This is a genomic window from Bradyrhizobium sp. AZCC 2262, from assembly GCF_036924535.1.
Classification (GTDB): Bacteria; Pseudomonadota; Alphaproteobacteria; order Rhizobiales; family Xanthobacteraceae; genus Bradyrhizobium.
This window is the reverse complement of record NZ_JAZHRT010000001.1, coordinates 2399296-2456158: the sequence shown is the minus strand read 5'-3', so window position 1 is coordinate 2456158 and position 56863 is coordinate 2399296. Positions and strand designations below refer to the sequence as shown.

General features: G+C 58.3%; 57 protein-coding genes and 4 pseudogenes (2 of these 61 running past the window's edge). 13 read left to right on the top strand and 48 right to left on the bottom strand.

The window, feature by feature from the left end; translation table 11 throughout:
* The 5 genes and pseudogenes from V1283_RS11515 to V1283_RS11495 all read right to left on the bottom strand — a co-directional run.
* Positions 1–1003, bottom strand: partial view of an SDR family oxidoreductase gene (locus V1283_RS11515; RefSeq protein WP_334386608.1) — the 5' portion only. The gene continues 113 nt to the left of window position 1, outside the view; 1003 of the gene's 1116 nt are visible here — the first part of the coding sequence; the start codon lies at positions 1001–1003; its stop codon lies beyond the left edge, outside the window.
* Positions 1004–1049: 46 nt separating this feature from the next.
* Positions 1050–1991: a D-2-hydroxyacid dehydrogenase family protein gene (locus V1283_RS11510; RefSeq protein WP_334386607.1), complete on the bottom strand. Its 942-nt coding sequence runs from the start codon at positions 1989–1991 to the stop codon at positions 1050–1052.
* A gap of 13 nt (positions 1992–2004) precedes the next feature.
* Positions 2005–2829 (bottom strand): alpha/beta fold hydrolase, encoded by an 825-nt coding sequence (locus tag V1283_RS11505; protein WP_334386606.1) that lies wholly within the window; start codon positions 2827–2829, stop codon positions 2005–2007.
* 13 nt (positions 2830–2842) lie between these two features.
* Positions 2843–3296: pseudogene (locus tag V1283_RS11500) on the bottom strand (2,4'-dihydroxyacetophenone dioxygenase family protein).
* A 424-nt stretch (positions 3297–3720) separates the two neighbouring features.
* The gene (locus V1283_RS11495; RefSeq protein ID WP_334386605.1) at positions 3721–4719 is read right to left on the bottom strand and encodes an AraC family transcriptional regulator; all 999 of its coding nucleotides are present in this window, start codon (positions 4717–4719) and stop codon (positions 3721–3723) included.
* 1100 nt (positions 4720–5819) lie between these two features.
* Between V1283_RS11495 and V1283_RS11490 the strand changes: the two genes are divergently transcribed.
* A complete protein-coding gene (locus V1283_RS11490; RefSeq protein WP_334386604.1) occupies positions 5820–6476 on the top strand; it encodes a sensor histidine kinase in 657 nt (218 codons plus the stop codon).
* 80 nt (positions 6477–6556) lie between these two features.
* A complete protein-coding gene (locus V1283_RS11485; RefSeq protein WP_334386603.1) occupies positions 6557–6904 on the top strand; it encodes a hypothetical protein in 348 nt (115 codons plus the stop codon).
* Between the two features lie 72 nt (positions 6905–6976).
* Here V1283_RS11485 and ureG read toward each other — a convergent pair whose 3' ends face one another.
* The 10 genes from ureG to V1283_RS11435 all read right to left on the bottom strand — a co-directional run bounded on the left by ureG (position 6977) and on the right by V1283_RS11435 (position 14929).
* Complete coding sequence (gene ureG, locus V1283_RS11480; protein ID WP_334386602.1) at positions 6977–7648, bottom strand: urease accessory protein UreG; 672 nt, start codon at positions 7646–7648, stop codon at positions 6977–6979.
* Positions 7645–8343: an urease accessory protein UreF gene (locus V1283_RS11475; RefSeq protein WP_334386601.1), complete on the bottom strand. Its 699-nt coding sequence runs from the start codon at positions 8341–8343 to the stop codon at positions 7645–7647. The genes ureG and V1283_RS11475 overlap by 4 nt, the downstream gene beginning before the upstream one ends.
* A gap of 39 nt (positions 8344–8382) precedes the next feature.
* Entirely contained in the window at positions 8383–10086 is a 1704-nt protein-coding gene (gene ureC, locus V1283_RS11470; RefSeq protein WP_334386600.1) for an urease subunit alpha, read from the bottom strand.
* Positions 10087–10095: 9 nt separating this feature from the next.
* Positions 10096–10437 carry an urease subunit beta gene (locus tag V1283_RS11465; RefSeq protein ID WP_334386599.1) on the bottom strand — a complete coding sequence of 114 codons (342 nt, stop codon included), beginning with the start codon at positions 10435–10437 and terminating at the stop codon, positions 10096–10098.
* 1 nt (position 10438) lies between these two features.
* The gene (locus V1283_RS11460; RefSeq protein ID WP_334386597.1) at positions 10439–11011 is read right to left on the bottom strand and encodes a HupE/UreJ family protein; all 573 of its coding nucleotides are present in this window, start codon (positions 11009–11011) and stop codon (positions 10439–10441) included.
* A gap of 9 nt (positions 11012–11020) precedes the next feature.
* Positions 11021–11323, bottom strand: coding sequence for an urease subunit gamma (locus V1283_RS11455; RefSeq protein ID WP_334386596.1), 303 nt, complete (start codon positions 11321–11323; stop codon positions 11021–11023).
* Between the two features lie 25 nt (positions 11324–11348).
* Positions 11349–12260 carry an urease accessory protein UreD gene (locus V1283_RS11450; RefSeq protein WP_334386595.1) on the bottom strand — a complete coding sequence of 304 codons (912 nt, stop codon included), beginning with the start codon at positions 12258–12260 and terminating at the stop codon, positions 11349–11351.
* 110 nt (positions 12261–12370) lie between these two features.
* Positions 12371–13645, bottom strand: coding sequence for a beta-propeller fold lactonase family protein (locus tag V1283_RS11445; protein WP_334386594.1), 1275 nt, complete (start codon positions 13643–13645; stop codon positions 12371–12373).
* 64 nt (positions 13646–13709) lie between these two features.
* The gene (locus tag V1283_RS11440) at positions 13710–14291 is read right to left on the bottom strand and encodes a cytochrome P460 family protein (protein WP_334386593.1); all 582 of its coding nucleotides are present in this window, start codon (positions 14289–14291) and stop codon (positions 13710–13712) included.
* A gap of 41 nt (positions 14292–14332) precedes the next feature.
* The gene (locus V1283_RS11435; RefSeq protein ID WP_334386592.1) at positions 14333–14929 is read right to left on the bottom strand and encodes a cytochrome P460 family protein; all 597 of its coding nucleotides are present in this window, start codon (positions 14927–14929) and stop codon (positions 14333–14335) included.
* A gap of 45 nt (positions 14930–14974) precedes the next feature.
* On the opposite strand from V1283_RS11435, the gene V1283_RS11430 reads away from it, so the two are divergent.
* The 5 genes from V1283_RS11430 (at position 14975) to V1283_RS11410 (ending at position 17571) form a co-directional block, all read left to right on the top strand.
* The gene (locus V1283_RS11430) at positions 14975–15115 is read left to right on the top strand and encodes a hypothetical protein (protein WP_334386591.1); all 141 of its coding nucleotides are present in this window, start codon (positions 14975–14977) and stop codon (positions 15113–15115) included.
* Between the two features lie 83 nt (positions 15116–15198).
* On the top strand, positions 15199–15819 hold the full coding sequence (locus V1283_RS11425) for a sulfite oxidase-like oxidoreductase (protein WP_334386590.1): 621 nt from the start codon (positions 15199–15201) through the stop codon (positions 15817–15819).
* Positions 15806–16567 (top strand): ferredoxin reductase, encoded by a 762-nt coding sequence (locus V1283_RS11420; RefSeq protein WP_334386589.1) that lies wholly within the window; start codon positions 15806–15808, stop codon positions 16565–16567. The genes V1283_RS11425 and V1283_RS11420 overlap by 14 nt, the downstream gene beginning before the upstream one ends.
* A 5-nt stretch (positions 16568–16572) precedes the next feature.
* A complete protein-coding gene (locus tag V1283_RS11415) occupies positions 16573–16839 on the top strand; it encodes a DUF6510 family protein (RefSeq protein WP_334386588.1) in 267 nt (88 codons plus the stop codon).
* A gap of 477 nt (positions 16840–17316) precedes the next feature.
* The gene (locus tag V1283_RS11410) at positions 17317–17571 is read left to right on the top strand and encodes a DUF2171 domain-containing protein (protein WP_334393032.1); all 255 of its coding nucleotides are present in this window, start codon (positions 17317–17319) and stop codon (positions 17569–17571) included.
* 94 nt (positions 17572–17665) lie between these two features.
* On the opposite strand, the pseudogene V1283_RS11405 reads toward V1283_RS11410, so the two are convergent.
* From V1283_RS11405 to V1283_RS11360, 10 genes and pseudogenes are all read right to left on the bottom strand, one after another.
* Positions 17666–19025, bottom strand: a pseudogene (locus V1283_RS11405) (IS5 family transposase).
* Positions 19026–19581: 556 nt separating this feature from the next.
* Positions 19582–20193: a DsbE family thiol:disulfide interchange protein gene (locus tag V1283_RS11400; RefSeq protein WP_334386587.1), complete on the bottom strand. Its 612-nt coding sequence runs from the start codon at positions 20191–20193 to the stop codon at positions 19582–19584.
* Positions 20190–20369: a heme exporter protein CcmD gene (ccmD, locus tag V1283_RS11395; protein WP_334386585.1), complete on the bottom strand. Its 180-nt coding sequence runs from the start codon at positions 20367–20369 to the stop codon at positions 20190–20192. Before ccmD ends, V1283_RS11400 begins: the two co-directional genes overlap by 4 nt.
* Positions 20370–20375: 6 nt before the next feature.
* Positions 20376–21143: a heme ABC transporter permease gene (locus V1283_RS11390; RefSeq protein ID WP_334386584.1), complete on the bottom strand. Its 768-nt coding sequence runs from the start codon at positions 21141–21143 to the stop codon at positions 20376–20378.
* Positions 21144–21257: 114 nt separating this feature from the next.
* Entirely contained in the window at positions 21258–22565 is a 1308-nt protein-coding gene (hemA, locus tag V1283_RS11385) for a 5-aminolevulinate synthase (RefSeq protein ID WP_334386583.1), read from the bottom strand.
* Positions 22566–22784: 219 nt separating this feature from the next.
* The gene (locus V1283_RS11380) at positions 22785–23543 is read right to left on the bottom strand and encodes an enoyl-CoA hydratase/isomerase family protein (RefSeq protein ID WP_334386582.1); all 759 of its coding nucleotides are present in this window, start codon (positions 23541–23543) and stop codon (positions 22785–22787) included.
* Positions 23544–24076: 533 nt separating this feature from the next.
* Positions 24077–24763 (bottom strand): response regulator transcription factor, encoded by a 687-nt coding sequence (locus tag V1283_RS11375; protein ID WP_334386581.1) that lies wholly within the window; start codon positions 24761–24763, stop codon positions 24077–24079.
* Entirely contained in the window at positions 24711–25148 is a 438-nt protein-coding gene (locus V1283_RS11370) for a response regulator transcription factor (RefSeq protein WP_334386580.1), read from the bottom strand. Before V1283_RS11370 ends, V1283_RS11375 begins: the two co-directional genes overlap by 53 nt.
* A gap of 362 nt (positions 25149–25510) precedes the next feature.
* Complete coding sequence (locus V1283_RS11365) at positions 25511–26242, bottom strand: response regulator transcription factor (RefSeq protein WP_334386579.1); 732 nt, start codon at positions 26240–26242, stop codon at positions 25511–25513.
* The gene (locus V1283_RS11360) at positions 26239–28443 is read right to left on the bottom strand and encodes a PAS domain S-box protein (RefSeq protein ID WP_334386577.1); all 2205 of its coding nucleotides are present in this window, start codon (positions 28441–28443) and stop codon (positions 26239–26241) included. Before V1283_RS11360 ends, V1283_RS11365 begins: the two co-directional genes overlap by 4 nt.
* Before the next feature lie 639 nt (positions 28444–29082).
* Here V1283_RS11360 and V1283_RS11355 point away from each other — a divergent pair.
* Genes V1283_RS11355 through V1283_RS11335 form a run of 5 tightly spaced genes read left to right on the top strand, consistent with a single transcriptional unit; the run spans position 29083 to position 33983 of the window.
* Positions 29083–32043 (top strand): MEDS domain-containing protein, encoded by a 2961-nt coding sequence (locus V1283_RS11355; RefSeq protein WP_334386576.1) that lies wholly within the window; start codon positions 29083–29085, stop codon positions 32041–32043.
* Positions 32044–32058: 15 nt separating this feature from the next.
* Positions 32059–32364 (top strand): toluene-4-monooxygenase system B family protein, encoded by a 306-nt coding sequence (locus V1283_RS11350; RefSeq protein WP_334386575.1) that lies wholly within the window; start codon positions 32059–32061, stop codon positions 32362–32364.
* On the top strand, positions 32297–32638 hold the full coding sequence (locus V1283_RS11345; RefSeq protein WP_334386574.1) for a Rieske 2Fe-2S domain-containing protein: 342 nt from the start codon (positions 32297–32299) through the stop codon (positions 32636–32638). The genes V1283_RS11350 and V1283_RS11345 overlap by 68 nt, the downstream gene beginning before the upstream one ends.
* Positions 32635–32955: an MmoB/DmpM family protein gene (locus tag V1283_RS11340; RefSeq protein WP_334386572.1), complete on the top strand. Its 321-nt coding sequence runs from the start codon at positions 32635–32637 to the stop codon at positions 32953–32955. The genes V1283_RS11345 and V1283_RS11340 overlap by 4 nt, the downstream gene beginning before the upstream one ends.
* 2 nt (positions 32956–32957) lie before the next feature.
* Positions 32958–33983 (top strand): aromatic/alkene monooxygenase hydroxylase subunit beta, encoded by a 1026-nt coding sequence (locus V1283_RS11335; RefSeq protein ID WP_334386571.1) that lies wholly within the window; start codon positions 32958–32960, stop codon positions 33981–33983.
* Positions 33984–34036: 53 nt separating this feature from the next.
* On the opposite strand, the gene V1283_RS11330 is transcribed toward V1283_RS11335, so the two are convergent.
* The 14 genes and pseudogenes from V1283_RS11330 to V1283_RS11270 all read right to left on the bottom strand — a co-directional run bounded on the left by V1283_RS11330 (position 34037) and on the right by V1283_RS11270 (position 47064).
* Complete coding sequence (locus V1283_RS11330) at positions 34037–34471, bottom strand: response regulator transcription factor (protein ID WP_334386569.1); 435 nt, start codon at positions 34469–34471, stop codon at positions 34037–34039.
* Between the two features lie 500 nt (positions 34472–34971).
* Complete coding sequence (locus V1283_RS11325) at positions 34972–36363, bottom strand: ammonium transporter (RefSeq protein ID WP_334386568.1); 1392 nt, start codon at positions 36361–36363, stop codon at positions 34972–34974.
* Positions 36364–36861: 498 nt separating this feature from the next.
* Complete coding sequence (locus V1283_RS11320) at positions 36862–37635, bottom strand: response regulator transcription factor (protein ID WP_334386567.1); 774 nt, start codon at positions 37633–37635, stop codon at positions 36862–36864.
* Between the two features lie 1643 nt (positions 37636–39278).
* Positions 39279–39389 (bottom strand): hypothetical protein, encoded by a 111-nt coding sequence (locus V1283_RS44640; RefSeq protein ID WP_442895727.1) that lies wholly within the window; start codon positions 39387–39389, stop codon positions 39279–39281.
* 162 nt (positions 39390–39551) lie between these two features.
* Positions 39552–39917, bottom strand: coding sequence for an HlyD family secretion protein (locus V1283_RS11315; RefSeq protein ID WP_334386566.1), 366 nt, complete (start codon positions 39915–39917; stop codon positions 39552–39554).
* A gap of 27 nt (positions 39918–39944) precedes the next feature.
* Positions 39945–40136 (bottom strand): hypothetical protein, encoded by a 192-nt coding sequence (locus V1283_RS11310; RefSeq protein WP_334386565.1) that lies wholly within the window; start codon positions 40134–40136, stop codon positions 39945–39947.
* Positions 40137–40164: 28 nt separating this feature from the next.
* Positions 40165–40404, bottom strand: a pseudogene (locus V1283_RS44635) (FUSC family protein); the annotation flags it as partial.
* Between the two features lie 313 nt (positions 40405–40717).
* Positions 40718–40825 carry a hypothetical protein gene (locus V1283_RS11300; protein ID WP_334393031.1) on the bottom strand — a complete coding sequence of 36 codons (108 nt, stop codon included), beginning with the start codon at positions 40823–40825 and terminating at the stop codon, positions 40718–40720.
* A 51-nt stretch (positions 40826–40876) separates the two neighbouring features.
* The gene (locus V1283_RS11295; RefSeq protein WP_334386563.1) at positions 40877–41008 is read right to left on the bottom strand and encodes a hypothetical protein; all 132 of its coding nucleotides are present in this window, start codon (positions 41006–41008) and stop codon (positions 40877–40879) included.
* Positions 41005–41727 carry a YoaK family protein gene (locus V1283_RS11290; protein WP_334386561.1) on the bottom strand — a complete coding sequence of 241 codons (723 nt, stop codon included), beginning with the start codon at positions 41725–41727 and terminating at the stop codon, positions 41005–41007. Before V1283_RS11290 ends, V1283_RS11295 begins: the two co-directional genes overlap by 4 nt.
* Positions 41728–41798: 71 nt before the next feature.
* Complete coding sequence (locus tag V1283_RS11285) at positions 41799–42320, bottom strand: FUSC family protein (RefSeq protein WP_334386559.1); 522 nt, start codon at positions 42318–42320, stop codon at positions 41799–41801.
* A 253-nt stretch (positions 42321–42573) separates the two neighbouring features.
* Complete coding sequence (locus V1283_RS11280; RefSeq protein ID WP_334386558.1) at positions 42574–44226, bottom strand: NAD-dependent malic enzyme; 1653 nt, start codon at positions 44224–44226, stop codon at positions 42574–42576.
* Between the two features lie 35 nt (positions 44227–44261).
* Positions 44262–45686, bottom strand: coding sequence for a class II fumarate hydratase (fumC, locus tag V1283_RS11275; protein ID WP_334386557.1), 1425 nt, complete (start codon positions 45684–45686; stop codon positions 44262–44264).
* Between the two features lie 874 nt (positions 45687–46560).
* Positions 46561–47064, bottom strand: coding sequence for a DUF417 family protein (locus V1283_RS11270; protein ID WP_334386555.1), 504 nt, complete (start codon positions 47062–47064; stop codon positions 46561–46563).
* A 114-nt stretch (positions 47065–47178) separates the two neighbouring features.
* On the opposite strand from V1283_RS11270, the gene V1283_RS11265 reads away from it, so the two are divergent.
* Positions 47179–47373 (top strand): hypothetical protein, encoded by a 195-nt coding sequence (locus tag V1283_RS11265; RefSeq protein ID WP_334386553.1) that lies wholly within the window; start codon positions 47179–47181, stop codon positions 47371–47373.
* 29 nt (positions 47374–47402) lie between these two features.
* Here the strand turns inward: V1283_RS11265 and urtA are convergent, their stop codons facing one another.
* The 9 genes and pseudogenes from urtA to trbL form a co-directional block, all read right to left on the bottom strand.
* Positions 47403–48695 carry an urea ABC transporter substrate-binding protein gene (urtA, locus tag V1283_RS11260; protein ID WP_442895726.1) on the bottom strand — a complete coding sequence of 431 codons (1293 nt, stop codon included), beginning with the start codon at positions 48693–48695 and terminating at the stop codon, positions 47403–47405.
* Entirely contained in the window at positions 48692–50587 is a 1896-nt protein-coding gene (locus tag V1283_RS11255) for an adenylate/guanylate cyclase domain-containing protein (protein WP_334386552.1), read from the bottom strand. The genes urtA and V1283_RS11255 overlap by 4 nt, the downstream gene beginning before the upstream one ends.
* 218 nt (positions 50588–50805) lie before the next feature.
* Complete coding sequence (locus tag V1283_RS11250) at positions 50806–52710, bottom strand: thiamine pyrophosphate-binding protein (protein WP_334386551.1); 1905 nt, start codon at positions 52708–52710, stop codon at positions 50806–50808.
* A 187-nt stretch (positions 52711–52897) separates the two neighbouring features.
* On the bottom strand, positions 52898–53209 hold the full coding sequence (locus tag V1283_RS11245) for an ATP-dependent DNA ligase (RefSeq protein WP_334386550.1): 312 nt from the start codon (positions 53207–53209) through the stop codon (positions 52898–52900).
* A gap of 34 nt (positions 53210–53243) precedes the next feature.
* Complete coding sequence (locus V1283_RS11240) at positions 53244–53501, bottom strand: DUF2274 domain-containing protein (RefSeq protein WP_334386549.1); 258 nt, start codon at positions 53499–53501, stop codon at positions 53244–53246.
* Between the two features lie 2 nt (positions 53502–53503).
* Positions 53504–54700 (bottom strand): TrbI/VirB10 family protein, encoded by a 1197-nt coding sequence (locus V1283_RS11235; protein WP_334386547.1) that lies wholly within the window; start codon positions 54698–54700, stop codon positions 53504–53506.
* A complete protein-coding gene (trbG, locus tag V1283_RS11230; protein ID WP_334386546.1) occupies positions 54697–55623 on the bottom strand; it encodes a P-type conjugative transfer protein TrbG in 927 nt (308 codons plus the stop codon). Before trbG ends, V1283_RS11235 begins: the two co-directional genes overlap by 4 nt.
* A gap of 56 nt (positions 55624–55679) precedes the next feature.
* A complete protein-coding gene (trbF, locus tag V1283_RS11225; RefSeq protein ID WP_334386545.1) occupies positions 55680–56360 on the bottom strand; it encodes a conjugal transfer protein TrbF in 681 nt (226 codons plus the stop codon).
* A pseudogene (gene trbL / locus V1283_RS11220) lies at positions 56360–56863 on the bottom strand (P-type conjugative transfer protein TrbL) (it continues 700 nt past the right edge of the window). The gene trbF and the pseudogene trbL overlap by 1 nt, the downstream one beginning before the upstream one ends.

The window sequence follows — 56863 nt, the reverse complement described above, 5'->3', positions numbered from 1 at the left end:
TGCTCACAAAGGCCCGAGGTCCTTCCGGGGCGCCATAAGCGAATGCGAAATCCGCGTGCTGGTCCCCATGGCCAACCAACTGCCGCAGGTTCCGCGAGCGAAGATCGTACTTTGCGACGATCCGGTCCCAGACGTCCGCGTTTTCATCGAGGTAGACTGTCACGCTCGTTGGCATGTCCGGCCCGGTTTCGACGCCGAGGGTTTCGGCCATGGCTGGCCACACATTGCGCCACTCGAACACGTCGCCGTTCGTGATGTTGAACGCCTCGTTCGCCGCCCGAGGCGACTGTGCAGCCCAGACCATCACGTCCGCGACGAGGTCTGCATCGGCGGCTTCCCAAACGAACGACGGACCGCCGGGAAAGCCGAACGGTTCATCCTTCTCGCGCCGGATCGCCGCGTAGACGCCAATGGCGGGGATAACGTTCAATGCGCCTGGGGTCGGACCGGTGACGAGCTGGGGGCGCAGCGCCGTATAATTGAAGCCATGCTTGGCACCCATCTCACCCACATAGGCTTCCTGGTCGAAGAAGAAGTTCGGGTGATCTTTGCGGGCATCACGTTCGCGGGCCGGGATCGGGATCGGGTGCAGGTGCACGCCGTAGACCTTCGTTCCCTGCAAAATGCTGATGTGCTGGAAATTGGAGGCGGTACGCACGACTGGCTCCACCACGTTGCGCAGCATGGCGTTGTTGGTCTCGATCTGATCCTTGCTCGACCAGCCAGCGACCAGCTCGGGCTTCTCATGCAGGGCCGTGTAGGCAATGTGGGTGATGTCGGTCAGCGGCTCGAACGCGGCACGGGCCTTTCCCTCGTCCCGCAGATCGACGGATAGAAATTGGACGTCGCGGCCGCTGGGTAGCTCGGGCTTGCGGCGCGAGACGCCGACCACCTCCCAGCCCGCGGAAAGAAACTTCTCGATCGCGGCGACCCCCAGCAGGCCGCTTGCACCCGTGACCAGGACCTTGTTCCGACCGCTCTTTTTTCCGTTGCTCGCGCTCATGATTGGTACACCTCGTGTTGATGAGTAGATTGTTCGCCGCAGATGGCTATGCCGACGCTGCGCTGGCCTCGAGCCATTTCGCGATGCTGGCCGCGGCATCGCCGTAGAAGGTCCGATAAAGATCTTCGGTGACGTAGCCGATGTGAGGCGTTGCGAGGACGTTCTTAAGCTTCCGGAAGGGATGATCGGGAGGCAGCGGCTCCACGTCGAATACATCGACCGCGGCGCCGGCGATCCGCCGCGCCTGTAGCGCTTCGACCAGCGCCGCTTCGTCGACGATCGGACCGCGCGATGTGTTAACGAGTTTCGCCGTCGGCTTCATTAGGGCGAACTCGGGCGCCCCGATCAGGCCTTTGGTGCGACTGCTCAGGACGAGATGGACTGTCACGATGTCGGCCTCGCGGAACAACGTCTGCTTGTCCACGAGGGTGGCACCGGCGGCGCTTGATTTCTCCTCAGTAAGGTTCTGGCTCCAGGCGATCACCTTCATGCCGAACGCGAGGCCGATGCGCGCCACTTCTCTTCCGATGTTGCCCAGCCCGACAACGCCCAGGCTCTTACCCCTCAGATTTGCGCCGAGGCTCGTTTGCCATCCCCCTGCCTTGAGTGAGGCGGCTTCCCGGTCGATGCCCCGCATGCTGGCGAGAATCAGCGACCAGGTGAACTCGATGGTGGGTGCGGAGTCATAGCCGGTCGCCGTGACCGCGATACCGAGATCGGTCGCGGTCTGGCTGTTGATGGAGGCGTTTCGTAGTCCGGTCGACGCGATCAGCTTGAGGTTCGGGAGCTGCCGCAGGATCTCCCTCGTAAGCGGCGTGCGTTCGCGCATGACGCATATCGCGTCGAACGGCTGCAACCGTTCGACGACTGCCGACGCGTCGGCCACGTGGTCGTTGAACACGGTGATCTCGGCGTGCCGACGGACGCCCGACCAGTCGGCGAGCTGCAGCGCAACATTCTGGTAGTCGTCGAGGATCGCAACCTTCATTGGCTCCCCTCCTTCACTGCTTGCCGGCAAAGAACTTGCCTAGAGCTCCCGCTACGGCTTTAGGGTCGTTTTCCATCGGAATGTGTCCTGCCGACTTGATCCGGACGAGCCGCGTGTTCGGGATCTCGCGTGCATAGCGTTCGGCATAGTCGATCGTCTGAAATGGGTCGTCCTCGCCCCACACCAAGAGCTTCGGCGTCTTGGACCGCTGCAAAGCCGGCAGCATCTCCATGGTGTAGCGATGGTCCGCGGCGCCCGCGAGCGCCAGCCAAGAGCGGGCAACCCTCGGGTCTGTCCAGGGGTCGAGATATTCGGCGATCTCCGCCCCGCTTGCCGGACGCCCGAGCGCCTTTACGACGGACACGCGGCGCGCGGCCAGTACATCATCCCGAGTTGTCGCGGCGGCCACTGCCGGATCCCGGAAGCGGGCAACGCCGGGCACCGGCCATGAGTCGTACATGATGCCGTTCACTACCGCCGCACGCGGCACCTGCACCGCTCCTGCGAGCATAAGATGCTGCGCCACGCCTCCGCCGATGTCGTGGCCAGCGACCATGACCGGGCCGTTATGCCCGAGCGCATCTAGGAATTGCACGAGCCAAGCGGAGAGACGCGGGACCGAAGCCTCTCTTACGGTGAGCTCGCCTCCCGAGCGGCCGAAGCCGGGGAAATCGACCGCCACTGGGCGAAGGCCGGCCGCGGCGATGCCGTCGAGCACGGGCCGCCAGACACGGCTCCAATAGGTGCCATGAAGCAGGAGAACCAGGGAACCGCCCTTGCCGGCGGTCAGATAGCTGATCGGAACGCCGCCTACATCAACAGTCTCGCGTTTCGTCATCGGACGATCCTCTTCAATATTCCTTGCCGAGCCCGACGGCTTCATAGTGCCTGGTCGCATGCTCGAGCTTGGTGAAAACGTCTTCGTATCCGAGCGCTTCGCCGTAGGGATCAACGTAGGTGTATCCGCCGGTCACGTAAGACAGCGTGGCCATTTCCTTCACGTCGTCCGCAACGACCAGGGTGTGCGTCTCGCCCGGCGGCTCGAACGCGTAGTCACCCGGGAAGCGACCCAGTCATGTTCGAGGTAGCGCCATCTTCCGCGCGCAACGTAAAGGCATGCACCGGTCCGGAATGGCGGTGACGCGACAACACGCCCGAGGACCGGACCCGAAGGATGTTGATGTAGTAGCCTTGGCTCACATTCAGGACGAGCGGTCTGAAGGCGACGGTCGGCGACTGCGGGACCCATTCGCGCTCGTCTCCGTCAAGCTCCAGCGCAGAGCCAACGAATACATCCGGCGCCATGCCCGCGGGCTGGGGCTTTTGGTAAGCAATCTTGCTCTGATCGATGGACCGATGCTCGGCCGCCTGCTGTTGCTCCAACGAGGACTTCATCACAATCTTCTCCTCAATCATGTGGGATGACGTTTCGTCTCGTTCGCTAGGCCACCGACGCTCTGCCCGACATCTGTCCGAATCGGAATCTGCTTTCCTTCCTCCGTGACGGTGGGGCGGTTCGAATACGGCTAGCCTCTGGCATACGCCTGCTGCGTCTCGGTGCGCGCGACAGGCCTTCGTTCGTCGAATTCGTGCGAAGAACCTAAAGGAGACTTTCGCGATAGGTAGTTAGGTCGGTGGATTAGGGCTTATTCCGCCCCGGAATGAACATTTGGCCCAACCTAACTCAGGCTTAAGCAGCTCGCGCGAGGGGGTGACGCGTGTTGTCGCCCTATTTGAACTCCTTGCGATATTCGCTCGGTGTCCAGCCTGTATTCTTGCGAAAAGCCACGCTGAACGAGCTCGTTTGAGAGTAGCCAAGCGTAAACCCGATGTCAGTGATCGAGATTGATCGATCTGCCAAGAGCAGTTTGGCTTGTTCAACGCGCCTTTGTACGTGGTAATGATGCGGCGGAACCCCGAAAGATTGTTTGAAGGCCCGACAAAAATGGTGTTGGCTTAGACGGGCGAGTTGCGCAAGCGTACCGAGAGAAATTTGCTCGCCTAGATGTTCTTCAATATAGCCCACGACAGCGCGCTTTTGCCAAGAAGCAAGGCCTCCACGATTCAGGGACGTATCACGCGCAGCGCTATCGTCACAACGGGACAGCTCAATTGCGAGCACGCTAGAGAGAGCGGACAGGTAGAGCGTTCTCTTTGCTTGCCCATTCTCGATCGCACTCTTCAACTTGGCTGCGGTTTCCCAAACGACGGAGTCCTCAAAATGCATTCTCGCCGCATAGTCGTTTCCTCCATCGTTTCGGAGAACGGTTGGATCCAAATATAGAAACGTCAAGCGGGTGGACGCAGCCGTTTCAAACCACTCTCGATAGCCGCAGCCGGCCGGAACGAACGTGAGCTTGTTCGCAAAATTCCGAATCTTGGATGGCGCAAATCCGTCAATTGAAGTTTCTCCGTCCCGACGGGCTCCCTTATTGTACATTGCCAAGAGGTGAACAGGACCTTGAAATTGAAGTTCGATCCTCCTCCCAATCGTCGCATGTACGCTCTCCACGAACCAACCGGGACGACCCGTACCGAGACGCTTTACGAAATCGACCGGCGCAATTTGGACAGTGGGATGAGGAAACCTACCGCCACTTGACTGCCCGGATTTGATCCCGTCCGGCGGTCTGATCTGCTCCAAATCTCGAAAGTCAATTTCAGCTCGATCTGCACCACCATGTGGCGACTTCACCCTTCCGGGACTAACGCTCGGCGTGCTCGTCATCATCGATCTCACCTGCTGACTACTTCTTATGCAACATCCGAGATCATAGGCCCGAGGCTTCGCACCGCGCTATTCCGACCTAGGTTGCTCCCAGCTCCCGTTTGGTTTTAGTCACACAAACCAAGGTCCATCTTTGGCGCTTTCCCCGGAAATAGCCGTCGAGAGGCAAATTCCATTGTCAGTTTCTGGCTACGCCACCTCGATCGCTGGACAATTTATCAATGGGCGACACTGCAACCATGTCGCTAGGAAAAGCTATAGCTGCTACTCAAAATGGATTTCGGCGCGCGAAGTGACTGGAACCTGTCAGCATTTTTGGATGGCAACGGCACTGAGCCCATTCTAGCGGCGGGAGTATGTTCGCGGCGCGCGCTAATCTGACAAGATGGCTTCAACCGCAACAATCCTGAAAAAGCGGGCAGGATCGAATCCACCCATAATACGCAGGCTTCCGCCCCCATTAACTGAGGTTAGGAAATGTCTGTGAGATCAGCAGCACTGCAAGCCATCTGTGCGGCGCTAGGTTTTGTCTTGACCATGCAATCAGCAACAGCCGCACCGCATCACGCACACAAGCATCATCATAGGCAGATTATCTCGCAATGCCGCCCCTGGGACGCCAATGCGGCAGTGTCGCAGCGTGCCGATCCATGGTGGACACATCTAATAAACGGTGCGGAATCGGCTCCCGCCGGTCACTAGTTGCAGGCGCGAAATCAATGCCATGCGGCCGGTTTCGTCCCCTTAGAGAGTGACTTCAGCGCGATGAGAATGGGTCATCTATCTTCCAAGGTACGATCATGCATTTACCCTCACGACTTACGGTTCTCCTGGCCTTCAGTGTAACACCTCTAGCCGCAATGGCTGAACCAGCCTCGGCTCCGCCACCTGTGGCTGGCGCAGGCGTAGCCGAGAGCGTACGCGTACAGCCGCGGGGGAGAACCTTTGCTCCGAACTCTGCGGAAGTCGATGCCGTACAAAAGTCCATCACGATTTTCAACGCCACGCAGGGGGTTCTGGACGCTTGGTTCGATAGAAAGAAGCTGACCATCTGTCGTGGTTGTTAGCCACATTGTATGCCCCAGCAACAAGTGAAACATATGAGACCGACCATCTCCGATTCATTCGAGCGCGCGACAGTAATTCCGCCTTACGAGGTTGCCCATTCAGAGCGCGACGCGTCACTTGAACTGCTGATCAGAGAACTTCAGCATCGCATCCGCAATCTTCTCACGGTAGTTCAATGTTTCGTCAACAGCACTGAGGCGAGCACGGCAGATGACTATCGCTTCGCCCTCATGGCGAGACTCGCAAATCTATCGGACGCCTACAGCCTGATTGAGAGCGCGCGCGACAATCGCGTCTCTCTGGCGGAGCTGCTCGATCGAACGCTTAAGCCACACGCCACCTTTCTGAACGATCGAATCCTCGTCGGTGGGCCAGATATCGTTCTTGAACCACGCCTTGCTTTGTCGCTTCACATGATCTTTCACGAACTTGCGACTAACGCGAGCAAGCACGGCGCCCTGACGTCTACGTTCGGAGGAGTTGAAGTGCTTTGGGATGTTCGTTCCGACGGTGAGGGTCACGCTCTCGCCGTGCAGTGGCGCGAGCACGGTGGACCGGAGGTGCACAAGCCTCGGCACAAGGGGTTCGGCCTGCGCCTCATCTCAAAAGTGCTGGCTGGTGCACAGGTCGATATGGACTTCGCTCCGGCCGGCCTTCTTTGCCGCCTTCTGGTTGAAATCGATCCATGATAGGCACCGCGAAAGAGACCGGTCGGGTTGTCATCATGACGGTCCGTCGCTGCTTGAGCCTACGCCAACGAGCCAACCAAATGTCTGACGCTTATTTCTGTGTCGTCTGGGCCGAAAAGAATGCCGAGCGTAAGGCTCAAGGCGCCGAGGAGCTGAACTTCCGCGAAGCTCGCAAGGAATTCGGCTTCGACGCTCCACCTCCAGGCGCCGTCACGCTCTATTCGGGCGGCGAAGGTATTCGTGCTTTCCCCGGCAAAACGCCGGAAGTCAGGGACACGTGGTACGCGCAGTACCGGCAAGTGAGTGCGAAGGGCGTTCTCTGGCGCATGATCAACGATGCTAACAAACAACCCATCTGCTATGTCGGCGCGACCGAGGCGCTCGACGCCGCAAAGCTCGCCCGTGACAGCGGTGGGACTGCGTGTTGAGAATCTGGACAAACAGCGTCAGGAGATCGAACTTGCTGGTGGCGTGGAGTTGCCGGGTAAGCAGCTTCAAGCTTAAAGGGTCGTTGCGGCCAACCCGCCCTTCTCGAGAATGAAGCCGGCGATTTCATCGACGCCCTGACCGCTCTTCAGATTGGAAAAAATGAATGGTCTCGTAGTTCGCATGCGTCGGGCGTCCGATTCCATAACCTGAAGATTGGCACCCACCAGGGGAGCCAGATCGATCTTGTTGATCACGAGCAGGTCGGAGCGCGTTATGCCAGGTCCGCCTTTGCGTGGGATCTTTTCGCCCGCAGCGACGTCGATCACGTAGATAGTCAGGTCCGCAAGCTCCGGACTGAAGGTTGCCGCGAGATTGTCGCCACCCGACTCCACGAAACACAGCTCTGCCCGCGGGAATTTCAAATTCATATCCTTGATCGCCGCGAGGTTCATAGACGCGTCCTCACGTATCGCCGTATGCGGGCAGCCTCCTGTCTCGACGCCCATGATTCGCTCTGCCGGCAGTGCTTGTGCACGGGTCAGGATGAGCTGATCTTCCTTGGTATAGATGTCGTTGGTAACTACATAGATGTCGTAAATATCTCGAAGATGCTTGCATAGTGCCTCGATGAGCGCCGTCTTGCCCGAGCCGACTGGGCCCCCGATCCCGACGCGAAGCGGGCCGTGATGTGCCGGAGCGGACCTGTTGGGGAGAAGGGGCGTTTCGCTTTCAACCGTCTTCATGACCGGAATAACCTCGTATATTGGGTTTCATGGGCAATAGAGGCGAGTTCGACCATGAATCCCGCGGAGCCCAGGTCGTCGAGTGTGGCGCAGGCTCCTTGCGCACTGACGGACAAAACCGCGTTCTCTAGCTCCGCAATGGCGAGTTGACCGTCGGTTTGCCCGAGGGGGATTAGCCTCACGCCGGCGGTTACCAAATTGGCAACATAGCTGTGCAGAAATGCCGGTTGCGCCACGCGCGCCGGAATCGGCTCCCTTGCTGAGCGAGCGCCAAGAACAACGGCCAGTACCGGCTGAAACTGAATCCCCAAGAAGAAGTCCAGTATACGATCGGGCCACACTTGGCGGAGGGTGTTGAGGCAAGCCGTCGCCTGCTGGGACGATTCAAGCGCGAACTCTGACGTCCCGCGGCAGGCCGCCGCCACCTCTGCGACCTGCATCAGTTTAACCCTGTCGTCGTTGACCGCGCAGCGATATGCCTCGCTGAAAAACACTGCTTCATTCCGCCCGGATCCGTAGCAAAGATCGGCCTCGAGCCAATCGACTAGGCTTGGCCGGTCATGGATGTGACCAGCTTCGACGGCCCATTCGAGCCCGTGCGAGTAACTGTATGCGCCGTTCGGGAAGGTCGGCGAAAGCCAGCTTTGCAGTCGCAAAAAGGATAGAGGCGAGCATGAGCACTCCTCGCTCGTCATGATATTCGTCCATTGCGCTTATGAGCACGCGTCGGCATATCAGTACATAAAGTAGCGTTGAGCCATTGGCAGCACCTTCGCGGGTTCGCAAGTGAGCAGCCGGCCATCTGCGCGCACCTCATAGGTTTCCGGATCGACCTCCATGCGGGGGACCGCGTTGTTGAGAATCATCGAATGCTTACCGATCTTGCGCGTGTTCGAGACAGGAAGCAGTTGCTTCGCAAGCCCGAGCTGCCTTGTCCTTTCCAGCGAAGCCTGGCTGACAAAGGTCACCGAACTCTTGCCCAGGGAACGGCCGAACGCGCCGAACATCGGCCGATAGTATTGAGGTTGAGGTGTGGGAATAGAAGCGTTGGGATCGCCCATGATAGCCGCGGCGATCGTGCCGGATTTCAGAACAATGTCGGGTTTTACGCCGAAAAAGGCCGGATCCCAGATTACGATGTCCGCGAGCTTCCCGACTTCAATCGAGCCGATGTAGGTGGAAATGCCCTGGGCTATCGCGGGATTGATCGTGTATTTCGCAACGTAGCGCCGCGCTCGGAAGTTATCGTTACCACCATTCTCTTCAGCCAATCTCCCGAACTGATTTTTCATCTTATCGGCTGTCTGCCAGGTACGGGTAATCACCTCACCGACGCGCCCCATCGCCTGGCTGTCTGACGAGACGATTGAGAGTGCTCCCAGATCGTGCAGAATGTCTTCCGCGGCTATGGTCTCCTTGCGTATGCGGCTCTCAGCGAAGGCGACATCTTCCGGAATACGACGATCGAGATTATGTGTAACCATGAGCATGTCGAGCGCTTCATCGAGCGTATTCACCGTGTAGGGCCGCGTTGGATTTGTCGAAGCCGGGATAACGTTCCCTTCGCCACACACCTTTATGATATCCGGCGCATGTCCGCCTCCGGCGCCCTCAGTGTGAAAGGTATGGATCGTTCTGCCCTTGAATGCTGCGACGGTTTTTTCCACATAACCTCCCTCATTAAGAGAGTCGGTATGGATCAGGATTTGCACATCCATGTCGTCCGCGACAGAAAGGCAGCAATCAATAACCGCAGGCGTCGCGCCCCAGTCTTCGTGCAGCTTGAGGCCGCACGCACCGGCCTCGATCTGCTCGATGAGGCCGGCGGCCAGGCTCGCGTTACCTTTACCGAAAATACCGAGGTTCATCGGGAAAGCATCGGCCGCCTCGAGCATCCGCCGGATATGCCAAGGGCCTGGCGTGCAGGTTGTTGCCGCCGTACCTACCGCCGGTCCGGTTCCCCCACCCATCATAGTTGTTAGACCTGAATAGAGCGCCTCCTCGATCTGTTGCGGGCAAATGTAGTGTATATGGGTGTCGATCCCCCCCGCGGTGATGATCTTGCTTTCTCCTGCGATGATCTCGGTCCCAGGTCCGATGATTATGTCGACGTTGGGCTGCACATCGGGATTGCCGGCCTTTCCGATCCTCGAAATGAGCCCATCCTTGATAGCGATGTCCGCCTTCACGACCCCCCAATGATCAAGAATCAGCGCGTTGGTGATGACCGTATCAACCGCTCCCTCGCTACGCGTACGCTGCGACTGTCCCATGCCGTCACGAATGACCTTCCCGCCGCCGAATTTCACCTCCTCACCATAGGTCGTGAAGTCTTTCTCTACCTCGATGAGCAGATCAGTATCTGCGAGACGAACCTTGTCCCCGACCGTCGGGCCGAACATCTGCGCGTAGGCGCCACGGCGCATTGTATGGGGCATTTTGTTACCTCAATCGCCAGAAGCGGCCGCAATGCCGCGTACCGGCGGCAAAGCCCCCATGACCTGGCCGCCAAAACCATAGACCACGCGGGCGCCGCCATAGGGGATCAATGAAACTTCGCGAGACTGCCCCGGCTCAAATCGCACGGCCGTCCCGGCCGGGATATCGAGGCGACAACCGACAGCGGCGTTCCGATCGAAAGCGAGAGCCGCATTTGTCTCGGCGAAATGATAGTGGCTGCCCACTTGAATAGGCCGATCGCCGGTATTGGCGACCTCAATGGAGATAGCTGTCCTATCCTTGTTCAGGACAATCTCACCGAATGCTGGAAAGACCTCACCAGGGATCACGTCAGCCTCCCAATAGCGACAATCCGACCACCGCCGCGCATCCACCCGCTGCGCGCAGCAAGAGCCCTCCGACCAAGCCCCGCACGCAGAAACCAGCTCCGATGCCGACAGCAAGGAGCGCAGAGGTTGCGAGCACGAAACCTGCTGCATAAGGGATAAGCCTGGCTGCCGCTGCCTCCGTTCCATGAGCGTGCCCATGGAAGAACGCGAAGAGACCGACGATCACGGCCCCCAGGGCTACCGGCGCCCGTACTCCGAGCGCAACGAGCACTCCCAGCAAGACGACCGACCAGCAGATGGCCGGCTCGACGAAAACGATTTGCAAACCCAAGCTCGCTGCTGCAAAGCCGCCCAACATCGCTGCAACGAAGGTTGCCGGCCACATCACAACGGCACGGGGACCTGTGAACACACTCCAGAGGCCTACCATCGTCATAGCGATGAGGTGATCTGCCCCGTTCAGAGGATGCGCAACTCCGGAGCTGAACGAATTACCGGGCCCAACACCGGTATGGGCGCAGGCCGGGAAGATCAACGCTTCGGACAACATAATGCAGATCAGGACTAACCGCATCGAGAGCTCCTATCGAATCGGACTGTGTACCGGCACAAGCTTCGTTCCGTCAGGGAATGTGGCTTCGACCTGCATCTCGCGAATCATTTCGGGAATGCCCTCCATGACTTGGTCCTGAGTCAGTACTCGGCCGCTCTGGGACATGAGTTCGGCGACCGATTTCCCGTCGCGCGCTCCCTCCAGGATGAAGTCCGCAATCAGTGCGATACTCTCGGGATAATTGAGCTTGAGGCCTCTCGCGAGCCGCCCTCGCGCAACCATCGCTGCGACAGCTATCATTAGCTTGTCCTTTTCCCGTGGTGTAAGATTCAAGGCCTTCTCCGTTCCATAACGGCCGCTAACACGACCACATTTTCGGCACTCCGAAAGGGCCTGGCCCTAGCTCTCGACTGAATTGTTCCAGCAAGCTACGAAGTCCCCGTCGAAGATCGGAGCTTGCCGCCGCGGCGACGCGCACAATGATGATCGCCCCGACGATCGTAGCGGCGCAGCTGCAATCGAGCGAAGTCGCTATCTCGCGCAAGATCCTCAGCCGTGTATCAAGACCAGGTCCGAAGTAGATGAGCGTTGCAACGGCCTTCCAGTTGGAGAGCAATGCCTTTCTGTGCAGCTGCGCGAACACCTCGTCTGAGACGCGGAAGCCGTCCACCCAGATGAGGTGGCCGTCCTTTTTGATGCGCCAGCTGTCCGATATATACCCGCTGACGACTTCCTCTCCGCGCGCAGCACGACCGAGTACCATCCATTCGAGCGCAATCACTTCGGCTCCTGAGCAAAGATCAATCTCCGTCTGCCGACGAATGCGCGCCTGATTAAAGACAATCGTTTCTTGCGGGAGCCAAGCGAGCTTTGCCCTGCTGCACACTTTCAACTTTGTCCCGATACGCGCGGGTCGATCCAACGCCCTGTAGACCTTTTCCGCGGCCTGTGTTGTGACCGCGACCGATGCATTGTTGAGCGCCACCACTTCAATTTCGAGACGATCACCGCCGGCGATGCCGCCTGAAGAGTTTACGATGACGGCCTCTGTCACCATCTCGTCTCCTATCCTTGGAAACATCAAGCCTATGGGAAACTTCTGATAAACTTCGGAGATTCGCGTACTGTTCGCGGAGCCAGTGAGTACGATCCGGCCGGCTCCGTTAGCCCGCTCTAGATCGACGTCGCGCACATTTCCTCCGCGCACGCCGAAGGCTCCAGGATCACTCAGGTCCTCGCCAGAATTGCCCTGGTGTGTTGCTTCGAACATCGGCTCCACAAATCTTGAAAGTGAGCGGTTTGACGCCGGCAAAAGGAAGGAAGGGTGGGCGTGACAATTACCTAAGCGGTCACGCCCGAACCCGTGTTGCGAGAGTGGAATCAGAACCCCGCAAGCCCTTGCGGACTGTTGTAGGGAATCTTGACGCTGGTGATCTCCGTCAGCGAACCGTCCGACTGAGTTGCGTAGCCAACCAGCTTCGCGGCATTCCCGTAGATCTGATAGAGATACGCGCCGTCCGACGTGATCCAGCTATCGGCGGGGCCGCTGGTCACCGTTCCGTTCAGCCCCCTGGCGGTGCCGTCCCCCGGAACCCTCGGGCACGCGGGATCGCACGCGATTTCCAGGCCGCGGCCATTGATGTGGTAGCTGCTGATGTTGCTGTAGCCGAAGTTCGTCGCGTACACCGTTCGATCATCCGGGGAGACCGCCAGCCAGCACAGCTCGGACGGCACGCCTGCGCTCGTGTCGATCTTTACGAGCGGGCCGATGTTGACCGTGCCGCCTTTCTCGATGGTGCCCATGGCGCATCCGTCACCGACGGCGTATGCGATGACGAAGGTATCCGGCCGCTCGTGCAGGAAGCCGATGTAGAACGGAGAGCCGCCTTTCGCGTCATAGAACCTGGCCGTGCCGAGCGAACCATCCTTTTGCAGGGGGAATGCGGCGAGGCCGTCGGGATCTGGCGCATTCGATGCGATTGAGTGGAACGCGCCGCCAGCCCGCTGGACCCAGAGAATAGGCGACCCATCTGGATACAAGCCCGTGAGCGCGATTGGCTCGTCGAAAGTGGTCCCGACAAGAACGAGCTCCTCGTTAGGCGAGACCACAACCATGGTGGCCACGCGGTTCCTCTTGCTATACGTATTGACCGTGTACCCTTCCGGGCGCGCCGTGAGCTTGCCTTCGGCGTCAACAGACATCAACCGGAGGTGATCGGGGCCGAACGAGTGCAAGACGAAGAGCGTTCGAGTAGAAGGAGCAAATGCGAGTGATTTGGCGGTTCCACTTCTTCCTTCCACAGGGTTACCCGTCGGCTTGACGTCGATCAGCGAGAGACGACCGTCTTCGCTTATACGGAAGGTCGAAACGGAATTGTCTCCACCATTTGTCGTGAACAGAAAGCGTCGATCCGGTGTGAAGATGATGCTGCCCGCTCCCTCAAACGCGTTGGGAGCGCTTTCTTGGCCGCTGATCGGCTTGAATTCGCCGGAGCCGGCACCACCCGTTTTGATGCGTTCCACCTCAGTAAGCGCACCCGTTGAACTCCGCTCGTAGTGAATGATCGCATTCTCGATTTCGTTGGTTTGCATGTAGAGATGTCCGGGCTTTCCTTTCGCCACAGACATGTCCTTCATCATCGCCTCTTTTGCCATCTGCTACTCCTTTGGTTGATCTTAAATACAGGGGTCAGGTCTCACTCTCCACGAAGCGTCCCCTCTATCGCTTCAATGCAGGGTATCCATCGACGTAGATCCAATCAGTCGTGCGCGCCGGCACGTGACAGGATTTGCAATTCAATCTGTAGTCGGTGGAAGTTGTCTTTGTGGGGTTGGCAGCATCGAACCAAGACCAGCCCCACCCATCGCCCCACAAGGCGTGGCCCGGATGGCGGCCGGCACCGTCCTTCACCATGACGAACCAGCCTTTCAACTTCTCTGCGTGGCTGACAGTACCGGTCGTCATGTCCTTTGTAGCGGTTTCGAACACCTCTTTCACGAGCACCGTTCCGTCGGGAAATCGGCCGTCCTTGCGATAGGCCTCGATAGATCCCGGTGATGCGAGCACGACGTGCAGCTCCTTCGAGCCTCGGCCCTCATCAGCCGCTATAGCCCAACTCCCGAGCGCCTCATAAGCAGTCCGATAGTCAGGCGGAACGTGCAGGTTACCCTCGGCATCGACTGCTGCCTGCGTTTGTGAAGCGCTGCTAATTGAAATCGCCTGCATTGGACCCAGCGCGGCGATCGCAATGGCTGCGGCAACTCCGGAAATGCCGAGAGTAAAGGCGCGAACGATTCTCATGACTCAGTCCTTGCTGTGCGGCCAACGTCGAGCGATGCACGTCACTTGTCCAACAGGGGATAGAATTGGGTCCACACCTCATCCTTTTTCGCGCTTGCGATGTGGCAATACGCGCATTCCCCCTTCGCCTTCACTTTCGCCATCGGAGCCTTTGGCTCATGATGATTGAAATTGAAATATCCCCATCCGTTGGTCTCGGCGAAACGCTTGGAATCCTTGACCGTGACATCGGCGCCGTTGAAAGGCCCGGGGAAGTAGCCTCTTCCCGATGGCTCGGTTCGCGATCCGTCTGGATTCTCGCCAGGCAGCGTAAGCTGAAGCTCCTTGAAGAAGATCGTTCCTTCGGGAAATTGACCGGTCTTCATGTAAATCTCATATGAACCCGGCTCGATGTAGACGTTGTGAAATTCCGGAAAGTTAGCATGGCCGTCATTCAGCGCATTCGGCGTAAGCGGAGATCCGAGGTACACCCAATGGTTCCAATCCTTCGGCAGAAGGAGTTGCCCATCGGCCGTGTATTCAGGCAGCTGGCGCGTTATGGTCTGCGCGTTGCCATTTTTAAGAGATCCGAAGAACAAGGTTGTTGCAATCGCACTGCTCGCAACGACAACTGCTGCTGTCCGAAATCCGATTCGCATCGCTTTCTCTCCTGAGACTTCGCCGGACGCGGGGTCGCGTCGGTGATGAGCTTTCTCATCGTGAATGAAACAGGAGATACAGGGCTGGTGCGTGCCGTGCGCGTCGGCGAATGCTCTGGTTTTTTCAATCTTGATGCATTTGGCTTAGCGCCCATCGACGGGCGAATGCTTTTGTATCAAGTATAGGCCGAACGATCGGCGGGCGACCGGATAAAAGCGTCCGAGTTCTTCTCGCGCGGCGGACCCACGCCTAGGAAAGGCATGATTCCATGGATGAGGCTCACATCTCTCGCGGGTTTGGGTCAAAGCGACACGAGCAAACGACCAAGGATCGTGTGCCGCCTGGGCAATACGTGACAACCGATTTCCCGGTCCTTTCGGCCGGCCCAACGCCACAAACCAAAGTGGCAAACTGGAATTTTGCCCTACAGCTTGGCAGTTCCCCGCTCCGGGCGTGGAGTTGGGCCGAGTTCGAGGCGCTGCCGCAGACTACGGTCAAGACCGATATTCATTGCGTCACGAAATGGTCGAAGCTCGATACGACATGGCAGGGCGTGACCTTCGATGATCTGTTGAAAGCAGCCGGGCTTTCGGAGCCTCCCGAACCTTATGTCATGGCTCATTGCGATGGTGGCTATTCAACGAACGTCCCTATTGCTGATCTGGTCGGGGGCAATGGCATGATCGTTACTCGTTACGACGGCCTACCGATCCCGTCCGCTCACGGCGGGCCAGCTCGCCTGTTGGTGCCGCATCTTTACTTCTGGAAGAGCGCCAAATGGGTGCGCAGGATCCGATTTATGCCGAAGGACGAACGCGGCTTTTGGGAGTCACTGGGATATCACAACTACGGCGACCCCTGGAAAGAGCAGAGATATGACGGGGACTAATCCCGCTTCTCCACCCAAACGGCTTGAGTGGCAATTCGTTCAGGTGCGCGACGTCGTGGTGGAAACGCGCCGCGTAAAGAGCCTCATGCTGCAGCCAGTCAGCTGGCCAGGACACCTGCCGGGTCAGCACGTCGATATCAGGCTCACAGCCGAGGATGGCTACCAAGCGCAGCGCAGCTATTCCATTGCCTCTCCACCTGAAGACGAATTGCTTGCGCTGACCGTGGAGCGAGTGAAAGATGGCGAGGTTTCCCCCTATCTTCTGGATGAGCTACGCGTCGGCGACCAACTTGAGCTTCGGGGACCTATCGGCGGATATTTCGTCTGGACTGGCGCAACAAGGGAGCCGGTTTATCTTCTCGCTGGTGGAACGGGTATCACGCCGTTGATGTCGATGCTTCGTCACCGCGACAGGCGGCCAAGCCGCCCGCCAGCCTTGCTGATTTACTCGGCTAGAAGTTGGGAAGATATAGTCTACCGAGACGAGCTTGCGGCGATGATGAGCCGTGATTCCAGCTTTCGCCTTGCTTACGCGCTTACCCGCCAGCAACCAAAGGACTGGACGGGCCACCGGGGAAGAATCAACAAAGGCTTGCTTTCAGCAAATTGGTTTCCACCCGCACACAACCCGAAAATCTATGTTTGCGGTCCCACTACCTTCGTCGAGACCGCTGCCGGTCTTCTTGTAGAACTCGGATTTGACCCTCTCAGCATCAAGACAGAACGATTCGGTCCATCAGGAGGATAGATGCCATGGCTAATAACGTCTCCGATCTTGTGCTCGACGGTAATGTCGCGGCATGTCTCCTTCAGCGGATCTTCACTCTTGACATCACACTCGCGAAGATTCGATGCGATTCATGCGATTGGGTAAGCGGTGTGGGATCTCTGACCTTGCATGCATCTCCGATGGGAGCGGTTCTGAAGTGTGCAGACTGCCAGAGCGATCTGATGAGAGCGGTTGATACGCCGCGCGGTCTGTGGCTCGAGATGACCGGCGCGCGATACCTGCGATTCTAATGGTAGCGCAAAAGCGGCTGATGCCGCCGCCGGCACACATATGGAGAGCGCAAGGGCAAATGCAGCTCTCCGAATTGCCGCAAAAGGACTCAAATCTCGGCAATATCGAAAAAGCGCCGATCGGGCTCGCCGAGTAGCTTTACGGGCGCCCGGCGTTTCCTTCCGCCCCCAGACCGGGTCGCTGCGGCCGGTCGATATGCGGCCGGCCGCATTTCTATCTTTGCCGGTGCGGTCGAGCTTAAAGAGGAGATGTCCATGCCCGACATCATCGCCGATACCGCTGACATCGACGACCAGATCGCTGTCGCAAGGGAGAACCTTCGCGAGCTGATCGAGCAGGCGGCCGCCTACTCCGGTGCTGCAGACGATGATCTGGTGGCGCAACGTATTGCCGATCAGGAAGCGCGGCTTGAACTTATGACCGAATGGCGCGAAGAAGTTCTGCAAAGCACAAACTCTGATACGAAGAGAAGAGACATGACGAAAAGTCGGATCAAGGAGAAGATGGAGGTGATCGGAGCTGATGGTGTTCACATCGGAACTGTGGATCGCATCACAGCGGGCAGGATCAGGCTGACCAAGAACGACGGCGGCGAAGGGCGACATAAGGGCCACCATCACTATATTGACCTGGGACTGGTCGCGGATATCGAGGGCCAGATGGTGCGGCTGTCGGCGGTCGCGGCCACCGCAGTTACCTTCGAGGAGGAGAAATCGGGGGAGCCAACCTAGCTAACACACTTGAGAGGTGGAATATCTGAAACCGGAGGAGCGGGAGGATGTCATTCAGGTTTATGAATCTCTCCACAAAGAGCCCCTGAACAGATTAGTCGGCCGTTAAGAAGTCGATTTGACTGTGGGCGATGGCGGCGAGAGGCGGCCATAGAGCGAGCAGGATTTGCCGCAGCAGAGCCCTCAGCCAGGCGAGAACGCGGCGGAGATTGTGTCCGACGGCGGTGAGGATGACGTTTGCGGCGTCGCCGTCGCGGCCTTTGAGATGGCAGCGGCCGAGGTGGCCATCACTCTTCATGTGTCCGATGACGGGTTCGATAGCCGAGCGCCGCCGCAGTTCGCGCTTGATGACGCCAAAGACGCCGCGCTTCTGACCAGAGATGAAGACGCGACGCGGATTGGCTGTGTTGTGGCCGCGATAGCCCTTGTCGACGTAGGCGCGCTCGATCTCGCAGCCGATGAGCGTCTCGGTGGCATCAATGACGCTGCCGAGCGTATGCCCGTCATAGGGGTTGCCCGGCAGCGCCTTTGCGTGGAGCACGAACTGGCCACCGGGGGGCGCAGGCGTTGGTAGTGACGATCGAGGCTTTGACGCCGAACTCGTAAGGAGCCGCGGCCTTGCCCATACCGATGCATTCGACCTCGGGTGCGTGGAAGGAATAGAGCTTCCATCCGCGCTGGCGCTGCTGCTGCGATCGGATCTGCGCAGCGCGCGCGAGCGGCCCTTCGAAGGCTGCCTCGAGGTCTCCTTGGCCTGCGATCTTGCGGCGGATGTCGCGGACGATCCGGCCGAGCCGGCTGCGCAGCAGGCGCAGTTGGCGATGGTGGCGCCGGAACTGCTTGGCGTGGCCATAGCGGGAAGCCATCATGGCCGCACGCTTGGCGATGCGCAGATAGGACTGCCGTAGCCGCACCCCGCATTTGCGCGCCAGCCGGTTGAGCCCCTTAATTGCCGCATGCAGCAGCTTGGCATCGGTCGGGAAGCCGATGGCCTTGGGCTGCACGGTGGTGTCCACCGTAACCCGCTTGAGGTCGCGCGTGCGCAGCGCGCCGGTCTGGTGCGCGACCCTTAAACTCTCGGCAAGCAACAGCTCCAGCTTGTCGCCGAGCCGCTTCCTCCAATGGCTCAGGTCACTTCGCTCGTGCGGGAACTCATGCTGGAAAAACTCTTCGCCGGTGAAGTGCTGGAAATACGGATCATAGACCCAACGCTCGCATACGGCTTCGTCGGACAAACCGTAGATGTGCTTGAGCAGAAGAAGCCCGAACATGAAACGGGTCTCGATCCCAGGCCGGCCCTTGTCGCTATAGAGCGGCGCGATCTCGCGATCGATCCAGTCCCAGTCGATCTTGCCGGTGAGCTGCACCAGCTCGTGCTTCATGTTGATGACTTGGTCGAGCCGGGCGCGAAACAGATCACCTTCTCCCGTCGTCTTCGGCTTCTTCGGTCGCATCGTCCCCTCCGATGCAGCCACGGAATCGTGCCCGGCGATTCGAGGGAATCTTGAAAATGAAATTGCAAGCTTCCGAGGCTCCGCACCCCGAAAGCTTGCAAATCCAAAAGCCCCTTCGCCAAAAAATTGAATCCCCGATCAAGCTCTTACGGGGTTCTTCACGGGCGACAGATTAGCGTCCTAATTCCGCGTCACGAGCGTCGGCCGCTTGCCGCGCGGCTTTGTGCTTGACTCCGATTCCGTGGCGCAGCTCGCACTGCGTTCCGTGTCTATGCCAGCCCTCTTTAGCGGCATATTGCCGACCGTGATGACAGCCATGGGCGGAAGCTGGTGCGACCCAGAGTAGGAGTATGAGCGCGATGCAGGGGATTGCAAAGCGATTCATTGCTAGGCCCTCCTGGCGATCACATCGTGAGGCTTCAGCTTACCACCTAGCGGGAGTTTGCGCCAACGATGCCATGAAGCCAGCGACCAATGGCATGCGCTCCAATTAAGCGTCCTAATGTGTCAGAGCGAGTGTCCTAATTAGGACAGAACCTGGCGCCTGCTCAGCTGATCAGAGTTTTCGCGAGATCGAAGCTGCATTGACCGCCTTGTCGATCTCGGCCATGAGCACGCTGTCGACGTTGTCCGGCGTGATTGGGCCAACCAGTTTGTAGACGATCTTGCCATCACGGCCGACGATAAACGTTTCCGGCACGCCGTAGACGCCCCATTCGATCGCAGCGCGGCCGTTGCCGTCGACGCCGATCGAGGCAAACGGGTTGCCATAGCGGCTGAGGAAGCGCCGAGCGTTGTCGGGCGCGTCCTTGTAGTTGATGCCGATCAGCTGCAGTCGGTTGTCCTTGGCGAGCTCGGTGAGAAGCGGTGCCTCGTCATGGCAGGGCACGCACCAGGACGCCCAGACATTCACGACGCTGACCTTCCCCTCGAATTTTGCTGGATCCAGTCCCGGCACTTGCGCGCCGTTGCTGAGCAAGCCGTGCAGCGGCGGCAACGACGTCTGTGGTGCGTGATGTCCGATCAGGGCAGAGGGAATCCGCGAGGGATCACCATCGCCGAGCCGGAGCCAAAACAGAGCGGCCAGCGCGAGAAAGACGATCAGCGGCAGCACCATCAGCCATAAGCGGCGCTGCGGGCTTGCTTCGGATGTCACCTGGTCGGTCATCTACGGCTCCGTTGCGCTGCGCCGGAGCGCCGCACCACCCCGCTCTCCTCGAGCTCACGCAGGCGCCGCTTCTGGTTGAGGTAGTCGATCGCGATCCAGGTGGTCAGAAGCGCAACTACCAGTGCGGTGGCAAGGTAGGAGGTCACGATAAAGGAGGCGTACGGCCCGAGCGACATGGTGCGTTATGCCGGTTGCGAGGCAGGCGAAGCCGCGCTCACGTCGCTTGACGAGGCGCGTGCCTGCATCATTTGAAGGGCGCGCACACGCCGCCGCAGGATTTCGTTACGCATCGCGGCCACGTGCAGCGTGACGAACAGCAGCGTGAAGCCGCTGGCCATCACCAACAACGGGATCAGCAAGGTGCGATCGAGTGTCGGGCCACCCATCCGAAGGACCGAGGCCGGCTGATGCAGCGTGTTCCACCAGTCGACCGAGAATTTGACGATGGGAAGATTGATCACGCCGACGAGCGTGAGCACCGCGGCAGCACGTGCGGCGCGCGAAGGATCCTCCACGGCGCGCCACAGCGCCATCAGGCCGAGATACATCAGGAGCAGGATCAGCACCGAGGTCAGCCGCGCATCCCATTCCCAATAGGTGCCCCACATCGGGCGGCCCCACAGCGAGCCCGTCACCAGCGCGAGAAAGGTCAAGCTGGCGCCGATTGGCGTTGCGGTCTTGGCGGCGACGTCGGCGAGTGGATGGCGCCAAACCAGGGTGCCGAGCGCGGCGCTGGTCATCACAGCCCAGACGAACATCGATAGCCAGGCGCTGGGCACGTGGATGAACATGATCTTGACGGTCGCGCCCTGCTGGTAGTCGTCCGGTGCGGCCGCCGACAGATAGAGGCCGACCAGGAGTAGGATGGTGGTTGCCGCCGCGAGAAAGGGCAACAGCCGCGCCGTCAACGACAGGAATCTGGTCGGATTGGCAAGGTCGATCAGCGTCATGGCTTTTCGGTAGCCGTCGCAACTGCCACGTACCTTCGCTGCCTCTCGCTCTTGGATAGCGGTGACGGACTCCAAACAATGTTGAAGCAACAATTCCAACAAGCCGCCCATGGTTCAACTGACACCGATTGTTTCCGCGACGTGAGGCGCCGGAAGCCCGACGCTGCGGAACGCTGCCCGCTCTCTCCACGACCCTGTGCCAACGTCGCGAAAAGCGAAATACTCGACCGAGGGGCTCGACCAGATTTCGGCGAGCGCGGTGGTTAGGTGTTCGATATCCGTCTCGGAGTGAAAAGGTGACGCGGTGATACGAAGTCGTTCTGTACCGCGCGCGACCGTTGGGTAGTTTATGGGTTGAATGTAGATATCATATTCGTTCAGCAGGACATCGCTGATCTGCCTGCAGAGGTCGGCGTTTCCTACCATTACCGGCACAATGTGACTAGGATTTCGCAGATGTGGTACCCCAATGTCATCAAGTCGACTCCTGAGCAAGGCGACCCGACTGTGCATGGCTTCCCGCTCCATCGCACTTGATTTGAGGTAGCGCACGCTGGCTAACGCGCCCGCCGCGACGTGTGGCGGCAGTGCCGTTGTAAAAATAAAGCCCGACGAACAGCTACGCACAAAATCGCACAATGCTGTTGATCCTGCGATATAGCCGCCGACGATCCCAAAGCCCTTGGCCAGCGTACCTTCAATCACCGTCAGCCGATGGCTCAGACCCTGTTGCGCAGCCACGCCACCGCCATGCGGTCCATAGAGACCTACGGCATGCACCTCGTCTAAATAGGTCATAGCGCCATATGCGTCGGCAACGTCACACAGCTCAGCGATCGGCGCGATATCCCCGTCCATGGAATAGACTGATTCAAACGCCACCAGCTTGGGCGCATCAGCGTCGACGTCCGCGAGTTTACGCGCAAGATCAGCGGGATCATTATGTGCGAAGATCCTAACCGGAGCACGGCTACCTCGAATGCCTTCGATCATAGAAGCATGATTCAGTTGGTCAGAAAGCACGACGCAACCCGGGATGCATGACGCTAGCGTGCCAAGCGCAGCCCAGTTCGAGACATAGCCTGAAGTAAACAGAAGCGCTGCCTCTTTCTGGTGAAGATCGGCCAGATCGCGTTCGAGGAGGACATGGTAGTGATTGGTGCCCGAGATATTGCGTGTACCGCCGGCACCCGCGCCACAGCTGTCGAGTGCCTCGTGCATAGCTGCCAGCACGACTGGATGCTGTCCCATTCCAAGATAGTCGTTAGAACACCAGACCGTCACCTCCTTTTTCCCGTGGGCGGAATGGAGCGTTGCACGAGGAAATCTGCCTACCTTGCGTTCCAGATCGGCGAAGACTCTGTACCGACCTTCCCTACGCAGTTCATCGAGTCGTTTGCAGAAGTACGCGTCATAATTCATGGTGCACCCAGACCTGGAATCGATGCAGGTTCAACCTATGCTCCTCGCCGATGCTATTCGGGCCAACGGTAGGAGCGAAGCTACCCAACCGGCACGGTATTCCAGCTAGAGTATGCCGTCTGTTGCCGCATTGCTCGGACTTCGCGGAGATTGCGCAATGCCCGCGGGCCGAACCTCCTAACTCAAGCCTGCGCGATGCCGCCGACCTCGGCATCTTGCTCATTTGGCCCGCGCGACGTCGGCAGCGCTAATGCCCTCCAATGCAAGCCCGTATCCGACGCCCTCGTCGATGATGCGTCGCAGTTTCTGGGTCAGCGCGATGCGTGTGTACCGCGTGGTGAGCCGCGGCAGCTTCGCGAGCTCTTCGGCAATATCGCGGGCGCGGGCAAGCAGCTTGTCGGCCGGCACAATTTCGTTGATTGCGCCCCATTCTTTGGCCGTTTGCGCATCGAGCTCCTGGCGGGTCAATAGGAAGTAACGGCCCCGTACCGTGCCAATCACTTCTGGCCACAGCAGATGGACGCCATCCCCGGGAACGATGCCAAATTCGAAGTGTGGCTTATCCTGAAAAACGGTCGACGGAGTGGCCAGGACAATATCGGAGAGCAGGATGTATTCCGAGTGCAGCCGCACCGGGCCATTCACCGCAGCAATGAGCGGCACTTCGATGTCGAGGATGTTCATGAGAACTTTTTTGCCCTCGCTATAGATCTTGTCGTAGCCTCGCGGAGTAAAGAAGTCGAAGCCCTCTAGGCTGATAGACTCCATAAACGCTGCGCCGCTGCCGGTCAGGATGACGACGCGGTTATCGGGATCGGAGGCGATCGCATGAAACAGGTCGACGAATTGTTCATGGGTATGGCCGTTGAACACCACCGTGCCACCATCGGTGTGAAGCGCCACTTCCATCACGCCTGTTTTCGAACGGTTCAGGCGAGCATTAGGGAATCTGTCGCGATAGGCGTCAAAGCGGGACATGGTGAAACTCCATCCAGTTTCGAATTTGCAGATGGGCCACCAGGCCCGCGCGCAAGCCTAACGATCTCATGCGCAGATGAATTGACCTGGATTGCTCGAATTTTTTTCGATTTGTGGTGCTCGACCATAAACACTTTTGAACTGTGTCAAATGCACAGATCGACGCCAAATTGAACCAGGTGAAGCAACGCCGCACGAGCGTCATCAGCGAGCGCGTCTCAGATTAGCAATGATGCGGCCTAAGTGATGAGGAGGGAACGCCCGAAAGAGGCGGCATCTCAGGATCCAGCTCTTTTTCCGGCAGGGATCAGCGCTCCTGAAAGCTAGCGGTCGGTCGCACGATCCATTTAGTGGTGGAAGCGATTTGGTTGAACTGTCTACTGTGACAGACTGGAGCCCCCGATGAGAAAAGATTATCTTTCCGCTCCGCACCAGACAGGTGCTGCTCTAGGAATGACAACGATGTCTCTGCTGCCCACGCCATGACCTGTTATCGCCGCGTTGGCGGAGCGCCCCGACCTACCAGCTACCGCTTAGCTCTCCTCTTTCTCCCGTCCACGGATCCCGAGATTTTCTGCCATCAGAACTAGATCGGCCAGCGATTTAGCGTGCATTTTTCGCATGAGATTGCCCCGATGGATCTTCACTGTCTGCTGGGCTAAACCGATCTTGTTCGCGACCTGCTTGTTCATAAGGCCGCCCGTCACCAATGCCATAATCTGGCGCTCGCGGACGCTTAATATGGAGAACCGATCTCGGAGACCCGAGTTGGCTCGCTCTTCGTTGCACCGTTTTTGATCGCGTTCGAGCGCGGCAGTAACCGCATCAAGCATCTCCTGCTCGCGGAAAGGCTTGGTCAGAAAGTCGACCGCGCCAGCCTTCATCGCCCTTACCGACGTTGAAATATCCCCGTGCCCGGTCAGAAAGATAATTGGGATCCAAATATTGGACTTAGCCAATTCAGCTTGAAGATCAAAGCCGCTCAGACGTGGCATTCTGATGTCGAGAACGAGACAACTGGGAGCATCCTCCAGTTTAGATCGCAATAATTCCTGAGCGGACTCAAATAGCCGAACTTGCAAGCCAACCGATCGAAACAGGCTGCTGAGCGTCTCGCGGATGAGACGATCATCGTCAACGACGTAGACCATGGGCTGAACAATGACTTCAGCGGTGCTGATGCGGCTTGCGGATTGGGCAGTTTCGCCAATCGTTGTCATGACTGTCACTCCCTGGTGCTCGATGCGCTGTCATACGGAGGCTTGCACGCAGGGCCTCCGTTCTAACAGGTTTGGCCAAATAGGCGATCGCTCCTTCTTCGAGCAGTCGCTTTTCGGCCTTGGGATTCGGATTGGCCGCGATGAATATCGCAGGCATCGGATATCTGGTCGCCGTGAGCGTGTGAAAAAGCTCGATCCCGCTCAGTTGAGGCATTTGCACATCGACGATCAGACAGGCGGCATCATTTATCGCATCCGACGTCAGAAATTCGTTCGCTGAGCCGAAGGCAGCAGTTCGGTAACCAAATGTTTCGACGAGTCCCTGCATCGCTATCAACACGTTCTCGTCGTCATCTACGATTGCTATTAGCTGCAGTGTATTCAACGGAGTTCTCCATGTTCGGAGCTCTTGACTTAACTCGCATAGCCGGCTTTCGGTACCCACCATTTTGTGGTCGTAAATAAACAATGAGAGGAAAGCCCTTTCGTATCGTTTAGGCAAACTACGATCGAGTTCAGAACCCGCGCCACTTCGCTTATCCGCCATAAGCAAAACGCCGGCCTCAGTTCATCAGCTGACGCGGACCCGTGGGGCCTGGCGGTGGACTCATTGGGAGCGCGACGCGAAGCCGAGGCAGTCCGGGCAAAATGTGTCGCCAGATGGAGGAGCCATCCAAGGCCTGTGACGGGGTCGGAGAGGAACGCACCGCAATCACATCGATGGGTTACCCGGGGATGGTCAGAGAGTTACTTCGCCAGATTGCCGCGTCCCTTCTGTTTCCTTGTGACGTGCTTCGCTGTGCGGCTCGTGCGGGGCAGCTCATCGTAGGGGCCTTCAGCGACCGGGTCCAAGGAGTTTTCGTCATCCGTCTTGAGCCGGTCCGCAATTCGTACCAAATCCGCCAGCGAGCGAGCGCCCATTTTTTGCATGATTTGGTTACGATGAACGCGGACAGTCACTTCGCTGACGCCAAGTTGGCCGGCAATCTGCTTGCTTACGCGCCCCTTTGCAAGCAAGGTCATGATTTCCTTTTCGCGATCGGTCAAGCCCGCAAATCGCTCGTGGATTTGCGCCGAGGCGCGTCGTTGCGCGGCGAGCGCACGGTGGCGTTCGATCCCTTGGCGTACCGCGTCGAGTAGCTCTTGCTCCCGGAAAGGTTTTGACAAGAACTCTATTGCACCTGCTTTCATGGCCCGTACCGACATCGGGATATCTCCATGGCCGGTAATGAATACAATCGGCGTATCGACGTGAGCTGCGACTAGCTGTTTTTGCAGCTCGAAGCCGCTTGCTCCTGGAAGTCTTACATCCAGAACGATACAGCTCGGTAGTACCGGAGGGTTGGCGCCCAAAAACGCCTCAACTGACTTGAAGAGCGCGACCTTCAAGGAGATAGTTTCCAGAAGTGCACCCAAACTTTCGCGGACGGATTCGTCATCGTCTATGACGGCAACGATGGGCTGGTCACTGTCATTCATGGTCTATCTGCAACGGGTAAGCTGAATTGGAAAACTGCGCCAAATGGAGCACCTGGGGTCGCCGAAATCTGTCCGTCGTGGGCTTCGATTATCGAACGACAAATTGCCAAGCCCATACCCGTTCCATTGTGTTTCGTCGTGAAGAACGCATCGAAGAGTCGATCGGCCACGGTCGAATCGAGTCCAACGCCAGTGTCGTGGAATGAGATCTCAACCATTCTGTCATCCAGCACCCGAGACCTTATCGAAAGGGTCCTTGGACGATCCTCCACAAGCATCATTGATTCGATACTGTTCAATACGAGATTCAGAATGACTTGCTCCAATTGGACACGGTCGCCGTTGATCCGCGGAACCAACTCGTGCAGATCCGCAAGCGTCGTAATGCGATGCTTGCGAAATTCCCCTTGCGTTAGCTTCATGACATCACGAATCGCGTCCATAATATCGAGCGGGGCCTTTTCAACCGGGGTTTTGTTCATCAACGCCTTTATGCGGGTGATTATCTCGCTCGCGCGTCGCGCGTCCTTGGCCAACCGCTGGGCAGCTGCCCTCGCTTTGGTGAGATCCGGCTCCTCCGTGCTCAACCAGTGGAGGCACGTATCGCTATTGGCCGCAATGGCCGTCAGAGGTTGGTTGATCTCGTGAGCGATGGACGCAGACAGCTGCCCCATCGCGGTAAGACGGTTCACCCGGGTCAGCTCTTCCCGCGCTCCGCGTAGCGCCTCCTCTACTCGTCTCTTATCCGTCAAGTCGCGCACAAAGGCGGTGAAGTGCCAAGATTCCAGCCGAATAGCCGTGACAGTCAGCTCGACGGGGAATTCATGTCCAGCCCTATGGAGCGCCGTTATTTCGATGCGTCTGTTTAGTATCGGGCCTTCGCCGGTAGCGAGAAAATGCTCACACCCTCGCGAATGAGCCTCGCGATACTGCATGGGGATGATCGTATCCACGATTCGCTTGCCGACCGCTTCCTCGCAAGACCATCCAAATATGTCTTCGGCGCTTTTGCTCCAGCCGGTAATTGTATCACGTGCATCAATCGTGATGACAGCGTCGAGGGAGGAATCCAAAATCGACCGCGTTTGGTCCTCGGCCAGGCGGAGGTGCTCCTCCGTTCTTTTGTGTGCTGTGACATCCGTCGTGAAGTGAGCGGTCGCATAGATTCGACCGTCCCCATCGACGATTGGGAACTTTTGAACTGCGCCCCAGCGTGTACCCATATCGGTTGTAGCAAGCTCCTCGAGCATCACCTCGCCCGACAGAGGCACTTCTCGATCGTTCGTTCGAAGCGCGCCCGCCTCGCGCAATCTAGATAGGCCATCCTCAGTTTTACCAATAATCTGATCGCGGGAGACGCCGGTGATCCTTTCAAATTCTCTGTTGACCAGCAAAAAGCGACCATCAGGGTCCTTAAGAAAGATCGGGTTGGGGCTACCATCGATGATTGCGAGAAGGCGTCTCTCCCTGTCTACCAACGAGTCCCTCTCCGACCTCAACTCCTGGATATCGGAACTAGAGCCGACGAACCGGAGAACCTTGCCTTGGGCGTCCCGCACCGGGACCGCACGATCAAAGTGCCAATGATAGGAACCGTCTGCATGAAGAAACGGTGCCTCAAACGTCCAGCCTCCGCCTGATCGGACGCCGTCCCAAAATATTTGGGACACACGTTCCTGATGGTCCGGATGCAAAACGGAAAGAAAGGGCGGAAGATCGCTCGGAGTCTTTCTCCCCGTTTTGAGCGGCGCCGTGCAATAATCCGCCGATAGGCCGGTCGCATCCAGGTAGAATTGATTCACAAAGTCACAGCTGCCATGCCGCGTAACCGTCCATGCGACCGCGGGCAATTTATGCAGGACCTCGAGGTGCAACCGCGATCGGTCCAGAACTTGTTTATACTGCTCTATTTCGTGCGAAAGGGCTTCCGAAGCGGTTCTAACCTCGTCCATGCGACGACGTTGGGCTCGTCGTTGAGCCATAATGTTTTTCTTTACGCTGCGGATCCGCTCGGGCGTTAGGCCGCCTTGGTCCCAAGGCTCCCCTTGGCCCTGCCGAATTCCGCTCAGTTTAGAGGAATCTACGTGGCGATCATCGACCACAATCTTTTTCTTGGAATATCGCCCCCTTTGGCGCGTTGCATCTGAGCGTCCGATTACCGTCCGCGTTTTCTTCTTCGACTTGGACTTCAAACGAGTCATTTGTGGCTGATCTCGTGTCCAGTATCCGCGCAGAGACTATTTAACCGTCACGCTTGTCCTCAAGTTACATACCAATCTCCTTTCGGCGCGCGTCGGTTCTGCCTCGTGCGACGTATCATGAATCTAGCGCAAGGAGCAGGCGCAGATCCCACTCAGGTTCGAAGGGCCCTTGTTGTGGGCGTCACCCTTGAACGGCAGCGATTGATCCTGACAGAATCGCCCAACCAATGAATTGAAGCGTTCCGATCCAACTTTGGCGATAGCGTACATCTTACCATCGGAAAGTCGACATTGGATGCGCCATTGACGGCCTGCTCTTATTTCGTGGAACCGCTCGGCCAGCACTGGTTGGGTCGCCGAAAATTTGTTAATCTGCGACAAAATGACCAGTAGTCCGCCGTGGCATCCCAGAACTCGTTGGAGCTGGAATTTGCCCACGGAGGGAACTGTGCGTGGCTCGATGCGGACGCACCTCTTAGGCGCGATCCTTCCCCAGATCGTCGCGCTCCTTCAGGATCTCGCCGCCCGATTTGACGCACTCATTGACAGTATGCCGTGGACGGGATTCCGAATTTGTTTGCATGCAAAGGCGCGTTTGTCTCCTCGCCGTTATTCAGCTGAAGAGCGGAGGACGACCCGATGGCAATCGACATACCGAAGAGCGGAATCGACGCCGTTGGCGATATGGTGTCGTGGGGCGGCCACTTTTGTCTCTTCTATGAGACGAAAGAGGATCTCCTCGACGCGTTGGTCTCATACTGCAAGTTGGGTTTGGAGCGGGGGGAGTACTGCCTGTGGATCGTCGCTGAGCCCTTGACAATTGAACAGGCAAGGCGGGCTCTACAAAAGGTAGTGCCCGATCTTGATCATTGTTTGGCGAAGTCCAGCATAGAAATCATAGCTTCGCGCGACTTGTTTCTCCAGGGCGGCACCTTTGACGATAAACGAGTAGCAGCCACGATGCAGGAGAAACTCGTTAGCACATCGGGCAAGGGCTATACGGGTGTGCGGGTGACTGGGGATACGAGCTGGCTCACCAACAAGGATTGGGCACATTTTTGCAAACTCGAAGAGAGTATCAACGGGCTTATCGGCGACCAGCGCCTCTCCGTGCTTTGCACGTACCCACTTAGCGAGTGCGGACCTTTTGAAATCCTGGATACGGTGCGCACGCACCAGTTTGCCATCGCAAGGCGATCTGGCGGTTGGGACATTATCGAAACCGCCACACTGAAGCGAGCGAAGGCTGAAATCGCGCGACTCAATGAGGAACTCGAACAACGTGTCGCGGAGCGGACCGCCCAATTAACGCAGGCTTCGGCAGCGTTGCATGAGGCGCAGACAGGGCTAGCGCATGTCAATCGCGTCGCCACAATGGGGCAGCTAGCGGCGTCCATTGCTCATGAAATCAAGCAGCCAATCGCGGTGGCAGTCGGCAGTGCCGAGGCCGCGTTCAACTGGCTTGGCAAGCGGCCTCCAGCACTGGAGGAAGTGCGGCAGGCGCTCAGTCGTGTCGTCGACGCCGGCACCCAAGCCACCGACTTCATCGAGCGGATTCGAGACCTCTATAAGAAGGCGCCCCCTCGAAAAGATCCGTTCAAAATCAACGAAGCGGTACTTGAGATTATCGCCCTGACCCGTGGCGAAGTATTGAAGAACAAAGTCTCGGTACAAACGCAACTCGGAGACAGCTTACCGCTCGTTCAAGGCGATCGGGTGCAACTGCAACAAGTGATGCTCAATTTGATCATCAACGCCGTCGAAGCGATGACTTGCATAAGTGACGGTTCGCGACAGTTGCTGATCGGGACAAGGAAAGATGCATCGGGCGGGGTGCTCGTCACCGTCCAGGATTCCGGCCCTGGACTGAGCCCGGACAGTTTAGACCGCCTGTTCGACGCGTTCTACACCACCAAGCCCGGCGGCATGGGAATGGGCCTGTCGATCTGCCGGTCGATTGTTGAAGCGCATGGCGGCCGCTTGTGGACCGCCTCTCATGACGGCCCCGGTGCGACTTTTCAGTTCACGTTACCGACACAGGGGAGAGTGACTCGCGAGCGCGGCAAGCCTCCTGGCTTTCCAAGCACCGAACAAATTGATCGCCGGCAGCCGAAGCTTGAACGCTCGGAGTGGTACGACCTCTGCCGTGACATGAATTGGCGCTTCAAGTACGTGTCAGAGGCAGAAGTTTTCCCTGAAGCGCTCTCGCAGAGCCATGGCATACCCGCTGCCGCTTGGTGGACCTGGGATGAGCCTTACAAGATCAGTTACGGTGAGTACGTCCGCAATCAGGCCGAGAAGGACGCCGCGGTGTACTCCGTCCGGTCAGCTATCGTGCGCTCCAGGCTTTTTGAGAACCTGGACCCGGGCTGGAAATCCGCGATCATCTTGCACTACGGGGCCATCACAATGCCCGAGTACCTGGCCTCCATCGGTGAGGCTCGCATGGGCCGATTTGGGCGCGCCGCGGCTTGGCGTAACATGGCGTTGTTCGGTACGTTGGACGAAGTGCGCCACGGCCAAATTCAGCTCTCCTTTCCTCACGCCCTGCTCAACAAAGAGCCGCGCTTCGACTGGGCGCACAAAAGCCATCACACCAATGAGTGGGGTGTGATTGCCATCCGTCATTTTTTTGATGACGTGTTTACTTCGAACGACGCTGTCTCCACAGCGCTCCAACTCTCCTTTACCGTGGAAACCGGATTCACGAACCTGCAATTTTTGGGCATGGCTGCCGACGCCATGGAGACAGGTGATGTAGCATTCGGCGCTCTGATCTCCAGCATCCAAACCGACGAAGCCCGCCACGCTCAGCAGGGCGAGCCGACACTGCGCGTGCTGATCCAGCAGGGTAAGAAGGCCGAGGCCCAGCGGTTGATCGATGTGGCGTTCTGGCGCTCGTGGCGTGTCTTCGCCTTTTTGACGGGCATGTCCATGGATTATTACACGCCCCTTGAGCATCGCAGGATGTCCTTCAAAGAGTTTATGCTTGACTGGATAGTCAAACAATTCACTGATCAGTTTCGAGACCTCGGGCTGGAGCGTCCGTGGTATTGGAAGCTTTTCCTGCAAGAATTGGACTGGCTCCACCACTCATACCACTTGGGGGTCTGGTTCAAGCGACCCACCGTCTGGTGGAATCCGGATGCAGGCGTGAGCGTGGCGGAGCGTGAGTGGTTGGAAGCCAAGTACCCCGGCTGGCACGACCGATTTGGCACCTATTGGCATACCATCGCCGAGAATGTGCGCCGGGGAACCATCGGCCACACACATCAGGAAACGCTTTTGAGTGTGTGCAACATCTGCCAACTGCCGGTGTGTAGCCCGACGGTCGGTGCACCCCCTCGGCAGGTTACGCACAACGGGCGCGTCTACACTTTCTGTTCAGACCCCTGCAAGTGGATCTTCGCGCAAAATCCGGCACGCTACGCAGGCCACCTGTCGATCGTTGACCGCTTTGTGGCCGGCCATATTCAGCCACCTGACATGGCGGGCGTTCGGGCCTATATGGGCCTTTCCCCTGCCGAACAAGGGGATGACGCGATGAACTATGCCTGGGCCTTTGAACAGCAGCAACCTGCAGCCGCGTCCGCCGGCTAACAAGGAGCGAAGCGTATGGCCACAGTTCCGCTTCAGGCGGCTTTCCGCGGCGATTTTGCGACGTTGCTCGTGCTAGTAGATGACGAGGACACGATGGAGGTCGTTGCTCAGAAGGTAGCCTATCACGTGATTGGCCGACGCTTGCCGCCGCAAGATGCGTCCCTGCGCGTGCAACATAATGGCTTGGTCTTGCTGCCCGACCAAACGGTTGCCCAGGCGGTAATGCCGTCGATGAGTTTTGTGGAGGTGTTTTATGATGCCTCAGGATACGACACTGCAGTGGATTCCGGTAACTACTCTGGGGGATCTTTGGGAAGGTGATATAACTGATGTCCAAGTAGGAGACGAGTTGATCCTCCTCGTCCACTTGGCCGGTGGCAATATTTGTGCCTATCAGGGACATTGTCCCCACCAGAAGACAATCCTCGCCGATGGAGAGCTCGACGGGCACATTCTTACCTGCGCAGCCCACTTTTGGCAGTTCGATGTGTCGACGGGCGAAGGCGTGAATCCAAAACACTGTCAGCTCCATCGTTACCCGGTCAAGGTAGAGGATTCGACAATCTCCGTGGGTATTCCTCAGGGCAGCAGATGAGAAAGGCGATGGAAACGGTTCGACCGCAAAGGTTCGTGGGCCCGGTGCTACGTGGCATGGACCAGGAGATCATCGAGGCAATGCTGATAGCTATTGAGGATGACAATCCTGACGCCGAACTCCTGTACGAGGACCGCGGCGGGTATGTGCGTATCCACACTCCCCGGCTTTGCCGGGTAACCCGTAAGAGTCTGGAAGCCGTGTTGGGGCGTTCCTTTCGACTGGCCGATCTGGAACGTTCCTTGTCCGGGTTTGCCGGCCGGATGCGCTATGTGGGCGATGAGGCACTCGAGTGGTATCTCGAACGGGAGGATTAGCCATGGCAATGGCTCGTAGGCGAGAGCCCGCCAAAACGTGGAGTCTGTTTGGCGACGTGCGCCGAAAACCCACTGAGTACGAGGTCGTCACGGCCAGGTTGCACTACCATTATGGCCGCCAGCCTGCTCCCTTTGAACTTGACCCAAACACGCCCATCAACGCCTGGTATCTAAAGTATCGGGAAGGTTCTCCCCTGCACACCGATGATTGGGAAGGCTTCCGTGATCCACACCAGCTCACCTATCAGGTCTACGTGCAGCGACAAGCCGAGCGTGAGGGCTACGTAGGCAGCTTGGTGGAAGAATTTGAACGCCGCAACCACGATGCCAGTCTTCAGACAGAGTGGGTACGCCTATTGAAGCGGCTTTATCTGCCTGCCCGCTTCCCCATGCATGCCTTGCAAATGACCGGCCTCTACATGGCGCAGTTGGCACCTTCATCATTCATCGCTAACGCCGGCTACTTTCAGGCCGCTGATGAGCTACGCCGTATTCAATGGGTGGCCTACCGGGCCAAGTCGCTCTCACTCGAGCATGACGCGGAGTTAGCCTCAAGCGCACACGCCCGGCAGTGCTGGGAGGAAGATCCGGCTTGGCAACCGCTGCGCGAAACCGTGGAAAAAATGCTTATCGCGTACGACTGGGGTGAGGCTTTTGCGGCGCTCAATCTGACGGTAAAGCCAGTTTTCGACGCCCTCTTCAACGTGCAGCTCGCTGAGCTGGCACGTGCTCAAGGAGATGCTCTGCTCGCCTTGATGCTTGACGATTTTGAGCTTGACAGTGAGCGGAGCCGCGATTGGACCACAGCTCTGGTCCAATATGCTGTGGCGCAGCGTCCCGCCAATACAGAGTTGCTCAACCAGTGGGTCAAGCATTGGGCGCCGCTGGCGTATCGGGGAATGGAAGGCTTGGTCGAGCTGTTTGTACAAGCACCTCGTCCGCTGCAACCCCAGGCTGTTGCAACGAAAGTGCGGACAGCGCACCACGCCCTCTTGACTCGATGCGGCCTCAATACGGTTGAGATCTGAACGGTGAGCAGGAGACGCGTGGAGGCCGTTCGTTCGCCTGAACAACTGAGGGACTAGTTCACCGGAGCAGGTCCCCTGCCTCTGTCGAGCGCCGCGTGAAGACAGTCGATAAGGCGACGCCCGATGTCTAATGGCTTTCGGAGGAAGCAGATAGCTCCGGCGCTCAGCGCGCGCTCCTTAGTGGCCTCGTCGGAATAGGCCGTGATGAAGATAATCGGAATGTCAAAGCCGTTTTGAGACAAGTGGTCCTGCAGGTCTATCCCGCTCATTTTTGGCATTTGCACGTCCAATATCAGGCATCCCGTTTCCCTCATCGATGATGACTGCAGAAACGATTCAGCTGATGCGAAGGTGCACGCTGAAAATCCGAGCGATCTCACGAGATCTTCAATGGCCGACCGGATCAAAGAGTGGTCGTCGACGATCGAGATAAGCGGGATTTCTGTCAACCGCGCATTTTTGGCATTTGCACGTCCAATATCAGGCATCCCGTTTCCCCATCGAAGATGACTGCAGAAACGATTCGGCAATGCGAACGTGCTGGCTGAAAATCCAAGCTACCTAACGAGACCATCAATGGCGGCCCGAGTTAAAGAGTCGTCGTCGATCATCGCTGCAAGCGGGATTTTTCTCAACCGCTCGTCCGATCCTCGGTAACAAATAACCGGCTCTCACGTTCTCTAGAAGCGAAAGTGATGATGTCACGGAACAGCTATCCTGGATATAGTACCTGAGTACTAGGAACCCTCGTCACGAACGTGGAAGATTCCTCCAGACTTACGGAAGTTGCGGCAGATTCAACGCCTCGCCTGCTTCATGGCGTGAGCAGTGACAAGCAGCCGCGGCTGGGCAGGAGCGACAGCGCCATTGAGCTCCACCGCGGCAACCTCCTTTTCCGCGCGTGTGAGATTCCAACCAGCATCGCCCACATCTTCCGCGGCAAGTGGCCGATTGTATCTTATTGTCCGTCATGACTTGCTCCTGACGTTCACCTGCGGTTCTTCTTGACCTCCGCAGAGTGGTCTGTTTCCGCTTCGGGGCTCATAAGGCGAAGGGGCTTTCTCGCGGAGGAGTGTCCGTAGTCGTAGGCGCGCTCGCCGTGCGAGGCGAAGTCTAATCCTTCATATTCGTCCTGCGCCTCGACGCGGACGCCGACGGCGGCGCCGACCAACTTAACGAGCGCGACGGTGGCCAGCGCCGACCACGCCGCCGCTGCGGCTATACCGATCGTTTGCGCGCCGAGCTGGCCTGCTAAGTTCGTGCCAGCGTAGCCAACGCCACCCAGCGTGCGCGCCACGAACACCGCCACCAGCAAGGAGCCGAGCATGCCGCCGACGCCATGCACGGAGAAGACGTCGAGCGAATCGTCGATGTGCAGCCGATGCTTGACAAAAATCGTGGTCAGGAAGCAGACGGCGCCGCCGGCCACGCCGATGGCGATAGCACTCGTCGGCCCGACGAAGCCCGCCGCCGGCGTGATGGTGGCAAGGCCGGCGACGGCGCCGGTCACGAGACCGATCGAGCTCGGTCTGCCTGCGCAAAGCCATTCGACCGCCATCCAGGTGAGCGCTGCCGCCGATGCGGCAAAATGCGTGGCAAGAATGGCCATGCCGGCCGAGCCGTCGGCCGCCAATGCGCTGCCGCCGTTGAAGCCGAACCAGCCGACCCACAGCATGCCCGCGCCTGCCACAGTCATGCCCGGGTTGTGCGGCGGCAACACGTGGCGCGGGAAGCCGGCGCGCGCGCCGACCATGAGGGCCGCGACCAGCGCACTGACGCCGGCGGTGGTGTGGACAACGATGCCTCCGGCGAAATCGATGACGCCCGCGGCCGCGGCCCAGCCGCCCCCCCAAACCCAATGCGCAACCGGCAAATAGACGATAACGAACCATCCCATCGTGAACAGCAGGACAAACGGAAAGCGCACGCGTTCCGGGAACGCGCCGATTATGAGCGCAGGGGTGATGACGGCGAAGGTCATCTGAAACAGTGCGAACACCGCCTCCGGCAAGTTGCCGCGCAGCGCCTTGTTGCCGAGATGGACGAGGAAAGGGTTGTCGAGCGGACCGATCAACACCCCGCCGTGACCGAAGCTAAGACTGTAGCCGAATGCTGCCCAGAGCAGCGAGACCACGCAGCAAATGACGAAGCAATGCATCAGTACGGAGAGCAGATTCCGCGCGCGCACCAGGCCGCCGTAGAACAACGCGAGCCCGGGAAGCGTCATGAACAGCACGAGCGCCGACGCGACCAACACCCAAGCCGTGTCACCCGTGTCGGGCGCCTTTGCTCCGCCGGCACAGGCTGGCGAGGCGATGATGCACGACACCATCAGCGCGGACACATAGCGCCAACCGACGCCTCTCAGCAGGAACGACATGGTGCTATCCCGTGGGCGCTGGCGGAGCCGTGGACAAGAACGAACTCGCCACGTTGTAACCCGCCAAGGTCGGAAAGTACTTATCTGTTTATGATTAGCAGGCTTGTGAAAATCTGCTTTCGTTAACTTGTCGCTGTTGAAGTTCTCTTGCGGAGAAATGAGACGAGGCGCCGCCATCAGAGGCGCGACAATTCCGGGCCGGTCGACCGACTGACACGACGTGTAACAGAAGATGTGGGGACAGCCTACAAGTTGGAGCGAGACAGGCATACGAAAGCTAAGCTTACGCAGCTGATTCCCGACGAGTTGGTGCCACGATTCGCGTTCGCCGGCAGTCCAGAAGCAATCAAAGAACAGATCAACGGTGAGGGCTCGGCGTTGATGACCTAATCCTCGCAATTCTTCCAAAGGGTGCCAAGCTGCGTCCCATGCCGAAGTCATTTGTGATCTAATTCCGCTGTTCACAGGCCAGCGCGCACCGGCGAGAATGTCCTGACCTCAGGATAGTGAGGGGACCGGCGGCATAAATTGGCCGCGGATCTCAACTGAGTGGCCATCAGGACATGTGTGGGCGCCTGAACGTCGGACGGTAGCGCCGTCGCGGTTGGTCACACGGCACTTAGCGTTAGCTCGAAAGCGAAGCTCTTTTCCTTCGCGAGACAGATGTTCCAGCCTATCCACCATTCGCACCAGATCGGCTACTGAGCGTGCCCCCATCTTGACCAGAACTCGACCACTGTGAACGCGAGCCGTATGCGTGCAGACACCCAATTGGCCCGCGATCTGCTTGGGTCCCTGTCCTGCTGAAAGCAACACCATCGTCTCCCTTTCGCGAAGCGAAAGCGATGCAAGCCGGGTTCGAAGCTCGTCCAAGATCTGCTTTTGCAAACGCGCTGCGACATCACGCTCTATGCCGCTTCTCACCGCGTCGAGCAGCTCTTCATCTTGAAAGGGCTTGGTAAGAAACTCTATGGCCCCAGCCTTCATCGCCCGAACGGATGTCCTTACTTCGTTCTGAGCGGTAAGAAACACTAAAGGTGTTTTGCGTCCGGTCTTTGCTTGTCTGGACTGAAAATCGAGACCGCTTATGCCGGGCAACCGCACGTCTAGCACGATGCAATTGGGTGGATGAGACTTGCTTCTCTTCAAATATTCTTCGGCCGATTTGAAGAGCTCGATTTTCAGGCCCGCCGCCTCGAGCAAGATCCGCAATCGCGCTCGCATGGAGTCGTCGCTGTCGATAATAGCAATTAAGGCTTGGTCAACGGTCATGAATTGTTACCGCCATACTTGTTAGAGTCCAACCGACCGTATCGTCACAGCATTTTCTTTTGCGGATTCCCCCGACAACCCATGGCGATTGGTCCGCGGAATTCTACTCTGAGAGGCGCCGCTGGGGCGTCATGTGGCGCCTCCCAATGCGAAGCAGTATACGGTATCAAACGGGAGCAAGGGATTGGGCGGCGGTGCGCACAAGTGATTTCGTCCATCCGGATTATCCCTATTGCGTTCCACCTTTTCGGGCGGAATCAGAATGTACTTCCCGTCTTCTCTACGCTTGGCGTAGATGTTTCCGTCAATGTACTGGATTTCAGTCGGGTAACAATCCGCGTCGTTGCAACAGCTAGCCGATGGATTGTCGGGCATGCGCCAGTTTGAATAGAATTTTTCGTGCAGCCACTGGTCTTGTGGAGGATGATGGAGGGTAGCGTGACCTTTACCCTCTTGCGCCTGGAGTGGCAGACCCGCCAGTAGACAGCAGCTCCACAGGATGAGTCTGAACAAAAAGCCCAAGCTGCACATTCGATGTCTTCCGAGTTATGAAATCGCGTGAATTCACGCATGACTTTCAATGCGGCACCCTAGGCAACGATCTGAAGTCGACGAAACCATTTGCGGTTCGCCTCGCGGCGGGCCTTGAGGCGCTCCACGCACTTCTTTGAACAGAGGGGAGTGCGCCAGGAATAGTGCCGGATGAGACCGAACGGTCCGTCACAGATCGCGCAGCGCCTTGGCGCGCCAAGCAGGGTATTTTGAGAGTTGTTGAGCATTTTTGTCTCCTCTGGTCTTCGCGTGAGCCCTATTTCTTGTTCCTTCTTTGTTGTCGCACTCCGTCCACAGGCAAAGTGCATCCCGACGTCGTTGCAAGAATTGCGATCGAGCCGTTAGCCTAATCGTTGACATTCGCGTCCTGCAATCGACCAATCTAGAACTGACAGCGAGATTAAGATGATAAGGATGAGTGGCTCAATTGTACGTTGGTGCCCGCCCGTAACCGAGAGGGCTGCAACAACTAGACAAAGGTTTGCGTTGATTGCCTTTCGCTCGCATCTTTCACGGACTCTTGCACAACCAGGCCATAGTACTTGTTTGGAATCGTGCTGGCGGAGCGCGATCTTTGTGACCACTTGCCCGGGTGCACTGTGACGAAGCGTCTGTCTTTCAGATCAGGATGCAAATGAAACCGCGCACTTTCAGGCAAGAGACGGCATGACTGATAAAGACGGCTTGAGACAGCACGATATTCTGGAAATGGTCAGACAAGGAGCATGAGATGGCAATGCTTAGAGCTCTCGGAGCGATCGCGCTCCTGACGATCAGCGGTGAATTGCCCGCATTCGCCCAGGCAGCAATACAGGAACCGGGCTCGTATGCCTTTTACCACCCCAATGCTGATGTGTTGAATGCAGGCCGGCCATCGGCTCGAGGGTTCTATCCAATGAGCGCCTTTGCAAGTGGTGCGTACGACCCGAGCCTACGAATTCCTTCGCGGCGCCACCGCAAGTGACGGCGATATGTTGCTCCCTCGTATGTAACGTCGCTTGCTCATCCCCACTCAAGCGCCAGCGACCGCGTCGCGCCGCCGCCGGGGCGTCCGCGTCATGATGAAATTTAGCGCAGCGATATTGGGCAGCTCACAGCGAACCACCTCGCCTTCGACCACGCTCGTAAAATGCGCCCTCACCCGTTTCGCTCGTGACCTGCTCGCGCACCAACGGACAGTGCTTCGCATCATACGCGACCACGGAGATGTTGGACGCATTGCCCTTGTCGCCGGTGCGGGAAAATCAGCAATCTCGCGCCAGATTCACGACGCGTCCCGAAACCCTGGTTCCGTGTTTTGGAATGAATTCTTCCGCGATGACATCGAAAGGACGCCGGCGCAAAGCCTGGCAATTCAAATGGCGTCACTTGGGATGCGTGAACACAATAGCGAAGACAAGGTGACGATGCACGGACCTTGTTATCAATTTCAACGGTGGCGGCATGCCAGCCGATAGGGTGACGCCGGGGGCTACCTTATCGATATGGATCCGGACTGGGATGCGTTGGGCCAGGCGCACCCAAGTGAAGATTGGGTTGACTGTCGCTATTCCCTGATTGTTGGGCTGTGCGTTCGAAACGTTGATGGCGCGAGCGATGCTGTCGACATGACCGCGGATGATTTCACTGTAGCCGATCAGCTTGATTTGGGCTGGATCACCGACACGGATTAAGGCAAGATTTGTCTCCTCGAAATACCCATCGATCCAGAATGAATTGGCATCGACCACCGAGATGGTGCTCCCGCCGACCTTGACTTAGTCACCGAGTTGCACCAGTAGGTTCGTTACGTAGCCGTCAACTGTTGGGCGCGTGCGATCGAGGTCCACCTGCGCTTGATTGAGCTGAGCTTTGGCTTGAATGAGACCTGCCTCGGCACTCGTGCGCTGCGCCTTTAGCGCCTCGACTTGCCGCTGTGCCAGGTTGAGATTTTCTTGTGCGGTCTGCACCGCTTCCTGCTGATGCGATGCCGGCGCACACAATCCCGATGCAGATCTCGCTGGTGCGCCAGACTGCCACCCAGAAGATCTCTGAACTCGCGCTTCCGGTGGCGCCGAGCGTATCGGCGGCGATGACTGCAGCGGTATAGCCGGTGAGCGCCGCCGAATACGAAGCGAAGTTGCGGAGTACCGTGGCGCCAAAAGCGCATAGACCGCCCCAAAGAGCCAGGCCCACGAGAAAGGCGATCCGTCTCTGCGGAAAGCATGCGGTCAACACCACGATTGCTATGGCCCCGACCACGGTTCCGATCACCGGAACCAGCCTTTACGTAGCGAAGCTCCGAGCTGGGGCTGACCGCAGCAGAAGCTCCTGCCCAATAGGCATCGTCGAGTTCGAGCCAGAAGGCGACGTAAAGTGCGAGACAGACCGAAGCCCAGAGCCGTAAACCGAACAGCAGCGGCGGGCCAGCGGCCCGCGCCGGGTTCACCGGAGCCTCCGCGCATCTGTTGACGGTCTTATCCGGCACCAACCTGCCTTGGTCGATGGCGCCTGCCATGCGTCCCTCAGGTCACCGCGGCGACGTAGGGCCTCACCATCTTGGTTCGGCGACCCGATCGAATGTCTGCTCTTCGACGAACCCGAGCTGCAGAGCGGCCTCCTCTAACGTGAGGTCGTAGTTTGTCGTGTGGTGCGCGATCTTGCAGGCATTGTCGTAGGCCGATTACCGGCGCGCCCGCGGTTGCCAGCATCAGCGAACGGTCAACATATTCGGCGATCTTCTTGCGGCAACGCTCGCGCTGGGTCTGGCCGCGTCCCAGAGTTTCGCGGCGAGCACCGCCACCTTGCGCAGGCCGTCGGTTTGAATTTGGACGTCGCTCATGCTGCTTTCGTTTCCACGGGATGAGCCCGTACCGCCGCGATTCCCATGACGAGCGCGACAAGGGCAATGCCGACCGGTAGCGCCAGGGACCGCAGGCCAAAATCGGACTCGCATGCCGCACCAAGGGCGCAGCCGACCAGGAAGCCGACGATTGCCGGCCAGGTGCGCTTGGCGCGCTGCCGCGCCGCGACGTGCAGATTGCGGTCGAATAGTATCTCTCCGACATCGATCGCGAGGAGGGTGATGTTCGTCGTCATCACCGCCGTGGAAGGCGCTCCCTTCAGCGAGATTCGCGCGACCTCGTTCTGCACGGCCATGGCCGATACCCCCAACATGCCCGCGAGGATCATGATCGCGGTATCCGGTTCGATGCGTGGCCACTGCGCGAGGCAAATGGCGAGAAACATCAAGAGCAAGAGGAACTGCAACAGGAGCAGAGGCAGCAAGGACGCAATGCCGATCCGTTCCAGGCCGGTGACGAAGAGTCTGGTCAGCGCCAACACGACCATGAACACCGGGGCGGATATCAAATAGGACACCGGCGCTTGCTGGCCGGCGACAAGCTTCGCTGCAAGAATCACGATGTTGCCAGTGATATGGGCGGTGAATAGGCCGTCGAGTCCGAGAAATCCGATGATGTCCACGCTTCCGGCGACCATGCTCAGCGCGAAGGGGAGCAACCTGGCGCTAAGTGAATCGTCGACCGACGGTACGGTCACGCAGGCACCCACTGAAGCAACCGTGCAGGCTGACTTTGCTGCGATTGGCGACCGGTCCTGAAAAAAGGCCATCATCGGGCCCGCGCTCCGACAGCAGGGAAAATGACATAAGCCGCAATCCACCTGCAGGAAACACCAACCGCAATTCCGACGAGGATATCCGCAAACCGCAATAGCGGTTGATGCCACGCGTTTTCAGGGCTGATCCTCGCAATCACTAAGACGACCGCCGTCGTAATCCCAGTCGTGATGATGTCGTCCGGCCGGCCCAGCAGCATGATCACGAACGTGCCGAGGCCGATGACCGCCGCCATGCCCAAGCCCGAAAATGGGAAACTCAACAGATAAAGAAGGCACAGCACCATGCTCAGCGTCGTTGCGACAAGGCGCGCTACTCCTGCAGAAAAGCTGTGAACGCGGGTGTCTCTAAACACGAATACCGTTGCGACCACCGCCCACATCCCGCCGAAAAGGTCGTCGGATTTGTCGACGAATGGCGCAAGGACGTGGGTGATGATTGCGTAGGTGATTGTACTGGCGATCGCCATGCTCAAAGCAAACAGCGCGGCCGAGATGGTTTGGCGTGTCGTCACTGTGGTGTCTCCATGGCTTTGATCGTTACAGAGAACTGCGTTCGCTGAAGCGAATACGCGTCGCCGGCAGACACTCCTTCGCGTTACAAAAGCGTGTTCGATCAGCACGGTCGTAGGCCTTCGCGAGACGTATTTGGCAAATCGAGCGTATGGGCGCTCGCAGGAAATGCCTGAAAGCGCTCTAAGGTCAGGCAGCCCGCCACAGGTGAGGTCCTCGCCGCGCGGCGAGAGTCTCGTCGCGCAGCGGATTTACTTACGCCGCTTGCGCCGCTTTCGCTGTCGCAAGGTCGGTGTATTCCGGCTTGTAGACCTGGCTACGAATGAACATGACCATATCGGCAGGCCGCGGGACACGAGCAAGATCGGAGTCGAACACCAGCTTGGCTACACGTGCTGCGGTCTGAATCTCCGTTTCCAGGATATTCGCCTGCAACGGATAGAGGAGCCCTTGCTTCAGCAACTCAGGCGCGACCTGATCCGCCACGCCGGCCGCCGCCTCGATGAACATTTCATCAGTGACGCGCAACGCTTGGGTGGCAAAGATCGCCATTCCGACGGCTGGGAAGATGTAAAAGTTGTTGGCCTGCCCCGGTAGGAATGTTTGCCCGTTTAGTTGAACCGGCGGAAACTGCACGCCGGCGGCATAGATCGCCTTGCCTTTCGACCAGGTATATGCCTGCTCAGGCGTGCACTCGGCTTTCTCGGTCGGGTTTGATAGTGCGAGCACGACGGGACGATCGTTGATGTGCGACATGGCCTCAATCACTGCCTGCGTGAATGCGCCTCCGACCGTGCTGACACCGATGATCGTCGTCGGCTTGATGCTTTCGATCGCAGTGACAAAGTCCCGCGTCGCCGCATGCTTGTGCGCGTACGGCTTCTGAAAGTCGACGAGATCGGTGCGCGTCGACTCAAGCAGACCATTGACGTCGAACATGTAGACACGCGACTGCGCGTCTTTCAGCGTCATCCCCTGCGCAACCAGCGCGGAACACAGGAGATTGGCAAGACCGATGCCGGCCGAGCCGGCACCAAGAAACAGGTATTTCTCGTCCTTAAGGTTCGTTCCCTTGATCTTCGCCGCGTTGATCATGCCGGCAAGAGTGATCCCCGCCGTGCCCTGTACGTCGTCATTGTAGACACAGTACTTGTCGCGGTAGCGCTGAAGCAGGTGGACGGCGTCCACCCCGGTCCAATCCTCGAAATGGATGCAGCATCTCGGGAACACCTCCTGCACGGCCTCGACGAACTCGTCGACAAAGGAATAGAGCTCCTCCCTCGGCGGCCGTGTCTTTTGCATGCCCAAATAGAGAGGATCGTGCAAATACTTTTCGTTGTTGGTGCCGGCATCAAGATACATAGGCAGGAGATATTGCGGAGGTACTCCGGCGCAGGCGGTGTAGAGCTGCAGCTTGCCGATTGGGATGCCTGCGCCATTGGCCCCGAGATCCCCGAGACCCAAAATGCGACCACCGTTGGTGACGCAAATGACTCGGACGTCCTTCTGTGGCCAGTTTCTCAAAACTCCTTTCACGTCGCCCCGGCGCGTCATCGATAGGTACATGCCACGTGTCTGGCGATAGATATGGCCAAATTTCAAGCAGGCCTCTCCGATCGTAGGATCGTAAACGATTGGCAGAAAGCGTGCCGGATCAGACATGATGGTGCGATAGAACAGCGTCTCGTTATGGTCGAGCAGATTGACGAGATAGATGTAGCGGTCGAGGTCTGCGGTCTTATGACCGAGCTGCATCATCACCCGGCTCAGTTGCACGTCCATCGTCTCGATAGCGTCCGGCACGAGGCCCACGATTCCAAGCGACTGCTTTTCCGCCTCCGTGAATGCCGTTGACCTATTGAGTGAAGGATCCAGAAGCAGTTCCATTCCTTGCTTACTGATGGTCATGTCGTTCCCCTGTTTGGCTCAGCTTGTGATAAGTTTCAGGTTGCGTCGGCCTCGGTAGGTGCGGCCGCCACGTAAGGTTTCACCATCTTCCTGGGATCAACCACACGATCGAATTCCGCCTCGCTGACAAAGCCCAGCTTCAAGGCGGCGGCCTTCAGAGTGAGATCGTTGTCTGTCGCGTAGTGCGCGATCTTCGACGCCTTGTCGTAGCCGATGACGGGCGAAAGAGCCGTCACTAGCATCAACGAGCGCTCCACGAACTCGTTGATCTTCTTCAGGTTCGGTTTTGTGCCCTCGACAAGGAATTTCCGGAAGTTCGTGCAGCCGTCGGTCATGATAGTGACCGAGTGCGTGATGTTCTGGATCATCAGCGGCTTGTAGACATTCATTTCCAGGTAGCCGCCGGCACCGCCAAAACCGACCGCGACGTCGTTGGCCATCACCTGCACCGCAACCATGGTGAGGGCCTCGCACTGGGTCGGATTGACCTTGCCCGGCATGATCGAGGAGCCCGGCTCGTTCTCCGGTATCAACAGTTCGGCAAATCCAGCACGCGGTCCGCACGACATCAGACGGATGTCGTTGGCAATCTTGTAGAGCGACACCGCGAGCGTCCGCAGCGTTCCAGACAGCTGCACTAGCGCGTCGTGGGCGCCCTGAACCGTGAACTTGTTCGGTGCGGTGACGAACGACAGACCGGTCAGCTTGGCGATCTCGGCGGCAGCCGCCTCCGCAAAGCCGGGCGCCGAGTTGATGCCGGTGCCCACCGCCGTGCCGCCAAGCGCCAGCCGGTAGGCGCCCTTCAGCGCGTCCTCGATCCGCTCCAGATCGTCCGACAGCATCCCGACATAGCCGGACCACTCCTGCCCCAATGTCAAGGGCGTGGCGTCCTGCATGTGGGTGCGGCCGATCTTTACGATGGCGTCCCATTCCTTCGATTTGGCGGCGACGGCATCGCGCAGTGCGGTCACCGCCGGAATCAGCCGTTGCTTGACGTTCACGGCAGCCGCGATGTTCATGGCCGAGGGAAACGTGTCATTCGACGACTGCGCCATGTTGACGTGGTCGTTGGGATGAACCGGGGTGTGGCTGCCAAGCGCCGTGCCGGCGAGCTGGGCGCAGCGATTGGAGATGACTTCATTGGCGTTCATGTTGAACTGCGTGCCGCTGCCGGTCATCCAGACGTGCAGCGGGAACATGTCGTGGTGCCGGCCTGCCAGGATTTCATCACAGGTCTGCACGATCAGCTTGTATCGCTGATCGTCGAGCCGCTTGCCGGCGTTGTTGGCGATTGCGGCGGCTTTCTTCAGCGTCGCGTAGGCCGTGATCATCTCGCGAGGAATCAGATCCTGTCCGATGCTGAAATGCTCAATTGACCGCTGCGTTTGCGCGCCCCAGAGCTTGTCTGCTTGCACTTCCACGACGCCGAGGCTGTCGGATTCTTTTCTCGTCGCAGTCATGACTCATCTCCTGTTTGCTACGTAAGGATCGCATGTCATGAGGAGGCGGGATCGCATCCGAATCCGATGGCGATGTGGTTGAAGGCGTTCATCAGGGCGATCGCGATCGTGAGATCGACCATTTGCTTTTCCGTGAAGTGGGCGGCGATGTCCCGGTAGATTTCCTACGCCGCATGTGTGTCGGAGATGAGAGCGGGTGTCTCCGTCCCTTCGAGAGCAGCGCGCTCCAGTGTGGAAACGCCTGTCCAGTTTCGCGGCGAAACGGAAGAAAACGATCTTTGAGAACTGAACGCCCTTCATCGTGAGGTCCCGCGGGCGCGGGATCTCAGCGGAAATCTTGATGTCTGCAGTCATGTCCAAAAATAGGATCGGGGCGGCGGGCACATAAAACGCATGCGGAAATCCTATCGCCAAACGGACGACACCCATAAGTTCTCCTCACGCGACTGGCCGAGACACGGCAGCCACGTCCTAGTTCATGTCCGATGGCGCAGCGATAGACATCGTACTCACAAGCGAAACGACGCGCTTGCGTGCGGAGGAGTCGCCAATCCCGTTTTTTGGCGGTCACTCAGTCGCCGGCCGACTGGCGGGTAGAAAATAGCAGGATCGTCTGCGTGCGGCGCTTCGACAATTGCTCCAGGTTTTTCAGACTTGCTGCATTCGGGGCACGACCCACGAGTTGAAAACTCGTACAAAATCGCAATCCAGTGTGGAAAGCGTAGCCTGGTGCCCAGGGTAGCGAAGGTTCGCTACATCCAGAAACCCACTATCGCGTAAGCCCTGTTTGGCTACCTAGTGACGCTGCGCGAACGGCGCATTCCGCGGTTTCCTCAAAGGCATGGGTAGCGCGTCCAAAATTCCTCGCCAAAACTCAACTGCGTGTTATCTCCAGCGCCGCACGTGTCAGATCCTGTTCGAGCAGGTAGAATGAAACAACGAGGAACAGAACGTCCTTCATCAAGAAGCCGAGTGGCAAGGTCATGATCGGAAATCCGCCCGCCTCATGGGCCCAGCCATCGGGCAGGAAAGGAATAATGCTCGTGGTGCCGATGAAGGTTACGATCGACCCAAGCGCGCCCAGGATGCCAAGCCTCGGGCTCCAATAGCCAAGGAAAATGAGAGAGCCGAAGATCGTTTCGGTCGTCCCGAGGAAGAACCCTGCGCCGCGAACGCCGAAGGCAGGGAGCAGCCAAAAGACAACGGGGCTATGGCTGATTAAGGGGACTAGCATCTCGGCGGTGTACTGGCTCCACTTTTGGATGCTGAAGGCGAAGAACGTAAAAACCATCGCAGCGCGAATTAAATGACGGTCAAGGCCGCTCCGGAACGGGGTGGTCTTCGAAACACGAAGAATGAGCCGGTTCAACTGATTCATGGTGTCGTTCCTCCTTATTCCCGTTTCCCCGACTTGTTCGCCCCGCAGACCTTTATTTCCTGAAAGCGGCGGAATGGGTCGTTCGCCACCTGCCGCTTGGGGCCAGAAGGCGGCTTGAGCAAACTATTCGATCACCTCGTCAGCGAGCGCGAGCAAAGTCGCCGGAACCTCAATGCTGAGCGCTTTTACGGCCCTCTGATTGATCGCGATCTCAACAATGTGGACGTTGCCGCCACCTTTCATCTCTCTTCCATAGTCCGCACAGTGACCGCCACAAACGATACAGCGCATGCTCTCGATCCCGGGTAAAAGGCCCGATCACCAAAACAATGAGACCGTCACCAATCATGGAATGTTGGTTCAATGCATCCCCCGCAGACCCAAGGAAACGTCCAGTCGGCCGTACGCTTTGCGCTGTCGGGAAGATACCTTTCCCAAGGTTCGGCTCGGACCGGATTGATTGACTGCCAAATGACGTCAAAAGTCCCGGAAGAATTTATTTTGCCGATCATGACTGGCTTGGAAAGATGATGATTAGTGTTCATCACAACCTCGAAGCCGCTCGGCGCCTTGATTCTCTGACCGTACATCGCCTGCCGGACCGCATCCACATCGGTGGTGCCCGCTTGGACAACGGCTTGCGCCCACATTCTGAAGCCAATAAAGGTGGCTTCCATCGGGTCATTTGTGATTTTGTCTCCTTGCTCGTTGAAGTCAGCCCACATTTTCATGAACACTTTGTTTTCTGGTGAGTTGACCGTGTGGAAGTAGTTCCAGGCCGCTAAGTGCCCGACGGGGACAACGCCTACACTGTGCAATTCGCGCTCGCCGACAGAGAAAGCCATGACTGGAATCTCGTTGGCGTCCACATGTTGGGCTGCGAGCTCCATATAGAAGTACGTATTAGCATCTCCGTTAATGGTTGATATCACTGCGGTCTTTTTTCCCTCCGAACCAAAGGCTTTGATCCTATCGACGATCCCTCGCCATTCGGAATAGCCAAACGGGGTATAAATGGTCATGATGTCGTCTGGCGATACGCCCTTTTCGGCAAGATACGCGCTCAGGATTCGGTTGGTCGTGCGCGGATAGACGTAGTCAGTGCCGAGCAGAACCCATCTGCGGACTTCGCCTCCCTCCTTGCTCATTAGATATCGAACAGCCGGAATGGCCTGCTGATTTGGTGCAGCCCCCGTGTAAAAAATGTTGCGCGAGCTTTCTTCTCCTTCGTATTGTACTGGGTAGAACAGTAAGCCGTTCAGCTGCTCGAAGATCGGCAGAACGGCTTTGCGGGATGCGGAAGTCCAGCACCCGAACACAACCGCAACCTTTTCCTTCGAAAATAATTCTCTGGCTTCTTTCGCAAACATGTCCGGATCAGACGCGGGATCAACGATTGCCGGTTCCAATTTCCGTCCGAGCAGCCCACCCTTTTTGTTTTGGTCTTCTATCAACATGAGGACCGTGTCCTTAAGGACCGCTTCGCTGATTGCCATCGTGCCGGACAGAGAATGAAGAATACCGATTTTGATCGTCTCTTCGCCTGCGCGAGCCGCTCGAATGCCGACGAGCGAGAGTTGCAAAACGAGCATCACCAGCATGGTACCTCGTGAAAGCGAAGCTGAATTCATGTTGATGCTCCGACGAGCTCGAAAACACGGGTTGCCTTTGTCATCCCCTTGGCAATGACCGACTCGAAAGCCTTGAATTGGAAGCGATGTTTAGCCCGCAGATAGACCACTTCGCTCACGAGAATAACGGTCCCAAACTGCTTGTTCAGACCTTCGAGGCGCGCCGCGAGATTCACCGTATTGCCAAGGGCTGTGTAATTCATGCGCTCCATCGAGCCGAGGTTGCCAACCACCGCATCCCCAACATGAATGCCAAACCGTGTGAAGAACGGCTTCAGACCCTCAGCTTCGAACTGGCAGTTGAGCTTTTCGCAAGCCACTCTGGCCGCAAGAACCGACCGGCAGGCTCGCTCAACATGGTCGGGCTGTTGATTGGGCGCGTTCCAGAACACCATAACCGCGTCACCAATGAATTTGTCGATTGTTCCGCCTTCGGCGAGGAAAGACTCTGTAAGCACCGAGAAATAGCGAGACATCTGGAGCATAAGAGTGTCGGGGTCGGCGGACTCGGCGATGGCGGTAAAATCCCGAACATCAGTGAAAAGGACTGTAATCTCCTCTCGAACTCCGCCGAGCTCTGTAGCCATGGAACTATCTATGAGCCGCTGGACGAGCTTTTTAGGAACAAAGTGAGCGAACGACCATATGGCGCGCTGTGCGAGGCTGATCGCACTGCCGAGCTCGTGAATTTCTCTGATGCGTGATACGACCGGCTTGGGTGCAGGCTCAGCCAGATTTTGGAGCTTGACGGCCTCAGCCGTTAAGGCTTTCAGGGAAAAAGACATTCGGCTGCCAAATATCCAAACGGCGGGAATAAAGGCAGCGCCAACAATCGTTGCAAGTATTAGTCCTGTGAACTGGAGCCTCCGAACATCCTGGGCAAAGTCTCCTTGGGCTCCCAACAACAGTATGCTGGCGCTGTACCGCTCGCCCAGAGGGAATTTCGCTAATTTGAACAGGTAGCCATTGCCCCGGTCGTCACGAATAGTTCCATCGTAAGGTTCCCGGCCATGCGCCCTCCGCAACACGGCCGCTGCGACCCCCGAGTTGATCTCCTTGATGTTGGGCAATCGCGGTTGGGATGGATGTGTCATCGCGCTGGTAACGAGTTGTGAAAACCCGGGATGCGCGATGAGCGAACCGGTGGAGTCGAAGATCAAGACGATGCCGTGCTTTCCGGGCCGTTGTGTTTGGACGAAATCGCTAAAAGTATCGAGCTTGAGATCGACGGCAACGACGCCGGGCACCTTCCCCCGCAGGGGTGCGCTAACCGTGATCACCGGTGCGCCGATGTGAGACGACAGATAGGGCTGGGAAACAAGCGACTGGTCGGCTTTCATCGTGTCGTGATACCAGGGCCGCTTGCGGGCGTCGTATCCGTATTTCCATAGATCCAGTCGTCCGACATCGTTGCCCTGCCGATCTTCAAAAGTGCGCCGCATGGGCAGTTCGCCACCGGGGCCGGGGCGGATCGAATTTATGGCAATATCGGCGTGAGGTGTCGCGCGTAACCTCTCACGCTGCTCCTCGTTCAGGTCGCTAGTGCGCCGGACCTGTAACCAAGCGCCATTTTCAAAGCCGACACAGATACTGTCAATTTGGGGCTGTTCCTGCAGTGCCGCTTTGAATAGTGCGATCGCCGGGCCGGTCTCGGTACTCTCATTTGATTCGGCCACGCTGGAACTGGTCGCCAGCACACGCACTAACGATCCTATGGCGGTTATCTCCGACTGAAGACGTCCCGATGCGTTCGTGCTCGTTGCGTCCATATAGGCGGATGCAGCTTCCTTCGTTGCCCAGTGAAGAGCCCGAACCTGAATAGCAATGAGCAGCACGGCTAAAGCAATGATAAACGCCATCACCGCAAGGGTGATTGAGGTTCGAAATGTCAACCTCAACCGATCACTTGGCCGCACTAGCTCTTTGAGTTCAACCTCATGAGTCACTATGCTACTCTATGTCTGTTAGCTCGTTCGCCCGGCCGGTTTGGGCCGGCCGTGCTGTTGGCGAAAAGCGCGAGATGAACCGTCAGATGAGTCTCGCCGGCGGCCGACGCCTCTTGCCAGATACCTGGCGATGGGTCGTTTGATACGGCTATTGCCGTGCTCGCTCACCCGCCGGTAACTGCAAGTATTGTTTCCTTGATCTTTGCTTTGGCGTAATTGCCGGCCTGTTCCAGCTCGACATGCGGGAAATTAGGCAATTCGTTAGCCGCAACAACGCAGTCGACAATGGCCGGACCATCGGCCTTGAGCGCTGTGTCAATGACGTCGCGCAACTCGGCGGGTCTTTCGGCCTTGAAGCCCACCCCGCCGCAGGCGCGCGCTAGCGCCACATAGTCCGGATTGGGGAAGTCGATACCCTGTTTCCAGGCCGGCACGCCGATCGCTTCGGCCTCAAGTGCGATCAGTCCGAAAGCCGAATTGTTATAGACAACGCACTTCACCGGCAGCTTGTGATGCACGGCAGTGAGGAATTCGCACATCAGCATGTTGAAACCGCCGTCGCCGCAGAGTGCGATGACTTGGCGCGAACGGTCGAGCGCCTGAATGCCGTTAGCCTGACCAAGCGCGGTACCAACGGCGCCATTGTTGAACGAGCCGATGATCCGCTGTTCGCCGGCCTGGCGGATCCAGTTGCCCGACCACAGCGTATTGAGCCCGGTGTCGATGACGAACACGGCATCGCGCGCGGCGAGGTCACTCACCGAACGCGCGACAGCCTGCGGGTGAATAAGATTCTTGCTGCGCGCGAGATCGGACTGTTTGTCTAGCATCTCGTCCCAGGCCTGGCGCCGGACCGTGATGAAATCGAAGAATTCGCTGTCGCTCTTCGGCTTCACCCGACCGAGCAGCGATCTGATCGTCGGTCGCACAGACCCGTTGACGCCGAGCGCAGTCGGGGTGCGGCGGCCAAGCACGCGCGCCCGATCGTCGACCTGGATGACGGCGCCCTTGCGGGGCAAGAATTCGGAATACGGATAGTCCGTGCCGAGCATCAAAAGCAAATCGCAATGCATAGCGGCTTGATAGACCGGCTTCGTCCCGATCATACCGATGCCACCCATCCAGCGCGGGTCGTTGTAAGGCATGATGTCCTTGCCCCTGAAGGAATGGATCAGCGGCGCCTTGAGGCGGTCGGAAAGCGCACGCAATTCTTCGGCTGCGCCATGACATCCAGCACCGCACATGATGACGATGCGGTCAGCTTCGTCGATGCGGCGGGCCATCTCGGCAACGTCTGCTTCGCCAGCGGATATTTCGGGTCGCGGCTTGAGCGTGGCAGCGCTCGTAACGCTGCTGTCGGGCGTCCCGCTAATCACATCCTGTGGCAGCGTCAAATGTGCCACGCTACGGCTACCATAGGCGGCGGCGATGGCCTGATGGATGACGGCCGGCGCCTGTGCAGCTGAGGAAATGGTTTCGGTATAGAGCGAGACATCACGGAATAGCAGGTTTGAATCTGTCGCCTGAAAATAGTCGGTTCCCTGCTTCTTGCGCGGCATCTCTCCGGACAGCGCAAGAACCGGTGCGTGGTCGCGATTTGCTTCGTAGAGGCCGGCGACGAGATGGGTGCTGCCAGGTCCGGTTGTTCCGCAACAAACGCCGAGCCGACCTGTGAGCTTTGCTTGGCCCGCAGCCGCGAGCGCGGCTCCCTCCTCATGGCGGACGCCGATCCATTCAATGTTGCTGTGGCGAACCGCATCGGCGATCGGATTAAGCGAATCGCCAATCAACCCGAATATCTGCCTGACACCAACCTTTTCGAGCGCGTCGACTAAAGTGCCGGCGACTGTCCGCGACATCTGCATCTCCTGCAATTGGAATCTTTCAGATCGTCTCTGTCGAGACGCAAGTCCGGCCGCTAGGGTTTTCTGTTTTGACCTTTGGCAAAAAGCGTCGCCACTTGCGTGAGGTAGAGAGCCACTCCTAAGCGCCTTAGCGCAGCCGATTAACACGAAAACGCGAATCCTGTCTGTTTTGGAAGTGACATGATTTAGGGTGTTTTGCTTCAATAATCGTTGTTACTCACCGCCACTGTTCCGCCCTGACAGGACGCCGTGATCAGCGTTCTTGCATCGAGGGAACTGTAGATTGAAAGCTGGCAATGTTGGCTTCACGGAACGATCGCCGACCCGTCACAAGCGGAGTGGGAGGTGCCCAAGACAATTCGGTCGGCCAAGCATGAAGCGCTTCGGACACTCATTCGAGACCGACGAAAGGCGGCCGGCTTAACCTAGGCGCAACTCGCGAAGCGGCCCGGCGGCTACTAAATCCCAGGTCGCGATGTTTGAAGGCGACTTCGCCGTCGAAGATCGCCCGATCGACCGGGATGTCGAACGTCGCCGCGATCGCGGAGAAGCGTTTCGTCCAGTCGAGCCCCGTCCGCGTGCGGATCGTCACCCTACCCTTGTCGAGGTGGACCTGCAGGCGATAGCCGTCGTACTTGATTTCGTGGAGCCAATTGTCGCCCGCGGGTGGCTTCGACCTCAGGGAAGCGAACTGGGGTGGCACGAATCCGGGCATCGCGGATGGAAGTCAAGCTGTCTCACTCGGATTTTGCTGCGGCGCTTGGTGAACCTTTTTGTTGAATTCCGCGACGCAGCTTCCTGAACGCGCGATCCGTTGCCATGAATCGTGCCAGCATCGGCCCGACAAGCATCGCTGGGTCTGCAGTCGATTGTCGGCCTTCCCGTTTCAAGATTTCTGCATAGGCCGTCAAATCGCGATAGACCATTGCTGGGAGCTTTACGGTCAAGCTGACGGGCTTGTCATCTTCGATCGAACCAATTTTTAGCTTGGGCATTCTCATCCTCTGTAGGGTTCGAGCACCAGATCCCGACTGACTAGCACACGCACGGGAAAGCCTGGCCGGATGGTCAATGTCGGTTGAATATTGAGATTGCGTCGAACCAGCTGCTGCCCGGTTTGGTTCAGCGAATTCGCAGCGCCGACCCGTAGCGCCTGAAGAATGGCCGTATTGTTTCCGGTATCCACACCGGACCCGAGCTCTGCCCCAACGCCGAGGATTGTCGATAGCAGCGCCGCCTTGAACAGCTCGCCCCAGTGGTTGTCGACCTCGTCCTCAAGACCGGAGTAGCCCCCGGCGTCTGCGCCCTGCTGCCGCTCCAAAATGATCGAGCGACCGTTCGGCATGATCAGCCGGGTCCACACTAACAATACCCGCGATTGACCGAACGCGACCTGACTATCGTAGACCCCGATTAAACGCGCTCCCTGAGGGATGAGCTTGGCACGTCCAGTCGGGGTATCGTAAATCGCTTCTGTAACTTGCGCGGTGATTTGGCCGGGTAGATCCGAACGGATTCCAGTAATCAGAGCCGCCGGAATAATCGTCCCTGCTTGCACAACAAACGGTGATGCTGGACGTGAGAGTCGGTCGGGCGTTGTAGTCCGCCGATCAACCGGGGCATTGACGAAGAGGAGTTTGCTGTCCTGCCCGTTTTGAGTGAAGGTTTCATCAGAGGATGCCGCAGTCTTGGTGGTCGTTTCCTGGGATGCGGCATGCGGTGGCACAACGGGCGCAGTCGTCGCCGCAAATACCTTGCTGGTCCGGGCCGCTTCGGTTTCCTGATTGGCACGCTGCTGCTCGGCGTCAAGACCGATCGGCGCTGACTGGCCTTCCGCCGTAACGATTGGACGCCCCAAGTCGCCCGGCAATGGCGCTCCAAGCCGAGGGACGTCGCGGGGAATTCCAGTATAGTCCTGCGGCAACGCTGTCAGGCCATCTGCAACGTTGTGATGATCGGTGCTGTAAAGCTCGTCCGGCGCCGGAGTGTGTGGGCGGTTGCTCCTCAGCGCCCACAGCACCGCGCCAGAGATGAGCAGCAAAGCCAATGCGCTGCCACCCGCAAGGACCTTGCGGGAGAGCCTTGTGATCCTTGGGCGTTCTGCACGCAGACGCAGAGTCTGCCCGAGATCATTGGACGATGGCGCTGATCCCGATACGGGATCACGAGTCCCGGTTGGCTGACTTCCCGTCACGACCGCCCTCCGTCGTGTCTGACAACTCGCACCTTCTGCTGCTTCTCTCCGCCAAGGCGCAGCTCAGCCGCGGCGAACAGACGGTCGACGATCAGTACGTTCTTGTAGGCGCGATAGTTGACGAGTTCGGGCTTGCCATCCTGCCCGATGGCGAACAGCGGCGGCATTTCGCCTTGTCCGATCCCATTCGAGAACTCGATATAGACCTTGCGGCCATCATCGTAGGCATTGACCGGACGCCACGGCGGGCTGTCGCCCTCGATGATGTAACGGTAGCGGCGCTGCTCCACTTCCGGAATGATCGGAGTTGGTGGCAAAGCCCGGGAGTGGCTGGATCGGTTTTCCGGAAAGAACCAGGTAACTGATGGCATGTATGGCTTTTCACGGGAGCGCAGCTCGATGAGGTAGGTTCGCCGATCGGTGTTGATGACAAGGTTCGTCTCGATGGCGGGCCTTGTCGGCTTGACCATAATGTGGACGCGCCTGGTATCGCCGTTGCCGCTCTCGGTGTCGCCGACGATCCAGCGCACGGTATCGCCGGCGGCGAGCGGCCCCGAACCTGTTAGCTGCTCGCCCGGCTCGAGCGCGATGTCCGTGATCTGCCCCGGTGAGGCGTAGATCTGGTAGAGTGCGCCGGGACTATACGGAAAGATTTGGACAGCGTTGAAATACCCTGCCCGCCGCGGCTGGACGCGGGCGGCATCGTTGGCCGTTGTGATCCGCTCCGCCGGCTCTTTGGCTTCCTCATCGCCCTTGTTGCCGCCGCGCGCCGGTGTCCAGGACGGCGGGACATGCAATGGACGCGCATGGTCATCAGCGGGCATCGGTAGATCGGGAGGCGGCGGCACATCGTCATCATAGCTGATCTGTGGCGGTTTGAAGGTCGTGCAGCCGGAAAGCGCGAGAGCAAAAAGCAACGCCAAACGTACAGGCGTTCTATTGCATTTTGGGCGGGCGTATCTCGGTACATTCCTTCTCACTAGGCGAGCTCCTTCGACCAGTTGATGGCATTGACATAGACGCCGAGCGGATTCTTGCGGAGGCGGTCGGCATCGCGCGGGGTCTCGATCACGACGGAAAGGATCGCGGTCCAGCGCTCGGTCGCAGCGAGTTGGCCGCTGTCATAGCGGCGTTCGGTCCACGCGACCCGAAAGCTTTGCGGCGAGGCACGAATGACGCTGGAGATCTCGACGGCGATCTGGGTATTGCCGAGCTTGGCAAAGGGATCGTTAGTTCGCGCGTAATCGTTCAGCGCCGCAGCTCCGCGATCAGTTGTGAAGTCGTAGGCACGGAGCCAATCCTGCCGTAGCACAATGGCGTCGGTCGGCAGGCCTCGCACATCTTCGATGAAGCGCGCGAGGTGAAACGCGATTTGCGGATCGGTCGGCTGGTAGAAGGGACTTGCCGGCGCGACCGCCTGAGCCTGGCCGAGACGATCGACTTCCACCACCCACGGCGTGATGGTCCCGTGGGTGGACTGCCAAACGAGGCTTGCTGCAAGCCCTCCGGACAGCAACAAGCATCCGAATGCCATCAACCGCCAGTTTCTGGCCTGGACGCGGGCCGAGCCAATACGCTCGTCCCAGATTTGAGCCGCCTTCTGGTAAGGCGTCACCGGCTCCGGCGTGCGACCGTAATGCACGGATGGTCGTTTGAACATCAGTGCCCTCCCTCGGACAGATCAACGGAGGATCCGCCACCGGCACTGTCACCGCTGCGGACGGCATGGGTGGCCGCGGATGCACCCTGGCTCACAGTCTGCGCGCGTCATGCGGCGCGCCCAGGCCGGTGGCGCGTCCGCCGTCGACGAACCGCGACCGAGCCCCCCAGCCATGCGGCGCAAGGGGCTGACGATCGCCGAGCCCCCTGCACTCGCGACGCCACCCAATCCTCCGGCACGGTAAGCGCTTGCGGCTCCGCCTGCTATCGCTGCCGCACCACGAGCACCGCCGACGAGTGCGCCGCCTGCGAGTCCGGCGCCACCGGCTGCGAGACCCGCGCCAGCCACGATGGCGCCACCAGCGGCCAAGCCGGTGCCGACGGCAGCGCCCGCACCAAGTTGCGGTCCACCCGATACGATGCCGTTCGCAATGCCAGGACCGAAAATGCCGAGGCCAAGGAGCGATAACGCCCCAAGCACAAGCGCCATGGCGTTGTCGATGG

What these genes read in the sequence shown, in the direction of transcription:
- urtA (WP_442895726.1), bottom strand. Translation starts at nt 48,695, where the DNA reads ATGAATTCAGCTTCGCTTTCACGAGGTACCATGCTGGTGATGCTCGTT.
- V1283_RS11410 (WP_334393032.1), top strand. Translation starts at nt 17,317, where the DNA reads ATGACGAAAAGTCGGATCAAGGAGAAGATGGAGGTGATCGGAGCTGAT.
- V1283_RS11360 (WP_334386577.1), bottom strand. Translation starts at nt 28,443, where the DNA reads ATGACTCGTTTGAAGTCCAAGTCGAAGAAGAAAACGCGGACGGTAATC.
- V1283_RS11380 (WP_334386582.1), bottom strand. Translation starts at nt 23,543, where the DNA reads ATGTCCCGCTTTGACGCCTATCGCGACAGATTCCCTAATGCTCGCCTG.
- V1283_RS11280 (WP_334386558.1), bottom strand. Translation starts at nt 44,226, where the DNA reads ATGACCATCAGTAAGCAAGGAATGGAACTGCTTCTGGATCCTTCACTC.
- ureG (WP_334386602.1), bottom strand. Translation starts at nt 7,648, where the DNA reads ATGAAGACGGTTGAAAGCGAAACGCCCCTTCTCCCCAACAGGTCCGCT.
- V1283_RS11345 (WP_334386574.1), top strand. Translation starts at nt 32,297, where the DNA reads ATGATGCCTCAGGATACGACACTGCAGTGGATTCCGGTAACTACTCTG.
- V1283_RS11350 (WP_334386575.1), top strand. Translation starts at nt 32,059, where the DNA reads ATGGCCACAGTTCCGCTTCAGGCGGCTTTCCGCGGCGATTTTGCGACG.
- V1283_RS11495 (WP_334386605.1), bottom strand. Translation starts at nt 4,719, where the DNA reads ATGACGAGCACGCCGAGCGTTAGTCCCGGAAGGGTGAAGTCGCCACAT.
- V1283_RS11330 (WP_334386569.1), bottom strand. Translation starts at nt 34,471, where the DNA reads ATGCCTGATATTGGACGTGCAAATGCCAAAAATGCGCGGTTGACAGAA.
- V1283_RS11390 (WP_334386584.1), bottom strand. Translation starts at nt 21,143, where the DNA reads ATGACGCTGATCGACCTTGCCAATCCGACCAGATTCCTGTCGTTGACG.
- V1283_RS11435 (WP_334386592.1), bottom strand. Translation starts at nt 14,929, where the DNA reads ATGCGAATCGGATTTCGGACAGCAGCAGTTGTCGTTGCGAGCAGTGCG.
- V1283_RS11475 (WP_334386601.1), bottom strand. Translation starts at nt 8,343, where the DNA reads ATGACGAGCGAGGAGTGCTCATGCTCGCCTCTATCCTTTTTGCGACTG.
- trbF (WP_334386545.1), bottom strand. Translation starts at nt 56,360, where the DNA reads ATGTTCAAACGACCATCCGTGCATTACGGTCGCACGCCGGAGCCGGTG.
- V1283_RS11420 (WP_334386589.1), top strand. Translation starts at nt 15,806, where the DNA reads ATGACGGGGACTAATCCCGCTTCTCCACCCAAACGGCTTGAGTGGCAA.
- V1283_RS11375 (WP_334386581.1), bottom strand. Translation starts at nt 24,763, where the DNA reads ATGACAACGATTGGCGAAACTGCCCAATCCGCAAGCCGCATCAGCACC.
- V1283_RS11440 (WP_334386593.1), bottom strand. Translation starts at nt 14,291, where the DNA reads ATGAGAATCGTTCGCGCCTTTACTCTCGGCATTTCCGGAGTTGCCGCA.
- hemA (WP_334386583.1), bottom strand. Translation starts at nt 22,565, where the DNA reads ATGAATTATGACGCGTACTTCTGCAAACGACTCGATGAACTGCGTAGG.
- V1283_RS11445 (WP_334386594.1), bottom strand. Translation starts at nt 13,645, where the DNA reads ATGGCAAAAGAGGCGATGATGAAGGACATGTCTGTGGCGAAAGGAAAG.
- V1283_RS11510 (WP_334386607.1), bottom strand. Translation starts at nt 1,991, where the DNA reads ATGAAGGTTGCGATCCTCGACGACTACCAGAATGTTGCGCTGCAGCTC.
- V1283_RS11295 (WP_334386563.1), bottom strand. Translation starts at nt 41,008, where the DNA reads ATGAGCGACGTCCAAATTCAAACCGACGGCCTGCGCAAGGTGGCGGTG.
- V1283_RS11240 (WP_334386549.1), bottom strand. Translation starts at nt 53,501, where the DNA reads ATGCCCAAGCTAAAAATTGGTTCGATCGAAGATGACAAGCCCGTCAGC.
- ccmD (WP_334386585.1), bottom strand. Translation starts at nt 20,369, where the DNA reads ATGTCGCTCGGGCCGTACGCCTCCTTTATCGTGACCTCCTACCTTGCC.
- V1283_RS11415 (WP_334386588.1), top strand. Translation starts at nt 16,573, where the DNA reads ATGGCTAATAACGTCTCCGATCTTGTGCTCGACGGTAATGTCGCGGCA.
- V1283_RS11485 (WP_334386603.1), top strand. Translation starts at nt 6,557, where the DNA reads ATGTCTGACGCTTATTTCTGTGTCGTCTGGGCCGAAAAGAATGCCGAG.
- V1283_RS11325 (WP_334386568.1), bottom strand. Translation starts at nt 36,363, where the DNA reads ATGTCGTTCCTGCTGAGAGGCGTCGGTTGGCGCTATGTGTCCGCGCTG.
- V1283_RS11335 (WP_334386571.1), top strand. Translation starts at nt 32,958, where the DNA reads ATGGCAATGGCTCGTAGGCGAGAGCCCGCCAAAACGTGGAGTCTGTTT.
- V1283_RS11505 (WP_334386606.1), bottom strand. Translation starts at nt 2,829, where the DNA reads ATGACGAAACGCGAGACTGTTGATGTAGGCGGCGTTCCGATCAGCTAT.
- ureC (WP_334386600.1), bottom strand. Translation starts at nt 10,086, where the DNA reads ATGCCCCATACAATGCGCCGTGGCGCCTACGCGCAGATGTTCGGCCCG.
- fumC (WP_334386557.1), bottom strand. Translation starts at nt 45,686, where the DNA reads ATGACTGCGACGAGAAAAGAATCCGACAGCCTCGGCGTCGTGGAAGTG.
- V1283_RS11320 (WP_334386567.1), bottom strand. Translation starts at nt 37,635, where the DNA reads ATGACCGTTGACCAAGCCTTAATTGCTATTATCGACAGCGACGACTCC.
- V1283_RS11430 (WP_334386591.1), top strand. Translation starts at nt 14,975, where the DNA reads ATGAGCTTTCTCATCGTGAATGAAACAGGAGATACAGGGCTGGTGCGT.
- V1283_RS11355 (WP_334386576.1), top strand. Translation starts at nt 29,083, where the DNA reads ATGGCAATCGACATACCGAAGAGCGGAATCGACGCCGTTGGCGATATG.
- V1283_RS11490 (WP_334386604.1), top strand. Translation starts at nt 5,820, where the DNA reads ATGAGACCGACCATCTCCGATTCATTCGAGCGCGCGACAGTAATTCCG.
- V1283_RS11365 (WP_334386579.1), bottom strand. Translation starts at nt 26,242, where the DNA reads ATGAATGACAGTGACCAGCCCATCGTTGCCGTCATAGACGATGACGAA.
- V1283_RS11425 (WP_334386590.1), top strand. Translation starts at nt 15,199, where the DNA reads ATGGATGAGGCTCACATCTCTCGCGGGTTTGGGTCAAAGCGACACGAG.
- V1283_RS11450 (WP_334386595.1), bottom strand. Translation starts at nt 12,260, where the DNA reads ATGTTCGAAGCAACACACCAGGGCAATTCTGGCGAGGACCTGAGTGAT.
- V1283_RS11340 (WP_334386572.1), top strand. Translation starts at nt 32,635, where the DNA reads ATGAGAAAGGCGATGGAAACGGTTCGACCGCAAAGGTTCGTGGGCCCG.
- V1283_RS11460 (WP_334386597.1), bottom strand. Translation starts at nt 11,011, where the DNA reads ATGCGGTTAGTCCTGATCTGCATTATGTTGTCCGAAGCGTTGATCTTC.
- V1283_RS11270 (WP_334386555.1), bottom strand. Translation starts at nt 47,064, where the DNA reads ATGAATCAGTTGAACCGGCTCATTCTTCGTGTTTCGAAGACCACCCCG.
- V1283_RS11400 (WP_334386587.1), bottom strand. Translation starts at nt 20,193, where the DNA reads ATGACCGACCAGGTGACATCCGAAGCAAGCCCGCAGCGCCGCTTATGG.